Source organism: Corynebacterium nasorum (assembly GCF_032821635.1).
Lineage (GTDB): Bacteria > Actinomycetota > Actinomycetes > Mycobacteriales > Mycobacteriaceae > Corynebacterium > Corynebacterium kefirresidentii.
In genome coordinates, this window is record NZ_JAVBIE010000014.1 from 1 (window position 1) to 57,112 (window position 57,112).

The 57,112-nt window shown below is 59.1% G+C and carries 54 protein-coding genes (1 of these 54 cut by a window edge); 37 read left to right on the top strand and 17 right to left on the bottom strand.

All coding sequences use genetic code 11. The annotated features are described in order from the left end of the window. Positions 1 to 310: 310 nt before the first annotated feature. The 4 genes from RAE07_RS10400 to RAE07_RS10415 form a co-directional block, all read right to left on the bottom strand. Entirely contained in the window at positions 311 to 1,702 is a 1,392-nt protein-coding gene (locus RAE07_RS10400; RefSeq protein WP_317001792.1) for a hypothetical protein, read from the bottom strand. 501 nt (positions 1,703 to 2,203) lie between these two features. Continuing rightward, positions 2,204 to 2,941, bottom strand: coding sequence for a sulfite exporter TauE/SafE family protein (locus tag RAE07_RS10405; protein ID WP_239208499.1), 738 nt, complete (start codon positions 2,939 to 2,941; stop codon positions 2,204 to 2,206). Between the two features lie 43 nt (positions 2,942 to 2,984). Continuing rightward, positions 2,985 to 3,650: a TIGR03089 family protein gene (locus RAE07_RS10410; RefSeq protein ID WP_317001793.1), complete on the bottom strand. Its 666-nt coding sequence runs from the start codon at positions 3,648 to 3,650 to the stop codon at positions 2,985 to 2,987. Between the two features lie 25 nt (positions 3,651 to 3,675). Beyond that, entirely contained in the window at positions 3,676 to 5,307 is a 1,632-nt protein-coding gene (locus RAE07_RS10415) for an LCP family protein (RefSeq protein WP_239208501.1), read from the bottom strand. Between the two features lie 124 nt (positions 5,308 to 5,431). On the opposite strand from RAE07_RS10415, the gene RAE07_RS10420 reads away from it, so the two are divergent. The 3 genes from RAE07_RS10420 (at position 5,432) to RAE07_RS10430 (ending at position 8,342) form a co-directional block, all read left to right on the top strand. Then, a complete protein-coding gene (locus tag RAE07_RS10420) occupies positions 5,432 to 6,331 on the top strand; it encodes a glycosyltransferase family 2 protein (protein WP_248099709.1) in 900 nt (299 codons plus the stop codon). A gap of 100 nt (positions 6,332 to 6,431) precedes the next feature. Then, positions 6,432 to 7,526, top strand: a complete 1,095-nt coding sequence (manB, locus tag RAE07_RS10425) for a mannose-1-phosphate guanylyltransferase (RefSeq protein WP_023020760.1) — start codon at positions 6,432 to 6,434, stop codon at positions 7,524 to 7,526. Positions 7,527 to 8,093: 567 nt separating this feature from the next. Continuing rightward, positions 8,094 to 8,342, top strand: coding sequence for a WhiB family transcriptional regulator (locus RAE07_RS10430; protein ID WP_005528147.1), 249 nt, complete (start codon positions 8,094 to 8,096; stop codon positions 8,340 to 8,342). Positions 8,343 to 8,422: 80 nt separating this feature from the next. Here RAE07_RS10430 and RAE07_RS10435 read toward each other — a convergent pair whose 3' ends face one another. Further along, positions 8,423 to 8,893: a metallopeptidase family protein gene (locus RAE07_RS10435; protein ID WP_248099705.1), complete on the bottom strand. Its 471-nt coding sequence runs from the start codon at positions 8,891 to 8,893 to the stop codon at positions 8,423 to 8,425. 95 nt (positions 8,894 to 8,988) lie between these two features. Here RAE07_RS10435 and RAE07_RS10440 point away from each other — a divergent pair, with 95 nt between their 5' ends. Next, a complete protein-coding gene (locus RAE07_RS10440) occupies positions 8,989 to 9,456 on the top strand; it encodes a DUF3499 domain-containing protein (RefSeq protein WP_284835963.1) in 468 nt (155 codons plus the stop codon). Positions 9,457 to 9,510: 54 nt separating this feature from the next. Then, entirely contained in the window at positions 9,511 to 10,878 is a 1,368-nt protein-coding gene (locus tag RAE07_RS10445) for a phosphomannomutase/phosphoglucomutase (RefSeq protein ID WP_239208505.1), read from the top strand. On the opposite strand, the gene RAE07_RS10450 is transcribed toward RAE07_RS10445, so the two are convergent. Further along, the gene (locus RAE07_RS10450) at positions 10,875 to 12,230 is read right to left on the bottom strand and encodes an FAD-dependent oxidoreductase (protein WP_284835964.1); all 1,356 of its coding nucleotides are present in this window, start codon (positions 12,228 to 12,230) and stop codon (positions 10,875 to 10,877) included. The genes RAE07_RS10445 and RAE07_RS10450 overlap by 4 nt on opposite strands. A 252-nt stretch (positions 12,231 to 12,482) precedes the next feature. Between RAE07_RS10450 and RAE07_RS10455 the strand changes: the two genes are divergently transcribed. The 4 genes from RAE07_RS10455 to RAE07_RS10470 are packed head-to-tail and all read left to right on the top strand — an operon-like array spanning position 12,483 to position 16,146. Further along, positions 12,483 to 14,159, top strand: coding sequence for a nitrite/sulfite reductase (locus tag RAE07_RS10455; protein WP_284835965.1), 1,677 nt, complete (start codon positions 12,483 to 12,485; stop codon positions 14,157 to 14,159). Next, entirely contained in the window at positions 14,156 to 14,407 is a 252-nt protein-coding gene (locus RAE07_RS10460; RefSeq protein ID WP_023020766.1) for a hypothetical protein, read from the top strand. Before RAE07_RS10455 ends, RAE07_RS10460 begins: the two co-directional genes overlap by 4 nt. A 9-nt stretch (positions 14,408 to 14,416) precedes the next feature. Continuing rightward, positions 14,417 to 15,103: a sirohydrochlorin chelatase gene (locus tag RAE07_RS10465; protein ID WP_317001794.1), complete on the top strand. Its 687-nt coding sequence runs from the start codon at positions 14,417 to 14,419 to the stop codon at positions 15,101 to 15,103. Next, positions 15,097 to 16,146 (top strand): sulfite exporter TauE/SafE family protein, encoded by a 1,050-nt coding sequence (locus RAE07_RS10470; RefSeq protein ID WP_284835967.1) that lies wholly within the window; start codon positions 15,097 to 15,099, stop codon positions 16,144 to 16,146. Before RAE07_RS10465 ends, RAE07_RS10470 begins: the two co-directional genes overlap by 7 nt. Positions 16,147 to 16,257: 111 nt before the next feature. Here the strand turns inward: RAE07_RS10470 and cobA are convergent, their stop codons facing one another. After that, the gene (gene cobA / locus RAE07_RS10475) at positions 16,258 to 16,995 is read right to left on the bottom strand and encodes a uroporphyrinogen-III C-methyltransferase (RefSeq protein WP_023020769.1); all 738 of its coding nucleotides are present in this window, start codon (positions 16,993 to 16,995) and stop codon (positions 16,258 to 16,260) included. A gap of 41 nt (positions 16,996 to 17,036) precedes the next feature. Between cobA and RAE07_RS10480 the strand changes: the two genes are divergently transcribed. Further along, positions 17,037 to 18,059, top strand: a complete 1,023-nt coding sequence (locus RAE07_RS10480) for an exopolyphosphatase (protein WP_239205936.1) — start codon at positions 17,037 to 17,039, stop codon at positions 18,057 to 18,059. 6 nt (positions 18,060 to 18,065) lie between these two features. Then, positions 18,066 to 19,295 (top strand): mannose-6-phosphate isomerase, class I, encoded by a 1,230-nt coding sequence (gene manA, locus RAE07_RS10485; RefSeq protein WP_023020771.1) that lies wholly within the window; start codon positions 18,066 to 18,068, stop codon positions 19,293 to 19,295. A 253-nt stretch (positions 19,296 to 19,548) separates the two neighbouring features. Here the strand turns inward: manA and RAE07_RS10490 are convergent, their stop codons facing one another. Continuing rightward, positions 19,549 to 20,346, bottom strand: coding sequence for a hypothetical protein (locus RAE07_RS10490; RefSeq protein WP_200288073.1), 798 nt, complete (start codon positions 20,344 to 20,346; stop codon positions 19,549 to 19,551). A gap of 248 nt (positions 20,347 to 20,594) precedes the next feature. Between RAE07_RS10490 and RAE07_RS10495 the strand changes: the two genes are divergently transcribed. The 12 genes from RAE07_RS10495 to RAE07_RS10550 all read left to right on the top strand — a co-directional run bounded on the left by RAE07_RS10495 (position 20,595) and on the right by RAE07_RS10550 (position 32,946). Next, a complete protein-coding gene (locus RAE07_RS10495; protein ID WP_023020773.1) occupies positions 20,595 to 20,948 on the top strand; it encodes a DUF4259 domain-containing protein in 354 nt (117 codons plus the stop codon). A gap of 67 nt (positions 20,949 to 21,015) precedes the next feature. Beyond that, complete coding sequence (locus RAE07_RS10500) at positions 21,016 to 21,630, top strand: dTMP kinase (protein ID WP_317001795.1); 615 nt, start codon at positions 21,016 to 21,018, stop codon at positions 21,628 to 21,630. A gap of 3 nt (positions 21,631 to 21,633) precedes the next feature. Next, positions 21,634 to 22,326 (top strand): MtrAB system response regulator MtrA, encoded by a 693-nt coding sequence (gene mtrA, locus RAE07_RS10505; RefSeq protein ID WP_023027822.1) that lies wholly within the window; start codon positions 21,634 to 21,636, stop codon positions 22,324 to 22,326. 68 nt (positions 22,327 to 22,394) lie between these two features. Then, a complete protein-coding gene (mtrB, locus tag RAE07_RS10510) occupies positions 22,395 to 24,185 on the top strand; it encodes an MtrAB system histidine kinase MtrB (protein ID WP_200288071.1) in 1,791 nt (596 codons plus the stop codon). Next, positions 24,182 to 25,921 carry an MtrAB system accessory lipoprotein LpqB gene (lpqB, locus tag RAE07_RS10515; protein ID WP_259824880.1) on the top strand — a complete coding sequence of 580 codons (1,740 nt, stop codon included), beginning with the start codon at positions 24,182 to 24,184 and terminating at the stop codon, positions 25,919 to 25,921. The genes mtrB and lpqB overlap by 4 nt, the downstream gene beginning before the upstream one ends. 177 nt (positions 25,922 to 26,098) lie before the next feature. Then, positions 26,099 to 26,587, top strand: a complete 489-nt coding sequence (locus RAE07_RS10520; RefSeq protein ID WP_232212580.1) for a ComF family protein — start codon at positions 26,099 to 26,101, stop codon at positions 26,585 to 26,587. A gap of 145 nt (positions 26,588 to 26,732) precedes the next feature. Then, positions 26,733 to 27,377, top strand: a complete 645-nt coding sequence (gene hpf / locus RAE07_RS10525) for a ribosome hibernation-promoting factor, HPF/YfiA family (RefSeq protein ID WP_023020779.1) — start codon at positions 26,733 to 26,735, stop codon at positions 27,375 to 27,377. Positions 27,378 to 27,623: 246 nt separating this feature from the next. Further along, positions 27,624 to 30,209, top strand: a complete 2,586-nt coding sequence (gene secA / locus RAE07_RS10530) for a preprotein translocase subunit SecA (RefSeq protein WP_316327643.1) — start codon at positions 27,624 to 27,626, stop codon at positions 30,207 to 30,209. Between the two features lie 139 nt (positions 30,210 to 30,348). Next, positions 30,349 to 31,167: a hypothetical protein gene (locus tag RAE07_RS10535; RefSeq protein ID WP_317001796.1), complete on the top strand. Its 819-nt coding sequence runs from the start codon at positions 30,349 to 30,351 to the stop codon at positions 31,165 to 31,167. A 585-nt stretch (positions 31,168 to 31,752) separates the two neighbouring features. Next, positions 31,753 to 32,163 carry an HAD-IA family hydrolase gene (locus RAE07_RS10540; RefSeq protein ID WP_023020783.1) on the top strand — a complete coding sequence of 137 codons (411 nt, stop codon included), beginning with the start codon at positions 31,753 to 31,755 and terminating at the stop codon, positions 32,161 to 32,163. Continuing rightward, a complete protein-coding gene (locus RAE07_RS10545; protein WP_023020784.1) occupies positions 32,163 to 32,678 on the top strand; it encodes a DUF6912 family protein in 516 nt (171 codons plus the stop codon). The genes RAE07_RS10540 and RAE07_RS10545 overlap by 1 nt, the downstream gene beginning before the upstream one ends. A gap of 16 nt (positions 32,679 to 32,694) precedes the next feature. Continuing rightward, positions 32,695 to 32,946, top strand: coding sequence for a hypothetical protein (locus RAE07_RS10550; RefSeq protein WP_023020785.1), 252 nt, complete (start codon positions 32,695 to 32,697; stop codon positions 32,944 to 32,946). Here the strand turns inward: RAE07_RS10550 and rsgA are convergent. Next, positions 32,943 to 33,968, bottom strand: coding sequence for a ribosome small subunit-dependent GTPase A (rsgA, locus tag RAE07_RS10555; protein ID WP_023020786.1), 1,026 nt, complete (start codon positions 33,966 to 33,968; stop codon positions 32,943 to 32,945). The genes RAE07_RS10550 and rsgA overlap by 4 nt on opposite strands. Then, positions 33,961 to 35,262, bottom strand: coding sequence for a 3-phosphoshikimate 1-carboxyvinyltransferase (aroA, locus tag RAE07_RS10560; protein WP_316327637.1), 1,302 nt, complete (start codon positions 35,260 to 35,262; stop codon positions 33,961 to 33,963). Before aroA ends, rsgA begins: the two co-directional genes overlap by 8 nt. Between aroA and RAE07_RS10565 the strand changes: the two genes are divergently transcribed. After that, entirely contained in the window at positions 35,261 to 35,908 is a 648-nt protein-coding gene (locus RAE07_RS10565) for an SOS response-associated peptidase (protein ID WP_317001797.1), read from the top strand. The two genes, aroA and RAE07_RS10565, sit on opposite strands and share 2 nt — an antisense overlap. On the opposite strand, the gene ybaK is transcribed toward RAE07_RS10565, so the two are convergent. After that, entirely contained in the window at positions 35,894 to 36,397 is a 504-nt protein-coding gene (gene ybaK, locus RAE07_RS10570) for a Cys-tRNA(Pro) deacylase (RefSeq protein WP_023020789.1), read from the bottom strand. The genes RAE07_RS10565 and ybaK overlap by 15 nt on opposite strands. Before the next feature lie 28 nt (positions 36,398 to 36,425). Here ybaK and RAE07_RS10575 point away from each other — a divergent pair, with 28 nt between their 5' ends. Both RAE07_RS10575 and RAE07_RS10580 read left to right on the top strand, forming a co-directional pair. Next, complete coding sequence (locus RAE07_RS10575) at positions 36,426 to 37,037, top strand: sigma-70 family RNA polymerase sigma factor (RefSeq protein WP_023020790.1); 612 nt, start codon at positions 36,426 to 36,428, stop codon at positions 37,035 to 37,037. Continuing rightward, positions 37,037 to 37,309, top strand: coding sequence for a mycothiol system anti-sigma-R factor (locus tag RAE07_RS10580; RefSeq protein ID WP_023020791.1), 273 nt, complete (start codon positions 37,037 to 37,039; stop codon positions 37,307 to 37,309). The genes RAE07_RS10575 and RAE07_RS10580 overlap by 1 nt, the downstream gene beginning before the upstream one ends. A 107-nt stretch (positions 37,310 to 37,416) precedes the next feature. On the opposite strand, the gene RAE07_RS12000 is transcribed toward RAE07_RS10580, so the two are convergent. Together RAE07_RS12000 and RAE07_RS10585 are read right to left on the bottom strand one after the other, a co-directional pair. Then, positions 37,417 to 37,491, bottom strand: a complete 75-nt coding sequence (locus tag RAE07_RS12000) for a 50S ribosomal protein bL37 (RefSeq protein WP_100067784.1) — start codon at positions 37,489 to 37,491, stop codon at positions 37,417 to 37,419. Between the two features lie 83 nt (positions 37,492 to 37,574). Beyond that, on the bottom strand, positions 37,575 to 37,835 hold the full coding sequence (locus RAE07_RS10585) for a WhiB family transcriptional regulator (RefSeq protein ID WP_005322377.1): 261 nt from the start codon (positions 37,833 to 37,835) through the stop codon (positions 37,575 to 37,577). Positions 37,836 to 38,331: 496 nt separating this feature from the next. Between RAE07_RS10585 and RAE07_RS10590 the strand changes: the two genes are divergently transcribed. Next, entirely contained in the window at positions 38,332 to 38,820 is a 489-nt protein-coding gene (locus tag RAE07_RS10590; protein ID WP_239205912.1) for a hypothetical protein, read from the top strand. A gap of 74 nt (positions 38,821 to 38,894) precedes the next feature. On the opposite strand, the gene RAE07_RS10595 is transcribed toward RAE07_RS10590, so the two are convergent. Together RAE07_RS10595 and RAE07_RS10600 are read right to left on the bottom strand one after the other, a co-directional pair. Beyond that, the gene (locus RAE07_RS10595) at positions 38,895 to 40,133 is read right to left on the bottom strand and encodes an Rv3212 family protein (protein WP_317001798.1); all 1,239 of its coding nucleotides are present in this window, start codon (positions 40,131 to 40,133) and stop codon (positions 38,895 to 38,897) included. After that, positions 40,130 to 41,455, bottom strand: coding sequence for a DEAD/DEAH box helicase (locus RAE07_RS10600; protein ID WP_317001799.1), 1,326 nt, complete (start codon positions 41,453 to 41,455; stop codon positions 40,130 to 40,132). The genes RAE07_RS10595 and RAE07_RS10600 overlap by 4 nt, the downstream gene beginning before the upstream one ends. 71 nt (positions 41,456 to 41,526) lie before the next feature. Between RAE07_RS10600 and RAE07_RS10605 the strand changes: the two genes are divergently transcribed. The 8 genes from RAE07_RS10605 (at position 41,527) to RAE07_RS10640 (ending at position 53,828) form a co-directional block, all read left to right on the top strand. Further along, positions 41,527 to 41,751 (top strand): DUF3107 domain-containing protein, encoded by a 225-nt coding sequence (locus RAE07_RS10605; RefSeq protein WP_023020795.1) that lies wholly within the window; start codon positions 41,527 to 41,529, stop codon positions 41,749 to 41,751. A 61-nt stretch (positions 41,752 to 41,812) separates the two neighbouring features. Continuing rightward, positions 41,813 to 42,751: a DUF3152 domain-containing protein gene (locus tag RAE07_RS10610; protein ID WP_023020796.1), complete on the top strand. Its 939-nt coding sequence runs from the start codon at positions 41,813 to 41,815 to the stop codon at positions 42,749 to 42,751. Positions 42,752 to 42,760: 9 nt separating this feature from the next. After that, positions 42,761 to 43,546 carry a hypothetical protein gene (locus RAE07_RS10615; protein WP_023020797.1) on the top strand — a complete coding sequence of 262 codons (786 nt, stop codon included), beginning with the start codon at positions 42,761 to 42,763 and terminating at the stop codon, positions 43,544 to 43,546. A 32-nt stretch (positions 43,547 to 43,578) separates the two neighbouring features. Next, entirely contained in the window at positions 43,579 to 46,686 is a 3,108-nt protein-coding gene (locus RAE07_RS10620; protein WP_248099817.1) for an ATP-dependent helicase, read from the top strand. Continuing rightward, a complete protein-coding gene (locus tag RAE07_RS10625) occupies positions 46,679 to 49,858 on the top strand; it encodes an ATP-dependent helicase (RefSeq protein WP_317001800.1) in 3,180 nt (1,059 codons plus the stop codon). Before RAE07_RS10620 ends, RAE07_RS10625 begins: the two co-directional genes overlap by 8 nt. 93 nt (positions 49,859 to 49,951) lie before the next feature. Then, complete coding sequence (locus RAE07_RS10630) at positions 49,952 to 51,046, top strand: potassium channel family protein (protein ID WP_034655803.1); 1,095 nt, start codon at positions 49,952 to 49,954, stop codon at positions 51,044 to 51,046. After that, on the top strand, positions 51,047 to 51,778 hold the full coding sequence (locus RAE07_RS10635; protein WP_316327628.1) for an NAD(+) diphosphatase: 732 nt from the start codon (positions 51,047 to 51,049) through the stop codon (positions 51,776 to 51,778). It begins immediately after the preceding gene. Continuing rightward, positions 51,771 to 53,828 carry an ATP-dependent DNA helicase UvrD2 gene (locus RAE07_RS10640; RefSeq protein ID WP_248099685.1) on the top strand — a complete coding sequence of 686 codons (2,058 nt, stop codon included), beginning with the start codon at positions 51,771 to 51,773 and terminating at the stop codon, positions 53,826 to 53,828. The genes RAE07_RS10635 and RAE07_RS10640 overlap by 8 nt, the downstream gene beginning before the upstream one ends. Here the strand turns inward: RAE07_RS10640 and RAE07_RS10645 are convergent. Next, entirely contained in the window at positions 53,806 to 54,693 is an 888-nt protein-coding gene (locus tag RAE07_RS10645) for a bacteriocin biosynthesis cyclodehydratase domain-containing protein (RefSeq protein WP_316327626.1), read from the bottom strand. The genes RAE07_RS10640 and RAE07_RS10645 overlap by 23 nt on opposite strands. Before the next feature lie 61 nt (positions 54,694 to 54,754). Here RAE07_RS10645 and RAE07_RS10650 point away from each other — a divergent pair, with 61 nt between their 5' ends. After that, a complete protein-coding gene (locus RAE07_RS10650; RefSeq protein ID WP_317001801.1) occupies positions 54,755 to 55,276 on the top strand; it encodes a M48 metallopeptidase family protein in 522 nt (173 codons plus the stop codon). On the opposite strand, the gene RAE07_RS10655 is transcribed toward RAE07_RS10650, so the two are convergent. Continuing rightward, the gene (locus RAE07_RS10655; protein WP_023020805.1) at positions 55,273 to 56,685 is read right to left on the bottom strand and encodes a zinc-dependent metalloprotease; all 1,413 of its coding nucleotides are present in this window, start codon (positions 56,683 to 56,685) and stop codon (positions 55,273 to 55,275) included. The two genes, RAE07_RS10650 and RAE07_RS10655, sit on opposite strands and share 4 nt — an antisense overlap. 93 nt (positions 56,686 to 56,778) lie before the next feature. On the opposite strand from RAE07_RS10655, the gene RAE07_RS10660 reads away from it, so the two are divergent. Next, positions 56,779 to 57,112 carry the start of a YlbL family protein gene (locus tag RAE07_RS10660; protein WP_317001802.1) on the top strand. The gene runs 731 nt beyond the window's last position, so 334 of the gene's 1,065 nt are visible here — the first part of the coding sequence; the start codon lies at positions 56,779 to 56,781; its stop codon lies off the right edge, out of view.

Here is a 57,112-nt window from a genome sequence, read left to right on the forward strand (position 1 = left end):
CCAGGCTAACTGCCTCGCCTGCCACCACGCGCTCAACAGCAGCATCCTTAACATCCTTCGGAGTCCAACGCGTCACAACTACCTCCCGGTCGAAGTGGCGCATTCACCCCTTGACAGCACGGGGTGGGATTGGTGTTTTAGTCTCTAAAAAACTCCCTTCGAGAAGGCATGACGTACCGGTCAAGGATACAAAGTTGGAGGTGGGTCGGCCAATGGACAAGAAGAAGGCCGCCGCACCATGGGAGGTGCGGCGGCCTTCTGTTTGAGACGGGCTAGGAAACTATATTCCTAGGGCAGAAGTGAGGTGTTCTTAGAACAGGCCCTCAGCCTTCTTGCCAAAGTCATTCAAGGTGTGCTCGCGGGAATCAACGTTCTGGTCGTTGTACTTGGAGTCATCACCCTTGATGCGGGAGGTCTGGGTTACCTCGATGTTATTGATGAGGCGGCCTTCCTTGGTCTTGCCATCGCCGAAGTCCAGGTTCGCAATGCGAGCCTCCTCGCCAGCGTTAATCGGGTTAGCCAGGGTTACCTCGAAGGAGCGGGTGGAGGTCTTCTCGTTGAAGCCCAGGTCACGGATGTGAGCGCCTTTGGAGGAACGCGGAGTGATGAGGCGGTCAACGCCCTTCGGGCCCTTGGCGGTCTTCACATCAACGCGGAACTGGGTAGCTGGGAACTCGCCGTAGTAGCGCTCGGAGCCAACGTTCTTGGCGCGGACTGCAACGGTGCCTGCGAAGCCAGCGTGCTTAGCGCCGGAAACGGTCATGTAAGGCTCGAGGTCGAGCTTGTGCTTGGAGTCCTTCTTGTCCTCCTTGGCATCAACCTCTTCCTGCTTCTTCTTGTCAGCAGCCTCTTCGTTCTTGCCCTCTGCCTCAGAAACCTTCTCGGCATCTTCCTTGGCGGTGCCCTCGGTGTCCTTGATTACCTCTGCGTCAGCCTCGAGGTTCTTGTCCTCTTGCACAACCTTCGGGTCGTTGACGTCGGTGGTGTTCTGGGCATCCTTGTTAGGAGCGTAGGAATCAGACAGCTTGTCGTACAGCTTGACGCGAACTTCGTTCTTAACCGGCTGCATTGCATTCCAAGCGGTCGGGGTGGACCAGGTGCCGTTTGGCTTGCAGTACTGCTGGGTACCGGTCATGTTCAGCACGCGGAAGCCGTAGGTAGCTTCACCGGTGTGGTTTGGCGGAACGTCGTAAGGTCCGATGGACTGGCCAGCCTCCCAAGACAGGGAGTAGGAGGCGCTAGCACCAATCTTGGTTGCGATCTCGTGGGAGATGCCTGCGGAGCCTTCAGCATTCTTGCCGGAGCCCTTGCCGCCCAGGTTCATGGACGTGGTCTCGGTGCGGTCACCGTTGACGGAAACGGAGATGGACTGGGACTTGGACAGATCCTGCTGCAGCGGGATGTCCTTCTTGGTCTGGTTGGTGGTGGAGATGGTGCCGGCCGGCAGGAAGCGATCGGAAACCTTGTAGACCACGGTGCGGTGGTCCTCCCACGGGTTACATATCGGGCGAGGGTTCAGAACGTTCGCCTTCATGTGGTCGGAACCGTGGGTGGTGTGGATGATGGGCAGATCCGGGTTCAGCGCCGGGGTTTCCGGGTAGGACTCGGTCTGGGTGGTGGCGCCAGCCAGCGGTGCCGCGAATGCGGTGCCGGCGACGATGAGGCCGGCGGTCAAGCCGGTCATGCGACGACGAATCGACATCTAGAACTTCTCCTAATGCAGGTAGAAAATGAATGAACTTATGAATGAAATCCAGCAACTCTCGACGTTGCGCTAAGAAAACGCTAAAACACGCTTAAAGTTACGTCATCTCTTAGATGTCTATATATTTTGCCTCCAGAAGGAGCGATATACTTCATATAGACCAAGCTGTTTATTAGGTCTTGTTCCTGCTAAGTGGTCGATAGTGTGTCAAAAATTATTGATGGATAGATGTCTATACAATTCCTATTTGGAGCGAATTGGAATACCCCCGTGTGGGGGTATTCTGCCTCTCCCAAAAGTGACGTACGAGTCTTGTAGGGAAATTACGGGCGTACCACTATATGCGTCGTACGCTGCATTTAAGCGGGTGAAAGGTGGTTATAAAATGCCTGCGCGTGAATGTTACATGTCATAAGTTATAGGCGTTTACATGGCAGAGGTTGGTGCATTTCGCAACCGGAACTGTCCAGGATGTTCCGAAGAGGGTGGGGTGCAGGGCTAGAAGAGGGCGGATTCGACGATCAGCATGAGGGCTGCAGAGATGGCCACAATGATGACGATGCGGTTGAGCAGTTTCCTATCTATAAATCGGTTGAGGTAGTTCGCTGCGATAAGTCCAATGACAATAAGGGGGAAATAGGCCGCCGCAGCGGTTACTTGGGTGCTGCTGATCTGTCCATTGAGGGTCAAAATTATAAGAGAAATTAAGGTTCCGAGGACGAAGGTGCCCGCCAAAGTGCCGCGGGTACGGTTCGGATCAAAACGCTTCATAATCAACGCCATGGGCGGGCCGCCTATGGAAGTGGAGGTGCCCAGGATGCCGGAGGCTACGCCGGCGATGAGCGTATTGAGGGTGGTCGGCCGCGGGCTCCATCCCAAACTGGATAGGGTCATGGCAAAGAGTACGGCGCAACCGATGAAGATGGATAATCCATCAGGGGACAGACTCGCGATTGCCCAAGCGCCTATTAAGGAACCGGGGATGCGGGCAAGAGAAGAGATTCCCACCACGCGCCAAGAAGTCTCGCGGTAGGAGCGCGATAGCGTATAGCTAGAAATGCACAACGCGAGCAGCAGAATGAGCGTGGGTAGCAGGTCAGGTCGAATGAGCGCGATGATGGGCGTGGCAATGGTCCCTAAACCAAAACCGATGGCGCCCTGAGTGATGGTGCCGGCAAGGATGAGGAGGCCGATGAAGATATAGGACCATGCGTCCGCGGAGATTCCCAGAAACATAACGAGTGCTAAGTGTATCTGGGCTCAATCCTGCCGACTAAACCTAGGAAAGGCGAGCTGTCACTTTCTCATTGGAGGCGATTTCCTCTAACCGCTCTGCTGGGCACACGCCGGCAACGATGACGGCGGAACCTCCCGCGGCGAGGGGCTCGAGCACGGCGCGGGAAAAAGACTCATTATCAGACCAGCCGGTAGATAGCAGGCGCTCGGCGCTCGCAGGAGTATTGACGAGTTGCGGCAGTGGCTGGGTTTCACCAAAGTACTGATCGCCGTAGAAGCGCACGGTAGGGCCGAAATCAATAGCGCCAGTGGGTAGATCGCCGCCGGATTCTACGACGCCGCGGCCAAAGGGGTCCTCGCTGATGAGCACGATATCGGCTTGGGGTTGACGATCATGGGCGGCGGGGTAGCGGGAGGGGGAGGTAAAGACGACGTCGGCAAGCGCGGCAGACTCGCCAAAGCTATAGGAAGGGCTGGAGGCGAGCGCACCCAAGGCCACAACGGCCGCTTGCCACGAGGAGGGCAGATCGATGGCAATGGTGGAATCTGCCTCTAGGTCGAGCTCTTCTTCCAGCATATTGGCGATCTTCGCTACCCAATTGTCGAGCGTTTGCCCGGAAAAATCCATGCGTGCGCCGGTGGTCTCGTTATATACGGTAAGGCGCGGAGAGGCGGCATCGGCATGCAAAAGATGGGCGAGTAGTTCCATACTCGCCCATCGTAGGGGAGAAGTGCTAGTTCACGCAGCGCGGGCCATCGCCACCGGCGTCGATTTCTGGGGAAACCTTGGCGGTACCGAAGTCATCGCCCGGGGTGCCTACCGGCTGGCTGGACTTGTCTTCCTCCGGCTCTTGGGCGCTGGCCTCCTTATCGGAGGGGCCCTGGTAGTCATCGGTAGCCACGACGATGAGGGTGTCATTATCGAGCTGCGGGTTCTCTGCCACCGGCAGGCCACCCAGTTTCTTGGCTAGGGCTTTCGCCTCCTTGCTCGTCGGATCAGCGGCTACCACTTGCGACTCACTGTAGATGCCCGGTTGCGCGTTAGCGGAGCGCTCTACCGTATAGCCCTTGCCCTCAAGCCAAGAGCCGATGCCGGAAGCTAGGCCGTCAATATTGCCGGCGTTGAGGACGTGGATATTGATATTAGGATCGACGTCCTTGTCCTTGTCCGCCTTTTTCTGCTTGTCCTTATCCTCGGCCTTGGCCTCATCGGTGGCTTCATCGTGGGACTTAGCCAAATCGTCCATGAAACGGTGAACCTCGGCGGCGTCGATAGTAACGATAGATTCGCCATAATCGCCCTGGCCGTCGATGGAGGTAACAGGGATGGTGGTGAAGGTGACATTGCCGCCTGCCAGGCCGGCAAGCTGGGTAACAAAGCCCATAATGTCCCAGCCCTCATCGATGACTACGGAGCGTTCCACCGCCTTGGCAATCTTGGAAAGCTTGGAGGGATTAGCCAGGGTGTCATTGTCCAAGATCTTATTGACCAGGGAAGCCATAAAAGCCTGCTGGCGCACGATGCGGTCGAGGTCGCCGCGCGGCAGGTTGTAGCGCTGGCGCACAAAGGCTAGGGCCTTGGCGCCATCGAGGGTCTGCTTGCCCTTGCTGAACTTAGCGCCAGACATATCGTCATTGACGTCATCATTGAGGCAGACTTCGACACCATCGACGGCGTCGGTAAGCAGGGTAAAGCCCAGCAGGCCCACCTCCGCGTAGTGGTCGATGGACACACCGGTCAAGGACCGCACCATGGCCAATAACCCTTCGCGGCCGGCCTCGACGCCCTGCTTTTCGATGTCCTTATCCGAGTGCGGCTTCTTTTTGCCCTTTGCTTCTGCCTCTGCGTTTTCCTGCTTGAGCTCGTCCACCTTGGCGTTCTTGTGAGAGGCGAAGACAGCATTCATCTTCATATTGCCGTACTCCGGATCCTTAACATAGGTATCGCGCGGAATGGACACGGCGGTAGCACGGGAACCATCCTCCGGCACGCGGATGAGCATCATGGTGTCGGTATTTTCCTCACCATCGGCCACGCCGGCGTGCAGGTCTGCTAGTTCCTTATCGGAGAGGGGATCGCCCTTAGCATCGGTGCGCGAATCCTTGCCCACCAGCAAGATATCCACCGCGCCATCGAGCGAGTTACCGGAAAGTCCCTTGCCGCCTAAGGACAAGTCCTTGGCAGAAGACATACCATTATCAAGCCGGCCGACGGTGGCATAACCCACGCCAGATACCACCAGGATCAGGGCGGATAGCAGGGCTACGATCGTCTTTATGGCCGTGGAACCTTTTTGCTTTACCGCACTAGCGGCAGAGGGCGCCGGCTGAATGGTGCGCGCCCGGCGAGTGTTCTCAGAAGTCACAAGTGGAGGCTTTCTAGATTGGTGGGGATCTGGAGACAGTTTAGGGCAGAACGTTAAAAAATTAGTGATCCGCGTCCGATTTCGCGTGTTCGGGCAGTGTCCCTGCCCAGCGCGAGGAGTGCTTGTGACTAAGCTCGTGGCCATTGTGACTACTCCAACTCAACTCCCACTGGCCGTGATCACCGTGACTTATAGTCCCGGACAATACCTCGGTAGTTTTTTAGACTCCCTGCCGAGTGCGTACGCCCGCGGCACCAAGGTGGTGCTTGCGGATAATGGCTCTACCGACGGTGTTCCCGAGGCTGCCGCCCGCGAGCGCGGCGGGGTAGATTTCCTCGATACCGGCGGGAATATCGGCTATGGCGCTGGCATGAACGCCGGTGCCCGCTTCGCCCGCGAGCGCGGCGGAGTAGATGAGGAATTTTTCCTGATTTCCAACCCGGACGTTGCCTTTAGACCGGGATCTATCGATCGGCTCATCGAGTGTGCCCGCAAATGGCCGGACGCTGCGGCCGTGGGCCCGCGCATAGTAGAGCCGGACGGCACCAATTACCCCTCTGCCCGTGCCGTGCCTACCGTCGCCACCGGCATTGGGCACGCCCTCTTTTCCTCGATCTGGCCCTCTAATCCGTGGTCGCGCGCTTATCGCAATGAAACCGATATGACTACGCAGCGGCCGGCTGGTTGGTTATCTGGTTCCTGCCTTCTTGTGCGTTGGGAGGCTTTTGAAGCCATCGGCGGATTTGATGAGCGTTACTTCATGTACCTCGAAGACGTAGATCTAGGCGATCGCTTCGCGCGTGCCGGCTACCAAAACATTTTCTGCCCAGAAGCAGTCATCAGTCACGCCAAGGGGCATTCCACACAAGCGCACGCCGGCGCCATGCTACGCGCTCACCATGACTCCGCCTACCGCTTCCAAGCAGACCGCCACCCCGCCTGGTGGCAGGCCCCATTGCGTGGTGCACTGTGGCTGGGGCTGCGGGTGCGTGGGTTAATTGCCTCGGCATCGGCAGGTTCTTAGGCCGCGGTGCGCGTGCCGTTGACCTAGATTGCGCTTTTAAGCTCTACACTGTCCCTCAGAAAATCACCGAATAAAACTGTCTGCATACATAAGGAAGACTATGACTGAAGCAGTCACCACCCACGGTGCCAGCACGGATGCAGTGATTCTCGTTGGCGGTCGCGGTACCCGCCTGCGTCCACTAACCATCGGTACACCGAAGCCGATGCTGCCGACGGCCAACTATCCGTTCCTGCAGCATCTTCTCGCCCGTATCAAGGCCGCCGGCATCGAACACGTGGTCATGTCTACCTCATATAAGGCTGAGGTCTTTGAGGAGTACTTCGGCGACGGTTCGGACCTAGGCCTGGAGATCGAGTACGTGGTGGAAGAGACCGCACTCGGTACCGGCGGCGGTATCCGCAATGTCTACGACAAGCTGCGCAATGACACCGTCATGGTCTTCAACGGCGATGTGCTGTCCGGCATGGACCTGGAGGGAATCCTCACCACGCACCATGACAAGGACGCCGATGTCACCATGCATCTGCTCAACGTGGCTGATCCTCGTGCCTTCGGCTGCGTGCCTACCGATTCCAATGGTCGGGTAACCGCCTTCTTGGAAAAGACTGAGGACCCGCCGACCAACCAGATCAACGCCGGCTGCTACGTATTCAAGCGTTCGGTCATCGAGTCTATTCCGGCCGATCGTGTCGTCTCTGTCGAGCGCGAGACTTTCCCGGGACTGCTGGCAGAGGGTCGCCTCGTTGTCGGTCACGTGGACAACTCCTACTGGCGCGACATGGGCCGCCCAGATGACTTCACTCGCGGATCGTCGGACTTGGTGCGCGGCATTGCGCCTTCCCCGCTGATTGAAGGCAAGACCGGCGAGTCCTTGGTGGATCCTTCGGCCGGCATCGCTGGTGGCGTGCTGCTGCTGTCCGGTACTGCCGTGGGCCGTGGTTCCGAGGTAGGCGCCGGATCTCGCCTCGAGGGCACCGTCGTCTTCGATGGCGTGCGCATTGAGCCAGGTGCCATCATTCATAACTCCATTATTGCCTCCGGCGCACATATTGGCGCCAACGCGGTCATTGAAAACTGCGTCATTGGCGAGGGCGCCCACATTGGAGCGCGCTGCGAGCTTCTCGACGGCATGCGTGTCTTCCCCGGCGTTTCCATCCCGGACGCTGGAGTGCGTTTTAGTTCCGATGCTTAACGCTCCTGCCGTGGGCTGGGCTATGCGATAAGTCTGACTGGGATAGGCCGAACTGAGGAAAATGAGTCCTTGGTTCGGCCTTTTCCATGCGGAATTACTCAGCCTATCCTTCTAAAGCTGCCACCATAATGCGAAATCTGTGCAGCGTTGGTGAGTACGTAGATCCCTTCTTTGAGAGATTGTGCGCGCGACACGCCGGAATTTTCTGAAAATTGTTGACAGAAAAACGGGGTGCCACTACATGTAGTACCCCCTACCTATACCCCCGGTGGGGAGTAGTTGTTACAGATGTGACGCGTGGGGATCGTGTGCTGCGTTTTTGCCGAAAAGTGCGAAGAAGCCGCTAATTCGGGTTGACGATATTTAGTGATCCGGTGTGAAATTACATCAGTGAAAGAAACAGCGGCCGACGCTGTTACTTCCACACCGGCCCAGCGGGGTTACCCAAAGGGAATGTGGTGTACGGTCGGTTGCACTGATTAGAATTACCCAACCTCGGAGAAAGGAAAAGGCGTGGACAAAATGGCTAATAACAACGCCATTCTCCGTGGCGGTGCTGCTGCAGAGATGTCACTCGATGAACTCTTCGGTGCCGTCGAGCAGGAGTGGCAGGACCAAGCGCTGTGCGCGCAGACGGACCCTGAAGCATTCTTCCCTGAAAAGGGAGGTTCTACCCGTGAGGCTAAGCGCATTTGCCAGGCCTGCGCGGTGCGTGATGAATGCTTGGAGTACGCGTTGGAGCACGACGAGCGCTTCGGTATTTGGGGCGGGCTATCGGACCGTGAGCGCCGCCGCCTCAAGCGCGAGATTGGATAATTAAGGTGTCCAGAAAGGCCCCGGGCAAGCACATGACGTGCGGCCCGGGGCCTTTCTGCTGGGTCATATCGTGAAGGTGGCTACCAGCTATAGCGTGGATCCACTTCCTCCGGGTCCAAGTTGAGATAATTCGCCACGAGCGCGGTAATAACCGTACCTAGAAGCTCGGAACGCTCGGACGGGGTGGAAGCGCGCTGCTCGATGGGCATGCGGAAAATGACCAACCGGGCGCGCGTGGGGTGGCCGGCGGAGTCTACGCCGGCAGGAACCACGCGCCCGAGGGGGACCGGCCCATCGGCGATAATCTCATCCGGGAGCACGGTCATATCGGGTGAGAGCCGCATGCGCGGAATGGTGTCTACGGCTAGGTCGAGGCCACGCAATTGCGGGACGAAGGAGTTTTGGATGGGGGCATAGGCCTCCAAGACGGCCATGTCGAAGTGCTCGCGCGCGCTGCGGTAGCGCGGAGTCTGCTGGGGGAGGAGGGGTCCGCGCATGCCGTGGCCGTGTCGGTCGCGGGCGGGGCGGATGTGCGGGCGAGCGGCGGTCATGCCCTGATTCTAAGGCGCAGGTGGTCTGGATTTAGCGGAGCCACGCCGGGGCGAAGACTATCTAAATCTCAACTAAGGGTTTAGACTTATGCGCTGTGACTATTTCTCGCCATTGCTCCCGCCCAGGCTGCGGCCGCCCCGCCGTGGCGACATTGACCTATGCGTACGCGGACCAGACGGCCGTGGTCGGCCCGCTGGCGGAAGAAGAGAACCCGCACAGTTGGGACCTGTGCGCCACGCACCGCGATCGCATCTCGGCTCCGGTGGGCTGGGAGCTGGTGCGCGTCGATCGCATCGAGCTGGATGAGGAAGACGATCTGATGGCCCTGGCAGAAGCGGTCAAGGAAGACGGCCGCGTGACCACCGGCTTGGTCGATGACGGTAGCGCCGGTTCGGGGGCAGACCCTATCGACTATTCCGCGACCTTTGATGGCGCTGACCCAGCTAATTCGAATCACCCGGTCTTTCGTACCCGTCGCGTGGCTTATGCCAAAAAGGCCCGCCGTGCCCACCTTTCGGTTGTACCCGATGAAACAACGTCGGCGGAATCGGAACTGGACTGACACGGACCCCGCAGTGCGATAGTTTCCCTGCGGGCGAGAGTACTATAGCTGGGTATGCGAACTCGTGAGCAGCTTGATGCAGTAATTAAGGCCTATGACGTCCGTGGCGTGGTGGGCGAAGACATCGATGAAAACTTCGTGCGCGATACGGGCGCTGCGTTTGCCGCCATCTTGCGTGAGGAAGGCGAAAATACCGTGGCCGTCGGCCACGATATGCGTCCTTCATCACCGTCCTTGGCGCGCGCCTTCGCTGAGGGTGTGACCTCGCAGGGCCTCAATGTGACCCTGTTGGGGCTGACCTCTACCGACGAGCTTTACTACGCCGCTGGTTCCCTGGAGTGCGCGGGCGCTATGTTTACCGCCTCCCACAACCCAGCCAAGTACAACGGAATTAAGCTCTGTCGTGCCGGCGCAGTGCCTGTGGGTCAGGAGACTGGTTTGGGGCAGATTAAGCAGATGCTTATTGAAGGCACCCCGGAGTACACCGGCACTGAAGGTGCGATTGCAGAGCAGGAGATTCTGGCTGGCTATGCGGACTTCCTACGCAAGCTGGTGCCGTTGGAGGATTCCAAGCCTCTCGTCGTGGCTGTAGATGCCGCCAATGGTATGGGTGGACACACCGTGCCGGCTGTCTTCGATGGCCTGCCTTTCGAGGTTCGTGATTTGTACTTCGAACTTGACGGTACCTTCCCGAACCACGAGGCTAATCCGCTGGACCCGAAGAACCTGGTGGATCTGCAGAAGTTCACCGTGGAGCAGAAAGCCGATATTGGCTTGGCTTTTGATGGTGATGCGGACCGCTGCTTCGTCGTGGATGAAAAAGGCCAGCCGGTTTCCCCGTCTGCCATTTGTGCGTTGGTGGCTGGGCGCTACTTGGATAAGTTCCCCGGCGCTACCATCATCCACAACTTGATTACCTCTAAGACCGTGCCGGAGCTCATCAAGGAAAAGGGCGGCACCCCTGTGCGCACCCGCGTGGGTCACTCCTTCATTAAGGCGCAGATGGCTGAGCACAAGGCCGCCTTCGGCGGTGAGCACTCCGCGCACTATTACTTCCAGGAGTTCTGGAATGCTGATTCCGGCATGCTTGCCGCTATGCACGTGCTGGCAGCGCTCGGACAGTCCGATAAGCCGCTAAGCGAGCTCATGGCAGAATACTCCCGCTATGAAGCCTCTGGTGAGATCAATTCCACCGTGGAGGATCAGAAAGCCGCTACCCAGGCAGTGCTGGATGAGCTGGCGGATAAAATTGAGTCCGTCGATGAGCTGGATGGTGTGACTGTCGAGCTCAAGGGAACCGAGGCATGGTTTAACGTACGTGCCTCCAATACGGAACCGCTGCTACGCCTCAACGTAGAGGCAAAGACCGCCGACGAAGTTCAGGCCATCGTCGACGAAGTCCTCGCCATCATCCGCCGTTAAACCTCGGCGCGCGAGTGGGAGACCATGTCCTCCCACTCCACGAACTTCTTGCGTTCGCGGCCCTCGCGTTCGCCCAGTGCGCGCTCGGCCGCGTCCAAACGTTGCCAGTCTTGCCACGTCAAGTATTCGATTCCCCGCTCGCTAAGGACCTCGGTGATGTCTGCGTCGCTGGAAGGGGAGGGGAGGGTGCCGGAGGCGGCGTCGGCAAGCAGCATGCCAATCGTCTCCGTGGCATCGGACTTGGTATTGCCAATGAGCCCCACTGGCCCGCGCTTAATCCATCCGGTGGTGTACAGGCCCGGAACTACCTTGCCGGCCGCATCGATGACATGGCCGCCATCGTTATTGATGACGTTTTTGTCCTGGTTGAAGGGCACGCCATCGACCGCATCGGAGCGGTAGCCGGTGGCGAAATAGACCGCCTGCACCGGCCATTCGGTGAACTTCCCGGTACCGTGCACGCTGCCATCCCCATTAAGGGCGGTGCGCTCGGTCTTAATTCCGCAGACTTTGCCGTCTTTCCCCAAAATCTCCACCGGCTGTTCAAAGAGGTGAATCTGCAGGGTGTGCGGTGCCTTTTTCGGATCTCGAATGGCGTACTGCTCGAGCACCTGGCACACCAAGTCAGTGGACTTGCTTTCTTGGCGCGCGGCCAGCGAAGCCTCGTCATAGTCAATGTCCTCCGGGGAGACCACGACATTAATGGACTCGGAATGGTCCAGCTCTTTGAGCTCCTGCGGGGTGAACTTGGCCTGCGCCGGGCCGCGGCGGCCGAAGACGCGCACGGTCTCGGCCTGGTTCTGGGCCAGGGAATCGTAGACATTATCGGGGATTTCGGTCACCTTGAGCTCGTCACCAGTCTTGGCCAGGATGCGGGAGACATCAAGGCCCACGTTACCCACGCCGATGACTGCGACCTCTGTGGCGGAAAGATCCCAATTGCGCTCGAAGCGCGGGTTGCCATCGTAGAAGCCCACGAACTCGCCGGCACCATGCACGCCGTCGAGGTCCGCGCCGGGGATATCGCGGTGGCGGTCGCCCACGGCGCCGGTGGCAAAGACCACGGCATCATAATGCTGCTGCAGCTCATCGACGGTGATATCCCGGCCGATGTGCACGTTGGTCAGCAGGCGAATCTGCTCCGTATCGAGTACGCGGTGGAGGGATTTAATGATGCCTTTAATGCGCGGATGGTCCGGTGCTACGCCGTAACGGATGAGGCCAAAGGGGGCGGGCATCTGCTCAATGAGGTCAATCTGTACCTCACCACCAGTCTTTTTTACCAAGATGTCGGAGGCATAGATGCCGGCTGGGCCGGCACCGATCACGGCTACTTTTAAGGGCTGATTCATGTTGTGCGAAGGCCTTTCTCTTTTTCGCGGGGCTAGACCGCTGGGTTCATTTTCCTAGCTTTATCTTTCTGGCAATTGAACCGTCTGGTCTAGGTTGCGGCAAGGCTAAGAATTAGTTTCTAAAATTATTCTGACCTTTGCGCAGGGTATGGCGATTTTTTACTTGAAAATAAAAAAGACCGCTTTGTCTGTCTGATTTAGACGGGTAGGTTGTCTTTCAATACTTAGGAAAGGCAGGTTGAGATCTACACCATGACCACCGCGACTAATACCAAGCGCACTCCCCGCGCCAAGAAGCCCGAAGGCCAATGGAAGATTGACGGTACCAAGCCCCTCAATAACGATGAGGTAATTAAGCAGGAGGATGGTGGGCTTTCTGCCAAGCAGCGCGTCATCGATATCTATTCCAAGCAAGGATTTTCCTCGATCCCTTCTGATGACCTAGCTCCTCGGTTCAAGTGGTTGGGCCTTTATACCCAGCGCAACCAAAACTTGGGCGGTGAGATGACCGCCAAGCTTTCTAACGCTGAGCTGCAGGATGAGTACTTCATGATGCGCGTGCGCTTCGATGGTGGCCGCGCCGATCCCGCCAAGCTGCGCGCTGTGGGTGAGATCTCGCGTGATTATGCCCGCTCTACCGCGGACTTCACGGACCGCCAAAATATCCAGCTGCATTGGATTCGTATCGAGGATGTGCCCACCATCTGGGACAAGCTTGAGTCGGTGGGGCTGAGCACGCTTATGGGGTGCGGCGACGTGCCCCGCGTTATCCTGGGCTCGCCTGTCGCGGGCGTGGCAGAAGATGAAATTATTGACGCCACCCCGGCCATTGAAGAGATCAAAAATAACTATCTGCCGCGTGAGGAGTTCCATAACCTACCGCGCAAATTCAAAACCGCCATCTCTGGCAACTCCCGTCAGGACGTCACGCACGAGATTCAAGACGTCGCCTTCGTAGGTGTGAATCATCCGGAGTACGGCCCCGGATTCGATTGCTTTGTTGGCGGGGGCCTTTCCACTAACCCGATGCTCTCGCAGTCCCTCGGCGCCTGGGTTCCCCTAGAACGCGTGCCTGAGGTGTGGGCCGGTGTGGTCAGCATCTTCCGTGACTACGGCTTCCGCCGTAATCGAAACCGAGCCCGCCTGAAGTTCTTGGTGGCTAAGTGGGGCATTGAAAAGTTCCGCCAGGTGTTGGAAGAGGAATACCTAGATGAGCCGCTGCTGGATGGCGTCCCGTTGGAAGTCGAGCCCGGCTCCCGCGATCATCTTGGCGTGCACCGCCAAAAGGACGGCAAGTTCTACGTGGGCGTGAAGCCTACCGTGGGCCATGCCACCGGCGAACAGCTCATCGCTATCGCAGACGTGGCTGAGAAATTCGGGATTAGCCGTATTCGCACTACCCCGATGAAAGAGCTGCTTTTCCTCGACGTCGACGAAGAGGACATCCCGAGCCTATCCCGTGCGCTCGACGAGACCGGACTGTATTCCCAGCCATCCGAGTTTCGCCGTGGCGTCATTTCCTGCACCGGGCTGGAGTTTTGCAAGCTCGCGCACGTGACCACCAAGGCCCGCGCCATCGAGTTGGTGGACATCCTGGAAGACACCCTGGGCGATCTGGATGTGCCGATTTCGATCGCGCTTAATGGCTGCCCCAACGCCTGTGCGCGTTCGCAGGTATCAGACATTGGCCTGAAGGGGCAGATCGTCACTGATTCCGAGGGCAACCGCGTCGAGGGTTTCCAGGTCCATCTAGGCGGCGCCCTTGGCCTGTCTCCGGACTGGGGCCGCAAGCTGCGTGGCCACAAGGTCGTGGCCGATGAGGTGCCCGAGTACGTCATCCGCTTGGTCAACAAATACAAGGAGCAGCGTGAGGAAGGTGAGCAGTTCCGCCACTGGGTTTTGCGCGCAGCTGAGGAGGACTTGCAGTGAATTTTCGCCGCCAGCCCAATCCCAACCGCAACCATCCCAGCTTCTGCCCGTATTGCGCCGGAACCGACCTCTTTCCGGACGAGGAAGACGATTTTGCCTGGAAATGCCAGGAATGCTTGCGGATTTTCTCCGTGCGTTTCCACGGCCAGGACGATGCCCCGGTAGCCCCTGCACCGGCCGTGTCCTCCAACGAAGCACTGAAGCGCTCGCTTGCCCGCCGCGGCCACACCACGGCGCCAAAGGCTTAAGGATGCCCCATGCCCGCACTCATTACCCTGTCTCACGGTTCACGGCATCCGGGTGCTGCGGCCGGAATTGAGCGTTTGACCCAGGCCACGGGCCTGCGTCCAGCTCGCGCGGCGCACCTGGAATTCAACGAGCCCGACCTCACCGCGGCCGCGCTCGAGCTTGCCCAGATGGGGGAGACCGAGGCAATCGTGGTTCCCCTGCTTTTCACCCAGGGGTATCACCAGCGCGTTGATGTTCCGCGTGCGCTTGCCGCAGCCTCCCAGACCTCACACTTGTCCCTCCACCTCGCCGCAGGCCTCGGCACCGGCGAGGACCTCGCCCGTGTGCTCGCCTCTCGTACCCGGCCTGGCGACGCCCACGTGGTCATCTATTCCGTTGGTTCCTCCGATTCAGCGGCGAATGATGCCATACGTGAGCTCGCCCACCGCACCTTCGCGCTCACCGGCGTACCCGCGACGGTGGAATTTGCTACCCGCGGTGGCCGCGAGGGGATCGTGCGCCTGTGTCGCGAGCATGCGGACCCTAAGCGTGTGCGCGTCATACCGCTCTTTGTCACCGAGGGGCTGCTCCTAGACCGCTTGGCGGGTGTTCCCGCGACCGTTGAGCACCCGCTCGGCACTGATCTTTCAGGCCTCGTCACAGACCGTTTTAACCATGCACGCCGCGGCGCACAGGAGGTATTCGCGCCATGCTAACTCTCATTCTCATCGCCTTGGCCGGCGCGGCCGCCAACCTCGTGGACGGTGGCATCGGCATGGGGTTCGGCGTCACGTCTACCACGATGCTGCTCCTTGCCGGCCTAGGTCCCGCGCAGGCCTCTGCCGTCGTGCACACCGCTGAGCTTGGCACCACTGCCATTTCCGGTTTGAGCCACGCACGCTTCGGCAACGTGGACTGGAAGACGGTGGTCCGCCTTGGCATCCCCGGCGGTATTGCCGCGTTTGTGGGGGCCACGTTGCTGTCGAATATTTCCACTGCCGCTGCTGCACCGGTGACCGCACTCATCCTGGTAGGCATTGGTGCTAACCTCATCTGGCGGTTCTCCCAACCGCGCCGCCGCGGTTCCGCCTACAAGCGCTCGCATTCCACTCCGTTTCTCGCCGGCCTTGGCCTGGTGGGCGGATTTGTCGATTCTACCGGTGGCGGTGGCTGGGGTCCCGTGTCGACCTCCACGCTTATGGCCATTGGTCGGGAGCAGCCGCGCCGCATTGTGGGCACGGTCAACGCCGCCGAATTCCTCGTGACCTTGGGTGCCACCGCGGGCTTTATCGTCGGCCTCTGGCACGACATCGTCGGCAACCTTGCCGCCGTTATCGCGCTTCTCATCGGCGGCGCCATCACTGCTCCGATCGCTGCGTGGCTCATCTCCCGTATCAACCCAGTCCTGCTTGGTGGATTGGTGGGCACGGCCATCGTAGGGCTTAATATCAGCAAGGTTATCGGTGGCGCCGAGACCTACTTTGGCTGGTCAGTGCCATCAGCAGTTACCTCGATAGTCATCGCCGTCGTGGTCGCTGCTGGTGCGGCCGCAACAGTTCGTGGCACGCTGCGCACTACGCGTGCCCGTGCAGCGGAATTGGAAGCAGAAAACGCTGAGGAAGCCGCCCACGCGGACTTTCATGCCCCGGATTACCCAGAGCGTGTCGCCGCCGCCCATCACTTCCACGGTTCGCGCAGGTCAGGTGTCACCATCGTGCAGGATAAGGCGCCCGAAAGCCCCGCCTCGGACCGAATGTAGCGCATCGACTGCGGCCTTTGGCCAGGCAATAAACCAAGGTTTGGCTGCAGTAGGCGGAACGCGGCCGAAAGTGGGGTTAGGGCTTATGCGAGTCTTGCTACCCTGAACCCGCTAGAGGCCGGCCACCTCGCCGATGACATAGACCGCCGGCGAGGAGATATCGTGCTCTGTTATCGTCTGCGCCAGTGTGGCCAAGGTGCAGCGGTAAGCGCGCTCGGTAGAAAGCGTGCCTTCTTGGATGATGGCGCAGGGGGTGGAAGGGGAGAGGGAGGCTGCAATAAGTGTGCTAGCAATTGCCGGTGCATTCTTAACCCCCATAATGACCGCCAGCGTGGCGCCAGAACGGGCGAGAGCTTCCCAGTCCACCAAGGATTTCTCGTGGCCGGGTGGTAGATGCCCGGAAACCACCGTGAAGCCGTGGACGATGCCGCGCTGAGTTACCGGAACGCCAACGGCTGCGGGAACGGAAATAGCTGAAGTTACGCCCGGTATGACCGTGGTGGGAATCGAAGCTTCCGCCAGCGCTTGAACTTCCTCAAATCCGCGCCCAAAGACGAAGGGATCGCCTCCCTTAAGGCGGGCTACCTTGCGGCCAGAGCGGGCATGAGTGATGAGTAACTCGTTGATCTTTTCCTGCGAGATTGACTTCTTATAGGGGAGTTTAGAGACGTCAATGAGCTCTTTGGAAGAAATATCACACAGCCTATCGAGCTGCGCTGTAGGTCCCAGGTGATCGGCGAGAATAACCTCTGCATCCTGCAAGGCGCGCATGCCGCGTACAGTAATGAGGTCCCACGCGCCGGGGCCGCCGCCAATGAGGGTCACGGGATGGATCTGTGCGGAAGTCATGGGACTCCATCTTAGTGGGTGCCCGACTATGCTTAAGCCACATGGATACCGGTAATTATGATGCCGAAACCGTGCGCTTTTTTGATGTCGCGCACGAAGGCGCTCAAATCCGCCTATTGGCCGGAGAAGTGGAGCTTTGGAGCGAGGCGCTCCGCGGGCTTAATCCTCGCTCGCTGGTCATAATCCCCACCGATGCGATTGCCAGGGAAGCCGCCCACTTGGGTGTCGGCCTTGCAGAGCCGCTGCGAATCCCGCTCGTCGTCACCGAATCGCTCCCGCGTTACGTGGGAGCATTGGACGTGGTTGTTGTCGTAGGCGAGACCGGCGAATGCGATTGGGCTTCGCGCGCATTAATTGCCGCCAGCCAGCGCGGCGCCACCACCGTTTTGATTGGCCCGGCCAAGGGCCCGCTCGTGGAGGACTGCCCGGACGATACCCTCATCGCCCCCTGCCTACCTACGGCAGAGGGCAGTTCGCCTGCCCGCAACATCGCCGCACTGCATGCTCTGTGCTGCCTGCTCTACCAGGACCCGACCGCGGTGAAAGAGATCCTGGAGGATCTTGCTGCAGCCGTGGACCGCGAACTCGCGCAGCTTTCCCCTGAGCGCGATGCCACTACCAATCCGGGCCGCCAACTGCGCGAATTTATCGAAGGCGCCCGCATCATCCACTCCTGCGTGCTCGACCCTTATTCCTTTTCTGAGCGGCGTGAGCACGTGCAGATCGACGCCCTCGTCGCTCGTATGGCTGCGACCATCTGGGCGGTGCATGGCCTGCCGAGCGCTTTCGTGGACCCTGCGGAATTGCGACGCGCACTCGACCGAGATTCCGATAGCTCCCGAGCAAATGATCTCTTCTTTGACCCCTTCATTGATGGCGATGGCACTACGGATGCTTTGGTACCCTTGAAGGTGATTTTCTGGGGGCAGGAAGAGGCGAACCTGCCCAACTCGCTTGCAGTCCGCAGCATTGACCCGGAACCGGGCCTCGGGCATCTTGCCCGCTCACTGCAGCTTATTACGCGGAGTTTCTCCGCGACCGCCTACGAGATTTCTAAAGGATAGAAACACATGCAGCTGTTGCACAGCGCCACCCGCAACTATTCCTGGGGCTCGCGTACCCTCATCCCACACCTGCAGGGTCAGCCCGATTCAGAAAAGCCCGTCGCAGAGCTGTGGTTCGGCGCCCACCCCGGAGACCCGTCTACGGTGGATGACCGCCTTCTCAATGAGGTCATTGCGGAGGATCCAGCAGGGCAGCTAGGCAGCCGCGTTTCCGCCGAGTACGGTGAGCGCCTGCCTTTCCTCCTCAAGGTGCTAGCGGCCGAGGAGCCGCTATCCCTACAGGCGCACCCGTCGAAGGAGCAGGCAGAGGAAGGTTTTGCCCGCGAGAATGCCGCTGGGATTGAACTCACCGCACCCAACCGCAACTACAAGGACGATAACCACAAGCCCGAGCTTATCGTTGCGCTCACGGATTTCTATGCCATGGCTGGCTTCCGCCCGCTGGCGCGCACTCGCGAGCTTTTTGCTGCCTTGGAGTGCCCCGAGCTGGATCATTACGTTGCCATGCTGGACGAGGACCCCTCGGTAACCACCGAGTCCGCCAACCTTCGCGTTCTCTTTACCACGTGGATTACCATCCCGTCCGCCAAGCGCAAGGAACTCATCGCCGCCATAGTCTCCGCTGGTGAGCGCCTTATTGCCGCGGACCCGGCCGATTGGAAGTCCCGTGTAATGTCCACGGTGCTGGAACTCAACCAGCGTTACCCGGGCGATATCGGTGTATTGGGTGCACTGTTGCTTAACCACATCGAACTTTCTCCCGGCGAGGCCGTCTACCTAGATGCGGGCCAGCTGCACGCCTATGTCTCCGGCCTTGGCGTAGAGATTATGGCCAACTCCGATAACGTTTTGCGCGGCGGCCTTACCCCCAAGTTCGTTGACGTTCCCGAACTAGTCAAGGTTCTCACCTACGCGGCTGCCGATGAACCGCGTGTTCAACAGCAGGATAAGTCCGCTCAGAATAATGTGCACGATGCCGCCGCATGGTCTTACCCGGTCCCGATTGAAGAATTCCTGCTAGACCGTGTAGAGCTTAGCGGAGCATCTTCTGTGGATTTTGATTACGATGGCCCGACCATCGCCCTGTGTACCGCAGGCTCCGTTACCTTTACTGATGCCGCCGGCAAGACTCTCACCGTGACCCCCGGCCAAGCCGTCTGGTTGCCTGCCTCTGAGGGGCGAGTCACCGCCACTGCGGCATCCGACGCCGCCGACCTCTTCGTCGCCCGCGCTTAGCCCGACTGCGCTTGGCTCGCCTGCGCACCAGCGCGCTTTGCCGAACCCCTCTCCGCCGGGGCTCAGGCGAGGCGTGGAGCTTCATTTCAGGCGCGCTGCCGCAGCTTTCGTCGCTGCGCGAGTGCCTCACATGGCTGTTTCTTTTACAGCTCTAATGGTCCGGCGTATACAAAAGCACGTTTCCTCGAAATTCGCGTTCAGAATCGAGGAAACGTGCTTTTTGTATTCAGCTAATAGAGCAGTGGGCTGTGGATTAGCGTGAAGGGGCTGCCTTGCGCGGCGCCTGCTTGGTCGGCACGAAATCGGTCGGCTCTTGGTTCTGCTCGGCAGAAGGCTGCTCTGCGGCGGCTTGATCGTCGCGTGGTACTTCTGCCTCTGCGACCTCTTGCTGCTTGTTTTCGGTTAGTTGTCCCCGGTCCGGGTTGGGCTTGTTCTCACCAGTGGTTGTGCCCGTCCCATTTTGCTCCGAAGGCTGCGTCGGGGAAGGCTGCGGAGCGGACGGGGCAGTGGTGGTTTGCGGAGCGGTGCCGCCATTGCCGCCGTTGTTGCCCTGGTTGCCCTGTGGGGAACCGGTAGCCTGCGAGCCGTTTTGATTGCTTGGGTAATCAGGCGTCGGGCGCAGAACGCCTTGGCCGGTGTCTTGTTCACCCTGGATGCTGCCCATACCCTGCGAGGAGGCTCCTTGTGGGGAAATATTCTCCGGACGATAAACCTTGGTGGGCTGGGTAGCCGCCTGCGGGTGCATGACCGCATTGGGGGCTAGATACGGATCACTGTTATGCGGCTGGTGGTGCTTCGAATCGCCGGACGAAGCTGTAGAGCTTGTCGCATGTGCAGAGCGCTTGTTTGAAGGCGAATGGTCCGTGGGAGAAGTGGTGGTCTCCTCGGCCGCAGTGTGCGTCGGGGAGACGGAGGTGGTCCCGGACTGATCCGCGGCATTGGAATAGTTAGCGCTCGGCGAGCTCATGCGCCAGACTGTGAATCCGACGACGGCCGCGGCTATCAGTCCGGCCACAATGAACACGTAGACGCGGCGCGAATCTGGCTTCATCGTGGCTGTCCTTTCTGTGAGGTGGGCTGATTTAACCCCATAGGAGGTGGCGGTATAGCACCCCGGTAACAAGTTGGTAACGAGACTATCATGTTTAGGAAACATTGCTACGGCGTTGTGATTCTGTGATATGCCAACAAAACGCCAGTTCGCGGATGTAGGATGCCCTGCAAACCTTTTCATTGCGTGCTTTCTTTAGCTGGGAAAGCGTGTATAAATGGCGCTGAAAGCACCGAAGGAGTCAAAAAGTGAGTACTTGGGACGAAGATATTTTCAGCACGGACCTCAACGTCGATTTCTTGGAAGAAATGGCAAACCTCGATGAAGAAGGGGTAATTCGCGCCGTTGAGGATGCCTGCGAAGTAGCACATAGCAAGCCGCAGCTCAGTGAAGAAGAGGAACAGAACGCGCAAGCAGCAGCCACCATCGCTGCCATTTGGGCTGGCGCGCCCTTCAGTGCGGGCGAGGTTGTTGAAGACTACCCCTATATTAGGGAGCTGGTGGGGTCTGGCAGCGAAACCTTGACGGAAAATGCCCTCGAGGTACTAGAAAATGTCGAGGAAGAATATGACCTCGAAGCGTTTATAGAGGCCCTGTCCTAAGCCATACCTACTGCCCGCAGCAGTGGCCTCATGCCAGACAAAATAGAAGGGAAGGTACCCCACACCTATGCTTATCAGCATCGAAGGCATCGACGGTGCCGGTAAGAATACGCTGGTCTCCACAATCAGGGAGTCGTTGGATCGACCCGTGGAGGTCATCGCCTTCCCGCGCTATGCAGAATCGATTCACGCCCAGCTCGCCCAAAAGGCGCTCTACGGAAAAATGGGTGACCTGACAGATTCGGCATATGCCATGGCAACTCTTTTTGCCTTGGATCGTTACGGCGTAAAAGACCAATTGCAGCGAGCTAAGGGTACGGACGCCGTGGTGCTATTGGATCGGTATGTGGCTTCCAATGCGGCATATTCGGCGGCGCGACTCGAAGACGATGCCGTCATGGACTGGGTGCATGATCTGGAATTTGGCACTTTAGGCCTGGCGCAAGCGGATCTGCAGGTTTATCTGGATACTGCGGTAGAAGTGGCGTCGGAAAGAGCGCAGGCAAGAGCCCAAGCAGATGCCAACCGGGAGCGTGACCGCTACGAGCGCGATGGCGGATTGCAGGAACGCACCGCCGCGGCCTACCAGCGCCTAGCAGATGCGGGCTGGGGTGGACGCTGGATTGTCACCGCCGATGCGGATACTATAATTTCAGCGATAAAAGACCTTGTAGGAGAATAAAACGTGGCGCCCAAGATTTTGGTAGTCGATGACGATCCGGCTATCTCGGAGATGCTGACCATTGTGCTCGAGTCTGAGGGACTTAAGCCCATTCCGGTCATGGACGGCAATGACGCCGTGCCCGCCTTTGAGCAACACGAGCCGGACCTCATTCTGCTGGACCTTATGCTGCCGGGCATGAACGGCGTGGATATCTGCCGCGCCATTCGCCGTGAATCCTCCGTACCCATCGTTATGCTGACCGCCAAGACGGATACGGTCGATGTGGTACTAGGCCTTGAATCCGGCGCGGATGATTACATCACCAAGCCATTTAAACCCAAGGAACTCATCGCCCGCATTCGCGCGCGCTTGCGCCGCACCGATTCCGCGGAGTCTGAAATCTTGGAGGTGGCGGACCTCATCATTGACGTGCCGGAGCATACCGTGCGCCGCACGGATGGTACCGAACTGAACTTGACTCCTTTGGAATTTGACCTGCTGCTGGAGATGGCGCGCCGCCCTGGCCAAGTGCATACGCGTGAGTCGCTGCTGGAGTCCGTATGGGGCTACCGCAATGCCTCTGATACGCGCTTGGTTAATGTCCACGTGCAGCGCCTACGCGCCAAGATCGAGCATGATCCGGAGGATCCGCAGATTGTGCTGACCGTGCGTGGCGTGGGGTATAAGACCGGTAAGCCCGGCGCCGGGGAGTAAGAACCATCGGCATCATTGAGCGTTTAAGGCGTATTCGAGACGCCTTCATTACAACGTGGCGTACCTCTTTGCAGGCGCGCGTCATTGGCATGATTTTGGTCGCCTCCTCGGTGGTCATGATCATCTTGGCCTACGCGTTGGTTTCTGTGCTGACTCAGCGCTTGGTTAGCCAAAAGGAAGACGTGGCGCAGCAGGAGCTGGAGCGTGCCCGCACGGCCGTGGAACAGCAGATTGATGCCACCAGTTCCGCCAATTCGGTGCAGGTACGCATCAATTCTGCACGTGCGGCACTGGGCCAGCTCTCTGCCCAGCAGGGCGATGCCCAGGCGGTTTATGAACCGGTCATCGTGGTGGAAAACCAGGATGGCTCGGTTATTACCTCGCCAGAAGGTTTCCCCGTGCCGGATCAGTTGCGGGAGATGGTGGATCAAGGTCAGATTGCGCAGCAGTATTTCCCGGCTCCGCGGGAAAACGGTGAGTATTACAACGCCCTGCTGGTAGGAACACCTACCGATACCGATATCCCGCATACTCAGGTCTACTTGGCACTGTCCATGGAGTCGGAAGAATCCACCATGGCATTGATGCGAGGCCTGCTTTCGGCGGCCGGTGTGGTCGTCGTGGTGCTGTTGGTGGGCATTGCCTGGCTGGCCACCCAGCAGGTTATTACGCCGATTCGTTCGGCTTCGCGCATTGCACAGCGCTTGGCGGCTGGTCATTTGAAGGAACGCATGGCCGTCGATAGTGACGATGAGATGGGCCGCCTGGCCGCGTCCTTCAATAACATGGCCGATAAGCTTTCTTCCCAGATTGCGCAGCTGGAGGAATACGGCGATTTGCAGCGGCAGTTTACTTCCGACGTCTCCCATGAGCTGCGTACCCCATTGACCACCGTGCGCATGGCCGCGGACATGATTGAGGCCGAAAGCGATAGCTTGCCGCACGGCGCCCAGCGAGCTTCCCGCCTGATGTCAAGCGAGCTCGATCGTTTCGAGGAATTGCTCGCGGACCTGCTAGAGATTTCTCGCCACGATGCCGGCGTGGCGGACCTGTCTACCGCCGCCATTGATCTGCGCTCCTGCGTGGAGTCCGCCTATGAGCAAGTCGAACATTTGGCTCGCGAGCTCAACGTAGAGGTCCAGCTCAACCTGCCGGATGAGCGCATCGCCGTCGAAGCCGATTCACGCCGCCTTGAGCGCATCTTGCGCAATCTTTTGGCCAATGCCATCGACCATTCGGAAGGCAATCCGGTAGCGGTGGATGTCGCCACCACGGAAACCGCGGTGGGCGTTACCGTTACAGACCATGGCGTGGGCTTGAAACCGGGCCAGGAAGAGCTGGTATTTAACCGCTTTTGGCGCGCGGATTCCTCCCGCAAGCGCCACTCCGGTGGCACCGGCCTGGGGCTGGCTATCGCCCGCGAGGACGCCGTCCTGCACGGCGGCACGCTGGATGCCACCGGCTACGAGGGCTTTGGCTCGCGCTTCCGCCTCATTATCCCGCGCACCCCGAATGCCGAGGTGGGAGAAGAACCCATCTCTGTGGAGATCCCTGGCGCACCCGTAAACAACCCTGCGGAAGGCGGCTCGTTGCCGGAATCGACCCCAGATGCCGGAGTTGAACTTCCAGAAGCGCAGGACTCTAGCACCGGTAATCCGGGTGTCGAACCCGCCTCTGCTACGCCTGCCATTGCATCCGGGATGAGCTCACCGCGCGCCGAAAAGAGCGATAAGACTACCACTGGCCAGGCCGAGGGGGATGGCATCCTATGGCCCTCGGAACGAGAGCTCAACCGTGGTGCGGCCGCCCCAGATAGGCGCGCCTATAAGGCCCCGGACTTTGAGGGGAGGAGGAAGTGAGCGTGTTCAGCAGCAACTATTGCAAAACCGCGGTCTTTAGTACCGCAGCGGTCGTGCTTTTTGTCAGCGGTTGTTCCACTCTGCCGAGTGACACCGGGCCGCAGGTGGTAGGGACCTACCAGCGACAGGAAGACAGTCCTGGGGAAGTTATTGCACCGCAACCGGGCGATGACCCGGATCTGACGTTGCGAGATTTCTATCAGGCTTCGGCCGTGCCCGGAAATGATCACGAAGTCGCCCGTGGTTTTCTTACGGATACTGCCCGTGGTGCATGGGACGCCAGCGGCGATGTGATGGTGGTCGATAGCCTGGATATCGTTACCGCGCCCGCCAATAAACAAAGCTCGAAAGATAATGAACGCGCCTTTACAGTACGTGGCACTATTATCGGCCGCCTGAAATCCGGTGGCGCGTATGTCCCGGAAAATGAGGGCTATGAGGCAGTCATCTACATGAAGATGCAAGACGATAGGTGGCGCGTCGATGGCCTGCCGGCCGGAGTGGTGATGGAGCGCAATGAAATGCGCAACCACTACGCCCCGCAATCGCTGTACTTCTATAAGCAGAGTAACGATGTGCTGGTTCCGGATCGTCGCTGGTTGTATAAGGGGGGCGAAGAATCGGAGTCGACGCTTATCACGTTGTTGATGGAGGGGCCTTCGGCCAGCATTGCCCCTGCCACCCGCCGTGCGGCGGGGGAGAATGTTACCTATGCCGGCTATGACCGCGAGCAAGGCTACCAATTCGAAGGCCTAGTGGACTTGGACGCCCACGACCGCACTCTCTTTGCCGCCCAACTGGTGTGGACGCTTAGCAAAGCCGGCCATACCGGTCCCTTTAAGGTCAAGGCCGATGGCGGTGACCTGGTGGAAGGTATGGATAGCTTGAGCGTGGATGACTTTGCGGACTATAACCCGGAAGAAAGCAGCACCGCGTTGTCTAAGCTCTACGCCCTTAATGAGGGCAACCTGCTGGAGGTAGACGATGGCGTGGCCGAGCCCGTTCAATCCACCTTGGGCAGTAGCGGAGACGTGCAGTCCGTGGATGTGGCCGATAGCGGCCTCGTTGCGGCCGTGCGCCGCAAATCCAATAATGATTTCTCCCTGCAGATAGGCGAGCTCGATGGCCAGCTGCAGGATGCGGTGGATGGTCCCACGCTGGCACGGCCGACCTTTGAATACAACGGGCAAGCCGCGTGGACTGTGGTTGACGGAGATCGCATCGTGCGCGTGGTGCGCTCCAAGACCACGGGCCGCATCTCCAAATCCGAGGTGGATGCCCGCAGCATTGACGATATTGAGGGCGAAATCTCCGTCATCCGCTTGTCCCATAGCGGTGCCCGCGTGGCCATGGTTATCGATGGGCACGTGTATATCGCGGCGGTTGCCCAATCCAGCAGTGGGGATAAGCGCATCGTCAACGCCCGCGAGGTCGGCCCAGAAGTTTCCGGTTCGGCGCTATCGTTGGACTGGAATATGGATGGCTCGCTCATCGTTGGTACCTCCTCGAGCCAGTCACCCGTCTGGCGCATCGAGCAGGATGGTTCCTCGGCTTCGACCATGCCTACCGGTAATATCACCGCCCCCGTGGTGGCTGTAGCTTCCTCGCCCACCAAGCTTTTCATCACTGATTCTCACGCCATGCTTGAGCTACCTTCCACCGTGATGGATGAGACCAACTGGCGTGAGGTCTCTGGGCTGCAGGGCCGGCGTTCTTCCCCTATCGTTTCTAACTAGCCGTCGGAAGGCTTGTGCGGCTAGGGGGGAGGCAACACGATGAGCTTGGGGGAGCTTATTTTTCCGCGCGCGTGTGCTGGATGCGGCGCGCCGGGCGAGGTGTTGTGTGAACACTGCCGCGAGCACTTGCGGCACCCGCCCTACCTGGTAGCACGGCCCCGGCTGCTGGGAGCGCCCGTGTATGCCCTTGGCTCTTATTCCGATATTCGCCGCCGCATCATCATTGGCATGAAGGAGCGCGGCAACCAGCCGGTTCGCGAGTATGTCGGGGCCGTCTTTGCAGCTGGGCTGGCCTATCTGAGTGCCCGTGGTGATATCCCGCGCGAGTTCACCCTTGTTCCTGCGCCTACCCGTCCGCGCTCGGCGCGGGCGCGCGGGGGAGACCCTGTGGCCGCTGTGTGCCATACAGCGGCGCAGCTGCAGCGCGTGGGCGTGTGCGCGGCTCTTTCCATGGGGCAGTCCACCGCGGATCAGTCCGAGCTTAACGCGCAGGATAGGTGGGCTAACCTGCAGGGGCGAGTCCGCGTTCATGCTCCCATTGCTCGCGCCCCTGCGTTGCTTGCCGACGACGTCGTTACCACCGGCGCCACCCTAGCCGCGAGCATTGCTGCCCTGCAGGCCGCGGGCGTAGAAGTATGTGGAGCATTGGTCTTTGCGGATGCCTAGATAAAGGCGGGATCTACCCTCGAGGTAGGGGAGCGGGAAAAAATTTCGCCCTGTCAGGTCATAACCAGTGATACCATGAGGAGTGTCACAGAGAGATAGCTACTGTGATTGAATCCAGTCCCCACTACTCAAGGGAGGCATTTCAATGTCCCAGCCAAACAAAGCTCAGGTAACGATTACGGGCCGTAATGTCGAGGTCCCTGATCACTTTCAAGAGCGAGTCAATGACAAGCTGGCCAAGATTGAACGCCTTGACCCCACCCTGACCTTCTTCCACGTGGAGCTGCAGCACGAGCCGAACCCGCGCCGCGATTCTGAAGCGGATCGCATCCAGATCACCGCTACGGGTAAGGGACACATCGCCCGTGCCGAAGCAAAGGAAGATTCTTTCTACGCTGCGCTCGAGACCGCCTTGGGCAAGATGGAGCGCTCCCTGCGCAAGGTGAAGGTGCGCCGCGAAAACGTCAAGAGCGGTCACCGCGCGCAAAAGGGCACCGGAGAGATTGCCGCTGAGATGGTGGCACAGGCTGAGGCACAGCGCGCCAAGGAAGAGCGCTACGTTGACCCTTATGCTGAGACCGTCGAGGATGTTCGTCCCGGCCAGATTGTGCGCACCAAGGAGCACCCGGCTACCCCGATGAGCGTGGATGATGCCTTGAGCGAGATGGAGCTGGTTGGCCACGACTTCTTCCTCTTCGTTAACGAGGAGAATAATAAGCCCTCCGTGGTTTATCGCCGCCACGCCTTCGACTATGGCCTTATTTCCCTGGCTGAAGACGCGGAGGCCTAAAGCGCTCGCACTTTCCTGAGGTAATGACCCCGCTGCATAACTGCAGCGGGGTCGAATTCGTATCAAGGGAAATGGTGTCTTGGTGGGGGGAGGTTCGACGTCGGCAAGCGGCTTTAAAGGCTTAGATATGCCAGATGAAGGTTGCGCGCATGCCCTATGCGCTAGGCGGAAGGTGCTTTGTGAATGCGAGTGAGTACAATAGCGACGAGTTAACTTTATTGTCGCGACTAGAAGGACTAACTAACCGTGTTTGGACTTTCCAAGCTGCTGCGCGCGGGCGAGGGCCGTACGGTCAAGCGCCTGGGCAAAATGGCAGACGACGTAATTGCCCTTGAGGATAAGTACGCGGAGCTTTCGGACGAAGAACTTAAGGCAAAGACCGATGAGTTCAAGACTCGTCTTAAAGACGGCGAAGAGATGAATGACATCTTGCTCGAGGCATTTGCCACCGTCCGCGAGGCTGCCTGGCGCGTCCTCGATCAAAAGCACTACCGCGTGCAGATCATGGGTGGCGCGGCCCTGCACTTCGGCAACGTTGCCGAGATGCGCACCGGTGAGGGCAAGACCCTGACCTCACTCCTGCCTGCCTACCTTAATGCGCTTGAGGGCAAGGGCGTCCACATCGTGACCGTCAATGATTACTTGGCAAAGCGCGACGCGGAGATGATGGGCCGTGTCCACCGCTGGCTCGGCCTGTCCGTAGGCGTCATCCTGTCTGAGATGCGCCCACCAGAGCGCAAGGCTGCCTACGATTGCGACATTACTTACGGCACCAATAACGAGCTAGGTTTTGACTACCTGCGCGATAACATGGTGCGCTCCCTCAATGAAGTGGTGCAGCGCGGTCACAACTTCTGCATCGTGGATGAGGTTGACTCGATTCTTATCGATGAAGCCCGAACCCCGCTTATCATCTCCGGCCCAGTAGACGGTTCCTCCCAGTTCTACAGTGTCTTCGCCCAGCTGACACCGCGCATGCGCGAAGGCATCCACTACGAGGTAGACCACAAAAAGCGCACCATCGGTGTGCTGGAAGAGGGCGTGGAATACGTAGAGGATCAGCTCGGCATCGATAACCTCTACGCCCCGGAGCACTCCCAGCTGGTGTCCTACCTGAACAACGCCTTGAAGGCCAAGGAGCTTTTCACCCGCGATAAGGACTATATCGTCCGCAATGGTGAAGTCATGATCGTCGACAGCTTCACCGGCCGCGTGCTGGCCGGCCGCCGCTACAACGAAGGCATGCACCAGGCCATCGAGGCCAAGGAGCAGGTAGAGATCAAGAACGAGAACCAGACGCTGGCTACCGTTACCCTGCAAAACTACTTCCGCCTCTATGAGAAGATCTCCGGCATGACCGGTACGGCAGAGACCGAAGCCGCCGAGCTGCATTCCATCTATGGCCTGGACGTAGTGCCGATTCCTACCAATAAGCCAAATCAGCGTGCGGACCACTCTGACCGCATTTACAAGACGCAGGAAGCCAAGTTCGCCGCCGTGGTGGACGATATTGCTGAGCACGTCGAGGCCGGTCAGCCAGTATTGGTAGGTACCACCTCTGTGGAGCGCTCCGAGTACCTGTCCCAGCTGCTATCCAAGCGGGGAATCAAGCACAACGTGCTCAACGCTAAGCACCACGAGGAAGAGGGCCAGATCATCGCCCGTGCCGGCCGTCCTGGCACCGTAACCGTGGCTACCAACATGGCCGGCCGTGGTACGGATATCGTGCTTGGTGGTAACCCCGAGGTCATCCTCGATGAGAAGCTGCGTGAGCGCGGCCTAGATCCATTCGAGGATGAGGAAAAGTACCAGGAGGCCTGGGAGGCAGAGATCGATGCCGAAAAGGAACACTCCAAGAAGTTGGGTGACCAGGTCCGCGAGGCCGGTGGACTCTACGTGCTGGGTACTGAGCGCCACGAGTCGCGCCGCATTGATAACCAGCTGCGTGGTCGTACTGGCCGCCAGGGTGACCCGGGTGAGACCCGCTTCTACCTGTCCATGCGCGATGAGTTGATGGTGCGCTTCGTGGGACAGTCCATGGAGAACATGATGAATCGCCTCAATGTGCCGGACGATGTTCCAATCGAAGCCAAGATGGTCTCCAACTCCATTAAGGGCGCCCAGGCGCAGGTGGAGAACCAGAACTTTGAGATGCGTAAGAACGTTCTCAAGTACGACGAGGTGCTTAACGAGCAGCGCAAGGTGGTCTACGCTACCCGCCACGATATCCTCGATGCCGGCGATATTCAGGACAATATCCGCGGCATGATTGATGACACCGTTTCCGCTTATGTCGCCGGCGCTACCGCCACCGGCTACGTGGAGGATTGGGACCTAGATGCGCTGTGGAACGCATTGGATTCCCTGTACGGTCCCACCATTTCCCACGAGGAACTGGTCGAAGGCTCCGAGTATGGTTCCCCAGGCGAACTTTCCGCTGAGCAGCTTCGCGACGCTTTGGTAGAAGACGCCAATAACGAATATGACAAGCTCGAGGAATCTGTAACCGCAATTGGCGGCGAGCAGCAGATGCGCAATACCGAGCGCATGGTCATCCTGCCGATTATTGACCAAAAGTGGCGTGAGCACCTCTATGAGATGGACTACCTCAAGGAGGGCATTGGCCTGCGCGCGATGGCACAGCGCGATCCGCTGGTGGAGTACCAGAAGGAGGGCGGCGAGATGTTCAATGCCATGAACGAAGGCGTCAAGGAAGAGACCGTCCGCCAGCTCTTTATGCTGCGCAAGCAGTTCAAGCAGCAGGAAGAGGAACAGGCCGGTGAGTCTTCGACCGCTGCGAACAACAACGGTGGGGATACCGTAGAGGCCTAAAACCCGGTGTCCTTTCTCAAACTCCGCCCCGCACCCACTCTTAAAAGTGGGAGCGGGGCGGGTTTCTTTTTAGGGAAAAATGAGTAGAATATAAGAATCTTGTCCAATCTGCTTTTTCCTGTGAGGAACTCCACTGACGATGCGTCGCCGTTCTTTGCGTCTAGGAATTACGACGCTTCTGTCTGCTACCTTGCTTGGTGGCGCCACCCCAGCCGTGGCGTATGAGATGCAGCGCGACTCCGCGTCCTCTCTGCGCATCATCTTGGACTCGGGCGAAAAACTAGAACAGGACAACGCAGCAGCGGCCATTTTGGCTATCGCTACCCAGCGTAAGGAAGCGTTGGTGGCAGATGGAATTTTGTCGCAGGAGAAAGCGGATGCTGCCTTTGACCATTATTTTGGCGCATCCCGGCTCAATACTGCGCGCGCCGATGGCAATATCTATGCCACACCGCTCGATTTCCCGTGGGAGCCCGAAGCGCGTCCACAATCGCGGGAAGGCAAGCAGTTCACCGAAGCTGCCGTGCTGGATTACCTTGACGTGCTGGGTGCCAACTATGCCCAGGTGGTGATTCGCGCCGAGCTGGGTGAATTCACTAAGGATCTGCCGAAGTCCACTGCAGGCAATGCAGAGTCTTCTCCGCGGCCACAGAGGCCCGCCACCGGGGATACAGGCTCCGCCTTCCAGGATGAGTTCCCGGATTACGCGTCAGCGCTGCGCGATATCGTCACTATCACCAAGCAGGTCAATGCTCCCTTGGAAAAGGCAGCAGCAACCCACCGTGGTGTGAATACCGTACTCGCGGATGGCACTGCTGATGACAATTCCGGGCTATCCGTCCTGGAAGGTGGTCTGCTGACTACCGGTATTGCGGCGCTAGCAAGCGCTGCCGGAATTGGATGGTCCGCACTGAACTGGTCCGATATTCTTTCTCAACTCGGCCAGTTCATTTCCTAGGCGGTGAGGTCCGTTCGCATAGCTTAGAGCAAGCGGAACGAGGTTAATCCCGTGTGACTGGCTGATCCTGTAAAAGCATGCTGCTGTTGACCTATATAAACAGAGCCGAAATACTCTCCGTTTGAGCGCGCGTGCAGGCTTGTCAATTGCAATCTGTCCGTGGTGTAGGGGCTGGAGCGTTGGCGCACCCACGAGCCAATATGCAGCCGGATTGCGTCCGAATAGCGCGCGGAATTGAGGTGAGCTAGCGGCCGATAGCCGGCAGCAACCTCGAGTGCGAAGATTACCCAGCCTTGGATGCGGTGTTGGGCGGCGACCTCCGCGGACGTCGGCAAGCGGCCGTAGCGCACGCGATGAGGCGCGAGGAAGAGTTTGAGGTGTGAGTAGCCAGGGATGGGCTCGTACATGATGGGGAAGTAGTGCTCCTGAATAAGGGCAGGAGGCGGACGCGTGATAATTGTCTCATGCCCGGCTCGTGGCCGCCATTTCTGAGGGTTTCCTGAAAGGGGTGGCCGCGAATGCGCGCGCGGTTCGCTATACTCTCGGGGAGTTAAAGAGAAAATCGTAACCAAAGGATTTAAGTACATGCGTGGTCTGATCGTTGACTATGTCGGCGTCCTCGACGGCACCGAAGAAGATAACCGTCGCTGGAAGGCGCTGCTGGCCGCCGCCAAGGCAAATGGCGCGGCAACCGCCATCCTCTCCAATGACCCGGGCGGTCCAGGCGCGGAGCACATTCGCGAGTGGGAGTACCGCGGAAACGTAGATGCAGTTATTCTCTCTGGTGAGGTTGGGGCGGAAAAGCCAGAGGTCGCTGCATTTCAGGCGGCCGCAGATGCCCTAGAGCTTCCGCTCAATGATTGCGTCATGGTTGATGATTCTATTCTCAACGTCCGCGCCGCCGTGGAAACCGGCATGGTGGGCTTTTTGTACACCAGCTTTGATCGCGTTTCCGTAGAAATCCAGGCTGTCTTCGATATTGAAGGTGAGTTTTAGTGGCTAAAGCCCGCGTCTACATTCCCGCAACCTACGCCATGCTGGCGGAATTGGAAGAAACCGGTTCCCTTTCTGCGCGCTCCGGCTGGGGTTTCATGGTGACACCAGCGCTGCAGGATTTCTATACCGAGGGCGATGAAGAAGAGATTGCCTACTCGGCATTCCTCGAGGCATCTATGGCCTCTATGCGCCTTCTGGCCATCGGCGATGAAGAAAAGTTCCCGCATCGCCGCGTGGTCATCTCCGTGGACTTGGATGATTCTGTCATCACCCCGCGACCGGATATGGGCGAGCCGGTGGTAGAACTCCAGCCGGCGCAATTCAGCAAAGACGATCTAGCGGCCATCCACGTGGATATTGCGGAATCCGAAGAAACCACCGCGAAGGCCATCGAGGCTATTGACACCGCAGACCTTGGCGATGAGGACGCGGAGCTGGCCGTGGGAGATGCGCTGGATAAGTTTATGGCCTTTTATCACCCCAGCGAACTGCCTTTCCTCGTAGAATTGCTCTAAAACTGAAGGAGAAAACATGACTCAGCGTTTCAAGAACCTGGCTGCAGCTACCGTTACCGCAGGCGTAGCCCTCATTTCCGCGCCAGCCGCTCTGGCGGCCGATACCACCCCGGCCGCAGATGCCGCTGCCGATGCCGTGCCCACGACCCCGTGGCTAGCGCTGCTAGAGACCTCGTCCCAGGGCACTTGGGGCCAGATCCTGGATGTGGTCTTTGGCATCGTAGATGTCCTGCTAGGCGTGATGGCCGATACTGGCTTCCACCTTTAATTTTCCCAGTCCACGTTGGTGCGCAGGGCCTCGAGCAGGCCGCGCACCGCGTCGCGCCGCCGCGCACTGGCGGTATCCGGGGGGATAAGCGCAGGGTCATCCAGCCCGCATTCTGGGTCCGCAGGCGGGCCCATATGCGTACAACCACGGGGGCAATCCTCGACGGCGGCCGCAAGATCTTCAAAGACACCGAGCACGTCATCAGCATCCACGTGTGCGAGGCCGAAGGAACGAATGCCGGGGGTATCGATAATCCAGCCGGCAGAGTATGCATCATCGGCGGGGAGGGGAAGCGCTACCGATTGGGTAGAGGTATGCCTGCCTTTGCCTACGCCCGATACTTCCCCCGTCTCCCTATCCGCATCCGGAACCAGGCGGTTGACCAGGGTGGATTTGCCCACGCCGGAGTGGCCGATGAGCGCGGTGACGTGGCCATCGATGTGCTGGCGCACGGACTCGAGGCCGTCTTCGACGCCGGCTTTCACCACCGTGACATCAAGATCAGCAAACTCGGCCGCGAACGGCTCAGGATCCGTGAGATCTGTTTTAGTCAGGCACAAGATCGGGTGGATATTGCCCACGAAGGCGGCGATGAGGGCCCGCTCGACAAACCCGGAACGCGGTGGTGGATCGGCCACGGCGGTGACGATGAGCATCTGGTCCGCATTCGCCACCACGATGCGCTCATAGGGGTCGGTGTCATCGGCGGTGCGCCGAAGGACGGAGGTGCGCTCTTCCAGCTTCACTATGCGCGCTAAGGTGTCCTTCTTGCCGGAAGTATCGCCCACGACACCTACGCGGTCGCCCACCTCGATGGCGGTGCGGCCGAGTTCGCGGGCGCGCATGGCGGTGACCCGTGGGCCGTCATCTAGCGCGACGCCCCAGCGCCCACGGTCTTTGGTGATGACCATGCCGAACTTGGCATTTTTATGTTTGGGACGATCCTTGGTGCGCGGCCGCGAACCCTTGCCAGGGCGCACGCGCACGTCGGATTCATCAAAGGAACCGAAACGCCTAGCCATTGCTCTCCTGTTGTTCGGGGTCCAGCATCGTCTCCCACATGCGGTCGAAGCCGGGAAGGGTCTTCGCCGTGGTAGAAATATCTTCGATCTCTATGCCCGGCACCTTCAGACCGAGGATGGCACCCGCGGTGGCCATGCGGTGGTCCGCGTAGCACGGCCATTCTCCACCGTGGAGAGGGACGGGGTCGATGTGCAGGCCGTCGGCAAGTTCGGTGACCTTACCACCGAGGGCGTTGATATTATCCGCCAGCGCCTTCAAGCGGTCGGTCTCGTGGCCGCGCAGGTGAGCTATGCCGGTAAGGGTAGAGGGGGTGTCTGCCAGGGCGCACAACGCAGCGACGGTAGGGGTGAGCTCGCCAATATCACCCATATTGCGCTCAATACCCTGCAGCGCTCCGTCTTTGGAGCCCTTTGCAGTGACAAATCCCGGCTCTTGGGTGACCATAACGCCCATATCCACCAAGATATGGCGAATAGCGTCGCCCGGCTGCGTGGTATTGGCGGGCCAGCGCTTAATGGTCACGCGGCCGCCGGTGACAGCAGCGGCGGCAAGGAAAGGCGTGGCATTGGACAAATCCGGCTCGATGTTCCACTCTCGGCCGGCGATCGGGCCAGGGTGCACGGTCCACGTATTCTCGCCGGAGTCTACGCGCACGCCTGCCTGGCGCAGCATGCCCACGGTCATTTCCACGTGCGGCAAAGAGGGCAAGGGGCCGCCCTCATGGGTTAGGGTGATGCCCTTTTTAAAACGTGCACCGGCTAGCAGCAGTCCGGAGACGAACTGCGATGACCTAGAGGCATCGATGGTGACCTCGCCGCCTTCTGGCACCCCGTGCGAGCGCACGGTGAAGGGCAGGCTATCGCCGTCCACCTCTACGCCAAGGTGGCGCAGCGCATCGAGGGTGGTGGACATGGGGCGGGCGTAGGCCTGCTCGTCGCCGTCGACAAGCACGGCGCCATCAGCCAAGGCTGCAACCGGCGGGATAAAGCGCATCACCGTGCCTGCTAGGCCGCAATCTACCGTTGCGCCCTTGAGCGGGCCTGGGGTGACGTGGATGTCCTCGCCGTCGTGCTCGAAGCGCACGCCCATAGACTCCAACGCCTTTTCCATCAACTGCGAATCCCGCGAGACCAGCGGAGCGCGCAGGGTAGAGGGGCCATCGGCCAACGCGGCCAAGATGAAGGCGCGGTTGGTAATAGACTTCGAGCCCGGCACGTGCTGGGCCCACGTAATGGGGCCTGCCGCTTGCGGGGCGGACCATGGTTGAGACATATCGTCCATAATAGAGGGCATGTGCGGAAGATTCGTTCTTTTTACCGAGTCCCTCCTTGATGAGGTGGGAGAGCTGCCCGGAGTCACCGAGGTACAGGCCCCGCAAGGAACCCCAGGGCCCCGCTACAATATTGCGCCTACCCAGCCGGTGGCCATCGTGCGCGTGCGCGAAAGCCTGGCTCAAGTCGATCCTGCGCGGTGGGCGCTATTGCCGCACTGGAAGAAAGATCTTGAGGGCCCGCCGCTGTTTAATGCGCGGGCGGAGACCGTGGCCTCCAAGCCTTCTTTCCGGCACGCTTTTAAGGGACAGCGCTGCCTCATCCCGATGAATGGTTACTACGAGTGGCGCCAGGAAAAGGGCGGCAAACAGCCCTACTTCGTGCGCGCGGAGGAAGGCCTGTTGTGGGCCGCAGGCCTCTGGGACACCGGCTTAGACCGCCTGTCCGCCACGATCATTACCACTGCAGCCACGGAAGAAATGGAGTGGCTGCACCACCGCCTGCCGCGCTTTTTGGCGGCCGAGGAAATGCGCACCTGGCTAGAGGGCAGCCCCGAGGAGGCCGCCGAGCTGCTCTTGCCGACGCCCCTGCGGGGCTTCCACACCCACCCCGCCGACAAGGCCGTGGGCACTGTATCCAACGACTATCCAGAGCTACTCGGCGAGTAGATCGGCAAAGCTGGCGTCACACAGCTGCGCGAGGTCCTCCGCATTGAGTTCGATATCTAGCCCGCGGCGCCCGCCAGAGATGAAGACGGTATCGAAAAGGATGGCGGTTTCCTCGATAATGGTGGGCAGTGGATTCTTCTGCCCGAGCGGGGAGATGCCGCCGGGAATATATCCGGATGACTTAGAGGCGTCGTGCGGATCGGCCATGGCGGCTTTGGAAACATTGTGTGCGACTGCGGCTTTTTTCAAGCTCAGGTGGTGGGTAGTAGGGATAACGCACACCGCCAATTTGCGCTTTGGTCCCTTGCCCGCGGTTAAATCGATGACCAGGGTTTTGAGCACGCGCTCCGGCTCTACGTCTAGAGCTGCGGCGGCGTGATCACCGAAGTGATCGGTGCCCGCTTCAAAGGTGTATACGTGGTGCTCGATACCGGCGTCTTCTACAACTTTGAGCGCTGGGGTGGCTGCGTGCGGGGACTTTTTAGACATGACTGGGATTCTAACGCTAGGCGTTAGTATGGAAATTGTGGCTAAAGAAACAATCAGCGAAAAGGAGCTGCAGCGCCGCTTTGAAGCGGAAGCGCTGCCCCTGCTAGATCAGCTCTACGGTGGTGCCTTGCGCATGACGCGCAATCCCCAAGACGCTGAAGACCTAGTGCAGGAGACCTACCTCAAGGCCTATAAGTCCTTCCATTCCTTTACTCCGGGTACGAATCTCAAGGCATGGCTTTATCGCATCATGACCAATAACTACATCAACTCCTACCGCAAGGCGAAGCGCCGGCCAACGGAGTCCTCGGCTGATGACTTGAGTGATTTTCAGCTCTATACCACCGCCGGACATGATTCCACCGGTCTGGAATCCGCCGAGGTAGCCGCGCTCAAGGACATGCCGGATTCCACCATTTCAGAGGCCATGAATGACCTGCCCGATGATTACCGCATGGTGGTTTACTACGCGGATGTGGAGGGCCTGGCATATAAAGAAATTGCGGAAATCATGGACACTCCTTTGGGCACAGTGATGTCTCGGTTGCACCGGGGAAGAAAACTACTCCGAAAAGCGTTGAAAGACGTGGCACGAGAACAAGGTATTGGATTAGAACACCCAGACATGGAGGAGAAGTAATGGAACGCGCAACGGAACACAACTGTGGTGCGTGTAGCTCCCCAGAGGTACAGGCCCTCCTGTGCGAGCTTCTCGATGAATCCACCACCTATGCCCGCGCGCTTGCCATCCGCGAGCACATCGCCCAGTGTGATTTTTGTCAAAAACGCCTCGAGAGCGAGGAGATTATTCGTTCGCTGGTGCGCAACTGTTGTAACGGGCAGGCCAAGGCGCCGCAGGCGTTACGCCGCCGCATCTCGGTTGAAATCACCCGCATCGAGACCACCTGGTAGTGCGGACATACGGCACGGGCTGCTAAGCGGCCTGCGCCGATTCGGCAAAGCAAAAGCCCGGCTCCTACGGTCTGTGATGACCGTGGGCCGGGCTTATGTGCTGTGCGTTATGCGCCAGGACGCTTGCCGTGATTAGCGGACTTCTTGCGGCGATCCTTGCGCTTGCGACCACGCTTGCTCATTGCGCACTCCTTCGTTGAGGGTATCTGAACTTTATTCAACTTTAGCGGCTAAGGGCGCCGAAACGAAAATTGGGGGCCGATGATTAAGCGGAAACGCGGGCGCGTCCACGGCCGCGGTTGCGGCGGCGCTTGAGGGCGCGGCGCTCCTCTTCAGATAGACCGCCCCAGACGCCGGCGTCCAAGCCGGACTCCAGTGCCCACTTCAGGCAGGAAGAGGCAACGGGGCAACGGTTGCAGACCAACTTGGCCTTAGCAATTTGGGTAAGTGCAGGACCAGAATTGCCTACTGGGAAGAACAGTTCGGGGTCTTCGTCGCGGCAAACAGCTTCGTGGCGCCAATCCATGATTGATATCTCCTAACAAAAATTCGACAGCAGAAAGCACAAGCACTTTTCATAAAATGAAAAGCAACCAATGCCATGGGTGGGTGGTTGTGTGAACTGGTCTGCGCGCAGTGGGGCCCGGTCTCGAGGTCGGGCCAGCGTCGCCGCCGCCAATGGTCCACATTGTGGTTACTTGAAGTTTCCTTCAAGTTAAGAAGAGGTTTACGTCCTCTTTCTTTTTGCTACCCCAGAATCATGACATGTTTACTCAGGCTCCGCTAGGGGTAGAGGCGAAAATGTGTTAAACATCACTGAATGGAAAGTGGTGTGGGGGTCATTTAGATAGACGCTGGAGTTGAAAGAAGCCTGTGAGAAACGCGCTGAACTGGCGCATTGACTGAAACTACTTGAGTGTGGTGACTAGAGAAGCGTCAAATCTGTCCGGTTAGCCCTTGCCCCCGCGAAACCTGAGTGGCGCACAAGAAAATGGCGTTGCCCGTGAGTAGACTGTGGGCTTGTGTCCAAACAAAACAAGAAGGTAAACACAAAGCAAAATGCTGCCTCCACGCGGTCGATTAGTGGGGAAGAAAAGACCCAGCACGGGGCGCCGCAACCAGTCCTCGTGGCCGCAGCACTCGCCGTGATTCAGTCCATCGCCGTAATCTGTTTTGGCATCTTCCTGATCGTGCGCGAATTGACCGGTGCGGAAAACGGCTCCATGGTGTCGGATTCGGGCTCTGGAAGCTTTGTGGGGCTAGGCACCGCACTCTTTATCTTTATCGTGTTTGGTTTTGTCATCATTGGCGCTTGGGCCATGGTCAAGGGAAAGCGCTGGGGTAGGGGAGCCATTATTTTGGTGGAGCTAATCTTGGCGGCTAGCTCCTTCCAAATGTTTAGCGGTGGATCGCCGCTACTGGGCGCGGTGACATTGCTGAGCGCCGCAGTGGTCATCTTCTTGCTGATGTTCGTACGCGCCTCCACTGAGTGGGCGGCAGCAAACTTTTAAAGTCGTCTTCACGTGTAAAAGGCCGCGCCCGGTAAAACCCGGAATGCGCGGCCTTTTTATGCGATGGTGGGGTACTAATCGGCGCTAAGGCCCACTACCTTATCGCCGCGGGTTTCCACAATGGTGTCACCCGCTAAGGTGAGATAAACGGCACCGCGGTAGGCGCCGCGGTCAACCGGGACGGTCCGCAGAGTCTTGCCAGTGGACCAGTCCATGACTGCAATTCCTTCTTTGGTAGGCACCAGCATCTGCTCGTTGACAGCGATGGGGGTGCCGATGGCCTCTTCCACGATGCGATCAACCGAGAGGTCGCTCGGCTTAAAGAGGTAAAGCCGGGAGCCATCAAACCAGGTCATATGGTGCGGCAAGTCCGCAGTTGCCGGCGCGAAGGGGGAGTCGCCGGTGTCTATAGCCGGAGAAGGCTCTGCTGGGGAAGAGTCGAGCTTTTTACCTTCTTTGTTATATGACTCGATGGAGGGGTGTGGTCCTGGCCGGTATACGGCGGCGGCCTTTTGGCCTACGGCGACAAGGCGGGCGCCATTGGTGGCAATGTCCACATCGGCGGCGATGTCCGGTTGACGGGAATCATCGGGGGTGGTGTCTTGGAAGCGCAACCAGGTGGTATTCGGCTTATCGGGGCAGGACTCGGTCAGGGCTAAGTTCTCGGTACGGGTAAGGGCCGAGGTGAGCGTGCAATCCTCATGCGGTTGCTTGTCCGGTTCTTGTTTTGCCTCCACGTCACCGTATTCCACGGTACGTACCATATCGGAGCGCCACAGATCGATGCGGTCGGTGGAGACCGTTCCTATCCGGTCATTGGAGGATATGGGTACCACCTCGTCCGAATTTATGGCACTACGGGTGCTGTCATACTCACCAGTCGCGGCATCAATCGCCACGGTATCTCCGCAGCCCACACCGGTCTTATAAGTAGCTACTATCTTGCCCCATGCAGCAGACAGTGAGCATAGTTCGGCATCAGTGCGCTCATAGGTCCACGCTTCGGAACCGTCCGGATTGGTAGCCGTGAGCGTGTGATCCGCATGTGTGATGGTCAGGCCGTGCGCCGAAACCGCTCGGTATTGGCCAGGCACCGGTTCATTGGGGAGGCTGAAGGACTCGTGGAGGTTAGTCGGGACTGTGGAAAGTGCGGGTGCATCCTTTTCCCCAGGAACGGCCGCCTGGCTCAAATGTGCCTGATTGATATTGGCAGTGACGGCTGCACCGCCTACCGCGATGGCGCAGACCACGGCAATGATGCCGGTGGCCTTCCAATCAGAGAGCGTGGAACGCAAAATGGGAGCCTTAGTCATCGGCGGCCTCCTCGTCGGCGCCGGGAGCTGCCGCGGCGCGCAGTGGTACGGGTGGGGGATTTCTCGTGGACTGAAACCTGGCCTACAACCTTGGTCTCGGGGCCTACGGTCTCCTCAGCATCCGCGGGGATGTCTAGCGCTTGGGCCAGCTCTGGGGAAGTAGAAAACCATTGTGGCGGCTCCGGCTCTCCCAAATCCAGCTCATCGTTAATGACTTGCCATTTGCCCAGCTCATCGTAGCCCACCAAGGTGATGGCGGTACCGGTATGCCCGGCGCGACCTGTGCGACCAATACGGTGGACAAAGGTCATTGGATCATCTGGTACCTGGTAGTTGATGACGTGAGTGACATCATCGACGTCGATACCGCGGGCAGCAATATCGGTGGCGACCAGGATGTCTACCTGGCCGGAGCGGAAGGCCTGCAGGGATTTCTCGCGGGACTTTTGCCCAAGGTCGCCGTGGACGGCTCCCACGCGGAAGCCGCGCCGGGCGAGATCATCGGCCAAATGGGCGGCCGCTCGCTTGGTACGGGCGAAGATGATGGTGCGCCCGCGGTCGGCAGCCTGCAGGGCGTGCGCGACGATGGCAACCTTATCCATGCGGTGAGCTTGGAAGGTGACCTTGCGGGTGGAGGAATGAGTGAAATCCTGCTCGCCCGATTCGGCGCGGATATGGATGGGCTTATCCATAAAACGGCGGGCCAGCGTTAAAATCGCGCCCGGCATCGTAGCGGAAAAGAGCATGGTCTGGTGCGCATTGCCATCCAGAGCCTGCAGGATGGCCTCCACCGAGGGTAAAAAGCCCAAATCTAGCATCTCGTCGGCTTCATCGAGTACCAAGATGGCCACGCGGTCTAGTTGCAGATTGCCGCGCTCGTGGAGATCGATCAGGCGGCCAGGTGTACCGATGATGACATCGGCGCCCTTATTGAGCTTTGTGATCTGTTCCTCGTAGGGCTGGCCTCCGTAGATGGAAACCAAACGCACCGGTATGTCAGCGGCGGCTACCTGCAGGTCTTTGGTGACCTGCTGGGCAAGCTCACGGGTGGGGACCACCACGAGGGCGCGCGGGGTGCCATCGAGCTCTTCGATATCGGCATCATCAAAGACACGATCCAAAAGCGGCACGCCAAAGCCGTAGGTTTTGCCCATGCCGGTGCGCGCTTGGCCAATCAAATCCTGACCGGACAAAGCGATGGGCAGGGTTAATTCCTGGATTGCAAAAGTACGCGTGATGCCACGGGTGGCGAGTCCATCGCAGATTTCGGCCGCAACGCCGAGTTCCGCGAAGCTCGGTGGCTGGGATTTTATGTCAGACACACCTTGATAGTAGCCGGGATGGTTATAGTGGGGCCATTGACAATAAAACTCTAGTTAGAGGAGGAACCCTCATGGATATCAAGTTTGGCTTCGCAGACACCGCTCGCGAGCTGGTCATTAGCGCTGCAGGTGACCAGGCTGACCTGACGCAGAAGATCAATAGCGCCCTGGCGGATAACTCCACCTTGGAACTGGAAGATGACAAGGGCCGCAAGTACCTCGTGCGCACTGACCGCGTGGTCTACGTTGAGGTGGGCATTGCGAAGAAGCACGCCGTGGGATTCGCCGGCGCCTAAAGACGAGCGCACCGGTCTGCTGATTCAGATTTTTAAAAATAAACGGGTAACCTAAGGCCCCATGGAAGACAGGGAGACTCGCCACGCTCACCGGAGCCAGGGCCATTCGCCGGACCACCCTAATGCGGTGGTCCGGTTTGCGCGTCAATATGGCTGGTGGCGCGTGGTGGCTATCCCTTTGATGATCGCCTTGACCATCTGGTTCATTGTCGATATCGCCACCGCTTCCTCCTCTGAAGAAGGGGCGGAAGAAACTACCACAGCTGCCCCGACGAGTGCCGAGAAAATCGGGCCTGATCCGGCTGATGCGGAAGCGGTCAAACGGGAAATTAGTGAGATGCCGCCCGGTGGGGCGTTTACCAAGCAGGGAAAGGGCACTTTCCATGAGGTGGGCGAGCCCGGCGCCGTAGCCGGTAAGGGTGGCGCGCAGAAGGTGCGCTATTCCATCGAGGTGGAAGATGGCCTCAATACCGCACCGTATGGCGGCGATGATTCTTTTGCAGCCATGGTGGAGGCCACCCTTTCTGATCCGCGCGGCTGGACCGCGCACAAGGACTTCGAGTTCGAGCACGTGGCCTCTGATGCGGATCCAGATACCCGTATCCAGCTGACCTCCTTGGGTACCGCCGCGGAGCGGTGCGGGGAGAAAATTGAAACGGAAACCTCCTGCCATACCACCATTACTGGCGAGTCCACCACGGTTATTAATGAGGCTCGCTGGGTGCGCGGTGCGACGCCGTTTGAAGGCGATATGGGTAACTACCGCCAGTACGTTATTAACCACGAGCTGGGCCACGCCATTGGCTATGCGGCCCACCAGCCGTGTGGTGGGCAGGGCAAGTTAGCTCCGATCATGATGCAGCAGACCTTGGATCTCAATAACAAGGCATTGCACGATCGCAAGCCCAGCGAGGTCTATCCTGATGAGGACGTGACCTGTGCAGCTAACCCGTGGCCTTTCCCCAACCCGGATAATAAGGATCCCCACCAACCCGAATAGGAGTTAAGGATGCCGCTTCCCCCAGAGCATGTTTTAAGCGCCTTTCACGCGGAAACTGGTGCTACCGGTACTCGCCGCGCTCAGGGCGATCAATTAGGCCCGGTGTGGGATAACGGCATCAAGGTGGGGGACGTGGTCTATTCGCAGGCCAGTCCTTTTGCTGCATGGTCCGCCAAGACGCGCGAGCGCCTAAGTGTGCAAGGCGCCCGGGTTTCCCGGCCAATTTTATCTAGCGATGGCCGTCATACGGCCGCTGGCTGGAAGGCCACGCAGTTTATTCCGGGGCAGGTCCGGGGGCGCATTGATGAAACCGCACAGATGGCGCTGCGCCTTGATACGGCTATGGCCGAGGTGGCACTTCCCACCGGGCAGCGTGACGATGTCTTTGCTCGCGCGGAGCGCGCCGCGTGGGGAGAAACGGGGGAGGCCTATCGCCCAGCTCTGCTTGCCGACGTCCCTCTTATCCCCGCCCACACCGCTCTTCTCACCACCACGGTCTATCACGGCGCCAACCCGCCGGGAATCGTGGACATTGTGCCGAGCGAATTTCCGCGCCCAGCCGGTTGGAGCGCCGCCCTAGTCATCGTCGACGGGCTTATTGCTCAGGCGGTTGATGATGAGATCTGCCAACGCTTTAGCCACGTGCCGGGCATGCAGGAGCTGCTCTTGCGTGCAGTGTCGTATCGTCGTCATATCAACGATCTGCATCCTGCTTCGCGTTCAAACGCGCGTTCGCACATTGAACGGGTGGAGCAATATCTGGTGTCGCGGGCATCTGCCATACTGGAGCGGTGAGTTACGACCCCCATTCCACCGCGCGTGCGGGAGTGGTCCTCCCACCGTCCCCGCAAGTGCGCCTCGTTCCCCGTACCCCGTCCGCCACGGCCCGCAGCTGGCCGGTTGACCTGCCCGAATCCGGTTCCTGGAAAGTAACCGGTGCGGCAGGCAGTGGCGTGTCGAGCTTCCTTATCGATACCGTCATTCATGCCCTGGACAGAGCCCAGGAAACTGGCGCGGATCCCTCCGGCATTCTCGTTATTGCGCCCTCGAAGGAATCCGGTGCCCGATTGCGCCGCGAACTTTCTGAACGCCTCGAGAATTACGCCGCACAGACCTCAATGGTGCGGTCTGTGCACTCCTTGGCTTTTGCGTTACTGCGCACGGCGGCCGAGGAGGAGTTACGGCTCATTACCGGTGCGGAACAAGATGCCGTCATTCGGGAGCTACTTATCGGTCAAGCAGAGGACGGCCACGGTTCCTGGCCAGAAGAGATGCGCCCCGCGCTGGAATATGTGGGCTTTGCGCGGCAGTTGCGCGATTTCCTTTTGCGCTCCATTGAACGAGGTCTGGGCCCAGGAGACCTGGAGCGCCTAGGCCACGAATATGGCCGCCCTATGTGGTCCGCCGCGGGCGAATTTCTGCGCGAGTATGAGCGCGTGCAGCTCCTCTCCCGTTCCCATTCATACTCTGCTGCAGAGTTGGTTACCGCGGTTCTCCAACGCCCTGAATTACTGCGCGATCATCCCTTCCACACCATTGTCGTCGATGATGCTCAACTGCTCGACCCCACCGCAGGAAAGCTCATTCTTGGGCTAGCTGCGCAGGCCAACCTCGTAGTTGTGGGTGGAGATACAGCCCAATCTGTCTTTGCCTTTCGTGGTGCTAGCTCGCGCTTTTTGCAGGACTTTCCAGCCGAGCATGACATTGAGCTCACCGAGTCCTACCGCAGGCCCACACCGGCGTGCATCTCTATCGTGGATTCGGACGGTCGGCTGCGCGACGTCGTAGCTAATACCGTGCGCCGCCGCCACTTGGAAGATGCCGTGCCCTGGCGCGACATCGCTGTCATTGTGCGCTCTACTAGTGACATTGGCCAAATGCGCCGCACCCTCCTAGCCGCCGGTGTGCCCGTACATATCAATCCCACCGACGTTGTCTTGGCCGAACAGCGTTTGGTCTCCGCTGTGCTGCTTGCACTGCGCGCCTTGGAGGAGGAACTATCTAACTCTGAGTTGGAAGAACTACTCACCGGACCTGTGGGTGGCGCCGATCCTGTCACCCTGCGCCGACTGATCCGTGGCTTGCGCCGCTGGGATTCCACCACTCGGGGCATCGATAGCCTCCGGGGCCTTCTCTACGGCGAGCTCCCAGACTTCAACGGACAGCTCACTGAACGGGAATATTCGATCCTCGAACGCGTTCGTGCAGTGCTCAGTGCCGGCCGGGAAGCGCTCACTTCCGGCGCTTCGGTGGAGGAGATTCTGTGGGCCGTATGGAGTGCTACCGAGCTGGACAACCGTCTACAGGCCTCGGCCTTGCGCGGTGGTGCAACGGGCTCGCAGGCCGACCGCGACCTAGATGCAATGATGGCGCTTTTTGACGCTGCTGGAGACTACGTAGAACGCCGCCCGGATTCTTCACTGAGCGCGTTTTTGACCCATATCACTGAACAAGAACTTCCCACTGGCGTGCGTGACCGCCGTACCGCCATCCCGCAGGCCGTAGAAATCCTGACTGCGCACGGTGCAGTGGGCCGCGAATGGGATACCGTCATCGTGGCCGGCGCCCAGGAAGGCAGCTGGCCTTCGCTAGGAGAGACTGGCTCCATCTTCGGGCAAGAAGATCTCATCGATCTCCTCGACCACGATATTGATCCCGATACTCCCGTCAGCCACATTGCCTCCCGCTTGGCAGAGGAGCGTCGTCTCTTCCACGTCGCTACCACCCGCCACCGAAAGCGCCTGCTCATTACTGCCGTGGAGAATCCAGAGGGCGATACGGTCTTCGAGCCTTCTCGGTTCATCGACGAATTCGCCGGACGTGGTGTCGATGTTCCCGGTCAAGCTGCGCGTCGCCAAGCAAAGCGGGCGCTGCGCCACGCTCAACTTCCGCGCGAATTGGGCCTCGATGTGCCCGAACCCGCACCCGTATCTTTGCGCGATGGTCTGGAGATTGATCCACTCGATGTTGCGGTGCTGTCCGTGCCGGCCTTCGTCGCGCAGCTGCGCCGGGTAGTTAGCAATCCGGAATCCGGTGAGGTTGAACGCAAGCAAGCTGCCCGCCAGCTCGCGCGATTAGCGGCGGCCGAAATCCCCGGCGCCCACCCGGAGCAGTGGTGGTCGGCGCGTTCCGTTGCGGCTGAACTGCCGTTGCATACTAGCGGCAGTTTATCGCCCTCTCGCGTAGAAGCGTTGCTCAACTGCCCGCTCAAGGCTGTGCTGGGCAATGTGGCTGAGGATCCAAGTACCGAGGAACACCTGCTCCGCGGTACGTTGGCCCACGCCTTCTTTGAAGCCATTGGCCGCGGTATGGATGCGGAAAAGGCCAAGCTTTTGGTGATGGAGGCTTTCGAGCGCATCCAGGACGTCCCGCAGTGGCAATTGCGATTCAAACTCGATGAGTTTTCCGCGCTATTGGACCGCGCCCGCGAATGGGCGCGCCAATCTGAGGTCAATCAAGAACTAGTGGGCGTGGAAATTCCTGTGGGCGTACATGTCGGTGAAGGCGTGCGCATCGGCGGCTATATGGACCGTCTCCTTCGCGATGAAGAAGGAAACTACTTGGTCGTGGACCTCAAGACCGGGAAAAACCAACCGGCCAAGAAAGAAGCCGAAGACCATGTGCAGTTAATGACCTATCAGCTCGCGCTTGCCCACGGTGCATTCGACGGCCATCAGGTCCACGACGGTGAAGGAATGCCGCGCCAGGGAGGGGTGCTGGTTTACCCAGGCGCAACCACTAAGAAGATTGGCGAGATTTGGCAAAGCGATAAATCTCCGGAAGCACTCGAAGAATTCGCCGCACTTCTGCCCCCGCTGGTGGAGGAAATGCGTGGTCCGCGCATTACTGCGCGTACCAATAAAGACTGCGACAAATGCCCAATTCGCTCCATCTGCCCCGTGCAGGAAGAAGGAAGGATGACCACCGATGCCTAAGAGCAACTTTTCCCCACAGCAAATCGCTGCGGCCTTGGGCAAGGATTTCCCGCCTACCGACGAACAAGCCCATGTCATTGAAGGCCCATTTAGCCCTAAACTCGTGGTTGCCGGCGCTGGTGCTGGCAAGACAGAAACCATGGCCTCGCGCGTGGTGTATTTGGTGGCCAATGGTTATGTGCGACCTGAACAGGTTCTTGGCCTGACCTTTACCCGCAAAGCCGCGCAACAGCTGGAGCAACGCATTCGCAGGCAGCTGATTCACCTGCGCGATTCCGGTCTCATCCCACCAGGCAGCGATGTGGCAGAAGCATTAGAAAACATTGCGCCGAAGGTATCCACCTATGACTCCTACGCCGGAGAACTCGTTCGTGAATACGGCCTATTAGTTCCGGTTGAGCCCACCGCGCGCATCATTACTGAGGCCGAGCGCTATTCCTTAGCCTACGATGTGGTGCGCAATTACACCGGCCAACTAGAAGACGATCGCACCCTAGCCACAATCACCGAGACCCTGCTGAGCCTCAGCCAGGATATTGATAACGGTCTCAAAGACACGAGCCATATCGCTGAGCATGCGCGCGATTTTCGCGCAGATATCGATAACCTTGACAAATCGAAGAAGAATGGCCCCGAATACTCTCAAAAGCTGCTGGGCTATATCCAGACACAGGAACGCCGCGTGCAGTACGTACCGCTGCTGGAGGCCCTGAAAAAGGAACAATCCGAGCGACAAGTCATCACCTTTGGCGAGCAAATGTCTGTCGCCGCCCGAGTAGCGCGTGATTATCCCGTGGTGGGCAGGCAACAATCCCAGCGCTACAAGGTTGTCATGTTGGATGAGTACCAAGACACCTCCTATGCCCAGCGCGTTCTACTTCGAAGCCTTTTCGGCGGCGAAAAAGATGAATTGTCGGTTACGGCTGTAGGCGATCCAATGCAGGCCATCTACGGCTGGCGCGGCGCGACCTCTGAAAACCTCACCGCCTTCGTGGAGGATTTTCCAGTCGCGCCGGGCACACCTGCTCCGAAGGACCAATTGACCACCTCGTGGCGCAACCCTTCTGGTGCGCTGGATTTGGCTAACTTAGTGGCGGAGAGGGTATTTGAAGGTGTTGAGCGTCCCGTGGATGAACTTTCTGCCGCCCCACATAAAGGCGAGGGTGAAATCCAGCTGGCCTACTTTGAAAGCGAAAATCGCGAGCGCGAATTTATCGCCGAACATTTGAAAAAGCAGTGGGACAAACGCGAGGGAGACACCTTCAGCGCAGCGGTTTTGGTGCGTAAAAATAGGCAGTCCGCGCCAATCGCTGCGGCCTTAGACAAGGCGGGCGTACCCAATGAAATCATCGGTCTCGGTGGTTTGTTGTGGCAGCCAGAAATCCAGGATCTCGTGGCGATTGCCACGATGCTCGTACGCCCAGAAGATCTGTCTGCAGCAGTGCGGGTACTGGCTGGCCCTATGTGCGGTTTGGGGATTAGCGATATTCAAGCCCTCGCTTCGCGTCAACGAAACCTCGCCGGAGCAAGGGAGGAGCGCTTGCGTTGGGAACCAGGAATGGACCCGGAAGATTACCTGCGAGCGCAGTTGGAAGATGTCACCGCAGAAGAACCGGATCAGCGCGTTGGCCTTGCCGACGCCCTGGCTGACTTGGGGGAGAGGAACCGCTATACCCCACAGGGCCTTGCCCGCATGGAAGAGGTATCTGCCAAACTGCGGCACTTGCGCACCTATTCGCTATCCAAGCCGCTGGTGGACATCTTCGCTGATATTGAGGCATTGTTTAATATCCGTACCGAAGTCTTGGCGCGCGGAAGCGCGGGGGGAGCGACGCACCTGGATAAATTTGCCGATATCGTCGCTAGCTTCCACGGTGATTCCTTGTACGCACTCTTGGACTATTTTGCGCTTGCACTCGAAAAGGAAGACGGTTTGGACATGGGTGAGGTGCCTGCCGCAACGGACCGTGTGCAAATTATGACTGCGCATAAGGCCAAGGGCCTGGAATGGGAGCATGTCTGCGTGGTGCATGCTGATTCTTCTAGCTATAACGCGCAAGCGGAGACCTTCCTTAGCAGGATCGACAAGGTCCCGGGGGAGGACGACTATATTGAGGTCCCAGAGGATGCCGAAAAGCGCTCGCAGTTCCAAAACGCCTGCGAAGAATTTAAGAAAGCAGATAGTGCCCTAAAGGCGGAAGAATCTGCGCGCCTTTTTTATGTTGCATTGACCCGTACCGAATCCACGCTGACCGTTACTGGCTCGGGAACCAATAACGCTTCTGGGAAGAGCAAGAAGGCGCCCTATGAATACCTAGAGCGCCTGAAAGAGCAATTCCCGCAGTACGTGGTGGAATGGTCCGTGCCAGATGAACCGTCCGAGGAGGACTTTGGTGAGAGCGCACAGTTCCCAGCGCTGAAGGCTAACCCTGAGGCAGTTGCCGGTGCCGATGCGGTGCTTGAGGCAATGGAAGAACTTCCAGACCTCAGCCACGGTGAAACCTTTGAGTTGTGGGAGCAGGAAGCTGGCGCTCTTATTGAAGAATACAGGGCTCTGCAACAGCCGGTGGTAGACGTTGAGCTACCCAGCGAGCTGACTGCTTCTGACATGGTTGCGCTGCGGGCAGATCCACTCCAGTTCGCACGCAGGCAACGCCGTCCAGTGCCGTTTAAGCCGAATGCTTATGCCAAGCGCGGTACCGCCTTCCACGCGTGGTTGGAGGACCGCTTTGGCAGCCCTGCACTATTGAGCGAGGAAGAGCTGCCGGGTACTGATGAGGCGGCGGACTATGACTTGGAAAAGCTGAAAAAAGCTTTCTTGAGCTCGGAGTGGGCACAACGTCAACCGGAATACGTAGAAGCGCCCTTTGAAATCACCATCGGTGAGGCCGTGGTGCGCGGGCGCATGGACGCGGTATTCCGCTTGGACGACGGCACGTGGATGGTGGTGGACTGGAAGACAGGCCGCCCACCCCAAGGGGAGGCTATGGACGCCGCCAAGATACAGCTTGCGGTTTATGCAGAGGCATGGCGGCGTATCCATGGCGGAGAGAAGATTCGCGCTGCTTTCTACTATGTGCACGATGGTTATACCTTTGAGCCAGCCCGCCTTCCACGTGGGGAAGAGCTAAAGAAACTCCTTGAATCGTCAGTTGAGCACCAAAAGGGCTAAGGTATGTGAGCGGTTGCGTAAGCACGCAATCTCTTGAGCAATCATTCGAGACCAGAAAAGGCGGGGCTAGTGGGCAAAAATCGTGCGCGAGCTATGAAGTCGCACTTTAAGAGTCGCTTCTTGCCGCAGGTTGAGCTGTCCTCGCAGCCGGACCACGCGCTCATTGACGTCATTACGGTGCCGAGGGATGAAAATTCCAGCCCGTGGCGTCAGTTGGGCAAGCGTGTGCTGTGGGCTTTAGGCATTGTTGTCTTCGTGACAGTCGTGGTCTATTTGGACGGCGGTGGATATAGCGAGGACATGTCGCTTTTGGATTCCGCCTACTATGCTGCGGTGTCGCTAACTACAGTGGGCTACGGCGATATCGTTCCTGTGTCCCCGCAGGCCAGGTTCATTAACTTAACGCTTATTACACCTGCCCGCCTGATCTTCCTTGTTTTATTGGTTGGCGCGACCTTGTCCGTGCTAACGGATAAGGCCCGACGTACTTTCCAAATCCAGAACTGGAGAAAGCAATTGCGTAACCACACCGTCGTTATCGGGTATGGCACCAAGGGCGCCGGAGCGGTGGCCGCGCTGCTGGCCGATGATGTTCCGTCCTCCCAGATCGTGGTCATTGATACCAACCGTGCCTCCCTAGCTCACGCAGAGCACCACGGCCTAGTCACCATTTTTGGCTCCGGCACAAAGCAAGACGTATTGAAGATCGCTGGGGTAGAGCACGCAAGCTCTATTGTTGTAACCCCATCTACGGACGATACAGCGGTGCTGTGCTGCCTCTCCGTGCGAGAGCTTGCACCCAAGGCCAAGATTGTGGCGTCGGTTCGCGAGTCTGAGAACCGTCACCTGCTGCTGCAATCTGGTGCCGATTCCGTGGTCACCTCCGCTGAGACTGCCGGCCGACTACTGGGCCTAGCTACCGTGACCCCGACGGTGGTGGAGATGATGGAAGACCTGCTTTCACCTAATGAGGGCTTCTCCGTGGCAGAGCGCGCCGTGCGCGAGTTTGAGGTTGGTTCTAACCCACGCCACCTGGCAGATATCGTGCTTGCTGTCCTGCGCAATAATGAGCTGCACCGAGTGGATACCGCGGACGCCTCCGCGTTGAAGCCGGGAGACCGATTGCTGTATATCAAGCACGAGATGGAACAGCCCATTGAGGTCATGGACGATGATGACGAGGACTAAATGTTCCTCCCAGTAACTCCTAGTGGCCTCGTACCGGTTACGGCGGTGGGGGAGCCTGTGCTGGTGAAAGAGGTTCCCGGGGGCGTCGGCAAGCAGGTCGTGGTGGACCTAGGCACCTTGCAGGCATGCTTGGTCTCGGAGGATAGCGCCGGGAAGTTAGGCCGTTTAGAAAGTGCAACCTTCTTTGCAGACCAGCCGGTTATCCTGCAAGCCATCGCGCTTATCCGCAACCGACGCGAACAGCGCTTTGATCCGCGGACCGGACGCCAGCTGGACTACCCGGCGCCGGGAATCGTTGGGCGCGATCCGCACGACGAGAAACGGCTGGTCTTCCCGCGCTTGGATCCCGCCGTCATTGGGCTCATTCGCCTCAGCGGTACAGACCGGATTTTGCTGGCGCGTAATCGCCGCCGCAATAGCTTATTCTCTTTGATCGCTGGTTACGTTGAACCCGGCGAGACTGCGGAGGCAGCCTTTGCACGCGAAGCGCTCGAAGAAACCGGGCGTAGGGTGGACCATATTCGTTATTGGGGCTCGCAGGCGTGGCCACCGAGCGGCTCGCTTATGCTGGGCTTTTGTGCACAAACGGCTGATGTCCACCCCACCTGCCATACTGATGGGGAACTGGAAGAGATCCGGTGGGTGGAGCGCTCCGAGCTGCCTGAGCTTTCGCTTCCTCGTCCGGGTTCAATTGCACACACGATGATTATGGAGTGGTATCACGGTGACTAAGCCGGATTTGTCCCTGCTGGATGAAGATCAGCTGCGCGCGGCCACGGCACCGCGCGGGCCCGTGTGCATCTTGGCCGGCGCGGGTACGGGCAAGACCCGCACTATTACCTATCGCATTGCCAACTTGGTGGACCAGGGTTTTGTGAGCCCGCAGCGCGTGCTTGCGGTGACCTTCACGGCGCGAGCGGCCGGAGAAATGCGCGACCGCCTGCGCACCATGGGCGTGGCCGGCGTACAAGCGCAGACCTTCCACGCGGCGGCGCGCCGCCAGCTGAAGTATTTCTGGCCCCAGGTAGCAGGGGACCTTCCTTGGCAGCTGCTGGATAATAAATTCCCGCTGGTCGCCCGCGCGGTGCGTTCGGTGGGGTTGGATAATTCCAAGGATATGATCCGTGACGTCCTAGCAGAGATCGAGTGGGCTAAGTCCGCGCTGGTGAGCTCCGAGGATTATGAGTCTGTGATCGCCACTACGGACCGCAGCGCTCCGGCTGATCCCGCCAAGGTGGCAGAGGCCTTTCGCCGCTACGAACAGTCCAAGGCCACGCCGGATATGATGCACCTGGATTTCGATGACCTGCTCATGCACATCGCAGGTGCCATTGAAAATGTGCCGGCGATTGCAGAAACCTTCCGGGAGCAGTATCGCACCTTCGTCGTGGACGAGTATCAGGACGTAACCCCGCTGCAGCAGCGGGTGCTCAATGCCTGGTTGGGTGAGCGCGACGATCTCACCGTGGTGGGTGATGCAAATCAGACCATCTATTCCTTCAACGGTGCCTCTCCGGACTATCTGCTTAATTTCTCGCGCACGTACCCGGATGGGACCGTGGTCAAGCTGCAGCGTGACTACCGCTCGACGCCGCAGGTAACGGACTTGGCCAATCGGGTCATTGGCAAGGCCACAGGGCGTGCGGCTGGCACACGCTTGGAGCTGCAGGGCATGCGCGAGCCTGGTCCGGAGCCCACCTTTAAGGCCTATGAGTCTGAAGAGACTGAGGCCCAGGAGGTTGCCGGCCAGGTTCTCACACTGCTGGATCAGGGCGTGCCGGCCTCTGAGATTGCCATCCTCTACCGCATTAACGCTCAGTCAGAGCAGTTTGAGCAGGCGCTTGCTGACGCCGGAGTGGTCTACCAAGTCCGTGGCGGCGAGGGCTTCTTCCGTCGCCCGGAGATCCTAGAGGCCATTCGCGTTCTCATCGCCGCGACCCGTCGTGAGGACTTGCCGGATGATCCGGTGGCAATTGCTCGCGCAGCCTTTGTCGAGTTGGGGCTAAGCGCCACCGAGCCGCAGGGCGCGCAGGCCCGCGAGCGCTGGCAATCCCTCAACGCATTGGTAGGGCTCATCGAGAAGATTGTGGAATCGGCTCCTGGCATAGATCTCAACGGGGTGTTGGGAGAACTGCGCCGGCGCTCCACCGATAAACAGGCCCCAGCCATGGAAGGCGTCACGCTAGCTACTGTGCACGCCGCTAAGGGTCTCGAATGGGATGCGGTGTTCCTCGTGGGGCTGACAGAAAAGCTCATGCCTATCAACCACGCTATCAAGGCGGGCGATGAGCAGATTGAGGAAGAACGTCGTTTGTTCTATGTCGGCATTACCCGCGCCCGCGAGCACCTCGCACTGTCGTGGGCGTTGGCGAAGACCACTGGTTCACGAGCCTCGCGCGAGCGTACCCGCTTCCTCGATGGAATCGTGCCGGCGGCCGAAGACGCCTATGGCAAGGGGACTCGCTCGCGACGCCCGAAACGCTGCCGCGTATGTTCAGGTCTGCTGGGAACACCGGCCGAAAAGGTTATCGGCCGCCACGAAGACTGCGAGGGAGGCGGAGATGAAGAGGCCTTTTCTGCCTTGCGCTCGTGGCGTTCCCAGGTTGCGCGCGAGGAAAAGGTGCCGGCCTATGTTATTTTTTCCGATGCCACCCTGCAGGCCATGTCGGAGGAGCTTCCTGCCGATGAGGCAGAAATGCTGTCCATCTCTGGTGTAGGCCCCAGCAAGCTGGAGCGCTATGGCGCCCAAGTACTCGAGGTCATTCGTTCGGTGCGCAGCTAGCCAGGTTGGTTTTCCCGCCAAAACATACTGGGCAGCGCGGATGCGCAATGATGGTGCGCTGCTGGTGGTGACCGTAGACATCGACCTCCCACTGCTGCCCAGGGCGCGGCTTCGCGGTCGGCGCTCCCGGCGGCAGCGGCCGCCCCATAAGCCGCCGAATGATCACCTGCGTATGCGCCGCGACCGCATCGAGCACTACGGCTTCTGGCGTGCGGCGCACGCGGGGTAATTGGGTGCTGATGATATTCCAGCGCGGGTCCGTATCCACGCGGGACAGGTGCGCACACAGTGGGCACGGACCTCGGCCCTGCACGCGTACCGGCCCAATGATGCCACGATTGTCCAATAAAGACACCGGAAGCCACGTGGTCTCCGTTCCCGCCAGCGCATTGGCGCAATCCAGCGGGCAGTGCAGCTGGTCTACGGCCAGGACCGGATACATGCCGTCGAGGTCGTGGATATAGGAAAAGATATTGTCGTCCTCTAACGGGATGCGAACTTGGAATCCATCTGCCTCCAGGCGTGCGCGTAAGCCTTGCGCCAGTGCGGATTCTCCCATTAAGACAAGAGTGTCCGATTTCTCTACGGCATCTTTATAAGGCCAAAGGATGCCATAGTCCAGTGCGTCCTCGATAAGGCTAAGCGCTGCGGCCTCATCTAGACCTGCGGCGCATAGTCTCCCAGACAAATCTTCTGGCCTCACTGGCTCGCGAGCGGTATTGAAGGCCGCCGCGACGGAAAGCGCGCTGCCCGTTTCTGCCACTCCAACGCGGGTGGCATCCATGCCAAATTGAACCACCGTTTCCTCGCGGCAAAACACTGCGCTGCCCGGCGCCAAAACTACCTGGGTGACACAAGCCCCCACGCCTATACCCCTTTCCCCGATGCATGTGGATTCCATTGCACCACAGGTACAATCACCTGTCATGTCGAGCACGCAGCCCCCCGCACCACAAACCCCAGAGGTCAAAGTCATTCGTTCCGCCAAGCGGAAGAAAACCGTGCAGGCTCGCATGGTCTCCGGGGTACTCGAGGTACGCATCCCCGCCTGGATGTCCGCTCGCGATGAGCGCGAGGCAGTGGCGGATATGTTGGCGCGGGTAGAAAAGAAACAGGCCAGTAGCCGCCGCTCGGACGCGCAATTAGAAGAGCGTGCTCGGCGGCTTAACGCGGCTTTCTTAGACGGTCGCGCTACCATCGGTTCTATTCGCTGGGTAAGCAATCAAAATACGCGGTGGGGTAGCTGTACTACCTCCACCGCGGATATTCGGCTGAGCGACCGGCTACAACACGTGCCGGACTATGTGCTGGATTCGGTGATCATTCACGAGCTCACCCACACCTTCATCCCGCGCCATGGGCGGGATTTTTGGCACTGGGCGGACAGGGCGCCCCACGCTGAGCGGGCGAAGGGCTATCTTGAGGCCTACCAGCGCTGGGGCTGCTAGTTTTCGTCGTCCTCGTTGCCCTTTTCTTTCTGCTCGTCTTGACCATCGGCCTCCCCGGTCTCATCGCCCTGAGTAGCAGAGGAATCCTCACCGTTTTTGAGCATTTCCTCCAGCTTGGCAAACTCTTCCTCAAAGCCCTCATCAGGGCCGTCATCCAATAGGGAGTCGATAAAGGCGGCAGGGTTATCTAGGTGCTCTGCAGTTGGCAGGAAGTCCGGGTGGTCCCACGCCTTATCGCGCTTTTCCGCACCCACGGCAACGGTGGCGCGGCGCCACAACTCAGCGGCCTCAGAAACCTTGGGGGCGTTGAGCTCGATACCAACGACCTTGCTGAAGGCGTTTTCGGCAGAACCACCAGTGCTACGGCGGTGCGCCCATGCCTGGGTTAGCTTCGAGGTGGATGGGATGCGCTCGCCCAGTGCCTCTGTGACGACGTGCTCGGCCCAGCCTTCCACCAATGCCAGTAGGGTTTCTAGGCGAGAGGCTGCCGCAGTGTTCTTGGACGTGATGCGTGGGGAAAGGTCCATGCCTTGCAGCTTGCTCATCGCATCCTGGATTGCCTGGGGATCGCCGGACTCTAGGTTGAGCTCGCGGGTGACTTCCTCCAAGTGGGAGGTGTCAATGACCAGACCGATGGCATATTCCTCCACAGAGGAGACGATGCGCTCTACCAACCACGGCACGTGCTTGAACAGGCGCTGCCGCGCGGCCTCGCGCGCTGCAATATAGACCAGCACCTCTTGGCCAGGAATATTGAGCTCCCGGGCGACCTTCTGAATGGTCTGTGGCAATAGTGCCACGGTATTGGCCGGGGCGATGGGAAGACCGAAATCAGAGCCGGTCAACGCCTGCGCAGCCAAATCACCCAAGGCGTGACCGAGCTGCATGCCAAAGTTCATGCCAGACATCTGACTCATCATCTTGGTCATCGGGCCCATCATCTCGCGGGCTTCTTCCGGCATCGATTCCATCTGGGCATCATTCATATGCTCCGCCACCGGAGTGACCATGCGCTGCCAGGCCGGCATGGTTTCTTCCAACCACTGCTTGGAATCCCACGCCTTGGCCGTGCCGGAGGCGGTGGGCAGGTAGGTGGCGTCATCAAGCCACAGCTCCGCTAGGCGGACGGATTCCTCCACTGCCTTGGTATCGTCCGCGCTCACACCCTTTGACTGGGAGATTTGCTGCAGGGCGATGCGCTTGGCCATGTCGTAGTTAACTGGGCCTGAATTTTCCGGCGAGTTCATGGAAGAGCCCATGCCGGACAGCATCTGACCGAACTGGTTCAGCATGTCACCGAGGCCGCCACCATTAGCGCCGCCGAATGCGCCGAACGGGTTCTGGTCACGACGTCCGTCATTATCGTCGTCATCATTATTGGGGAAAGAAAAACCGAATCCGTTGCTCATGCGTCCTAATCTACCGACACCATCCGGCTAGTTTCCATGATCCCTGCTACGCTGACAGCGAACACGACGGCAAAGGTTGTAGGGTAGTGATTCGTGAATTCTCCTGCTAGCCGTCGCGTCCGCACCATCGCCTGGGGTGCTATCCCCGTCGTCTTAACCGGTGCGTTGGTATCGCTTGACCATATTCCCGGCACCGATGTGTCTTTGACCGTCCCCTATGCTGCCGAAGGCCCAGGCCCCACGGTAGACACATTGGGGGAGGTAGACGGCACCCAGGTCGTTGACGTTCAAGCCCCGAAAACCTATGACACGGATGGTCACCTCAACATGACTACGGTCTCCGTGCGTACCAATATGACCTTGGCCCAGGCGCTGGGACGCTGGATGATGACCGATGACACCATCGTGCCCATCGATACCGTCATCC

What these genes read in the sequence shown, in the direction of transcription:
- RAE07_RS10400 (WP_317001792.1), bottom strand. Translation starts at nt 1,702, where the DNA reads ATGTCGATTCGTCGTCGCATGACCGGCTTGACCGCCGGCCTCATCGTC.
- RAE07_RS10405 (WP_239208499.1), bottom strand. Translation starts at nt 2,941, where the DNA reads ATGTTTCTGGGAATCTCCGCGGACGCATGGTCCTATATCTTCATCGGC.
- RAE07_RS10410 (WP_317001793.1), bottom strand. Translation starts at nt 3,650, where the DNA reads ATGGAACTACTCGCCCATCTTTTGCATGCCGATGCCGCCTCTCCGCGC.
- manB (WP_023020760.1), top strand. Translation starts at nt 6,432, where the DNA reads ATGACTGAAGCAGTCACCACCCACGGTGCCAGCACGGATGCAGTGATT.
- RAE07_RS10430 (WP_005528147.1), top strand. Translation starts at nt 8,094, where the DNA reads ATGTCACTCGATGAACTCTTCGGTGCCGTCGAGCAGGAGTGGCAGGAC.
- RAE07_RS10435 (WP_248099705.1), bottom strand. Translation starts at nt 8,893, where the DNA reads ATGACCGCCGCTCGCCCGCACATCCGCCCCGCCCGCGACCGACACGGC.
- RAE07_RS10445 (WP_239208505.1), top strand. Translation starts at nt 9,511, where the DNA reads ATGCGAACTCGTGAGCAGCTTGATGCAGTAATTAAGGCCTATGACGTC.
- RAE07_RS10450 (WP_284835964.1), bottom strand. Translation starts at nt 12,230, where the DNA reads ATGAATCAGCCCTTAAAAGTAGCCGTGATCGGTGCCGGCCCAGCCGGC.
- RAE07_RS10455 (WP_284835965.1), top strand. Translation starts at nt 12,483, where the DNA reads ATGACCACCGCGACTAATACCAAGCGCACTCCCCGCGCCAAGAAGCCC.
- RAE07_RS10465 (WP_317001794.1), top strand. Translation starts at nt 14,417, where the DNA reads ATGCCCGCACTCATTACCCTGTCTCACGGTTCACGGCATCCGGGTGCT.
- RAE07_RS10470 (WP_284835967.1), top strand. Translation starts at nt 15,097, where the DNA reads ATGCTAACTCTCATTCTCATCGCCTTGGCCGGCGCGGCCGCCAACCTC.
- cobA (WP_023020769.1), bottom strand. Translation starts at nt 16,995, where the DNA reads ATGACTTCCGCACAGATCCATCCCGTGACCCTCATTGGCGGCGGCCCC.
- RAE07_RS10480 (WP_239205936.1), top strand. Translation starts at nt 17,037, where the DNA reads ATGGATACCGGTAATTATGATGCCGAAACCGTGCGCTTTTTTGATGTC.
- manA (WP_023020771.1), top strand. Translation starts at nt 18,066, where the DNA reads ATGCAGCTGTTGCACAGCGCCACCCGCAACTATTCCTGGGGCTCGCGT.
- RAE07_RS10490 (WP_200288073.1), bottom strand. Translation starts at nt 20,346, where the DNA reads ATGAAGCCAGATTCGCGCCGCGTCTACGTGTTCATTGTGGCCGGACTG.
- RAE07_RS10500 (WP_317001795.1), top strand. Translation starts at nt 21,016, where the DNA reads ATGCTTATCAGCATCGAAGGCATCGACGGTGCCGGTAAGAATACGCTG.
- hpf (WP_023020779.1), top strand. Translation starts at nt 26,733, where the DNA reads ATGTCCCAGCCAAACAAAGCTCAGGTAACGATTACGGGCCGTAATGTC.
- RAE07_RS10535 (WP_317001796.1), top strand. Translation starts at nt 30,349, where the DNA reads ATGCGTCGCCGTTCTTTGCGTCTAGGAATTACGACGCTTCTGTCTGCT.
- RAE07_RS10540 (WP_023020783.1), top strand. Translation starts at nt 31,753, where the DNA reads ATGCGTGGTCTGATCGTTGACTATGTCGGCGTCCTCGACGGCACCGAA.
- RAE07_RS10550 (WP_023020785.1), top strand. Translation starts at nt 32,695, where the DNA reads ATGACTCAGCGTTTCAAGAACCTGGCTGCAGCTACCGTTACCGCAGGC.
- rsgA (WP_023020786.1), bottom strand. Translation starts at nt 33,968, where the DNA reads ATGGCTAGGCGTTTCGGTTCCTTTGATGAATCCGACGTGCGCGTGCGC.
- RAE07_RS10565 (WP_317001797.1), top strand. Translation starts at nt 35,261, where the DNA reads ATGTGCGGAAGATTCGTTCTTTTTACCGAGTCCCTCCTTGATGAGGTG.
- aroA (WP_316327637.1), bottom strand. Translation starts at nt 35,262, where the DNA reads ATGCCCTCTATTATGGACGATATGTCTCAACCATGGTCCGCCCCGCAA.
- ybaK (WP_023020789.1), bottom strand. Translation starts at nt 36,397, where the DNA reads ATGTCTAAAAAGTCCCCGCACGCAGCCACCCCAGCGCTCAAAGTTGTA.
- RAE07_RS10575 (WP_023020790.1), top strand. Translation starts at nt 36,426, where the DNA reads ATGGAAATTGTGGCTAAAGAAACAATCAGCGAAAAGGAGCTGCAGCGC.
- RAE07_RS10580 (WP_023020791.1), top strand. Translation starts at nt 37,037, where the DNA reads ATGGAACGCGCAACGGAACACAACTGTGGTGCGTGTAGCTCCCCAGAG.
- RAE07_RS10585 (WP_005322377.1), bottom strand. Translation starts at nt 37,835, where the DNA reads ATGGATTGGCGCCACGAAGCTGTTTGCCGCGACGAAGACCCCGAACTG.
- RAE07_RS10595 (WP_317001798.1), bottom strand. Translation starts at nt 40,133, where the DNA reads ATGACTAAGGCTCCCATTTTGCGTTCCACGCTCTCTGATTGGAAGGCC.
- RAE07_RS10605 (WP_023020795.1), top strand. Translation starts at nt 41,527, where the DNA reads ATGGATATCAAGTTTGGCTTCGCAGACACCGCTCGCGAGCTGGTCATT.
- RAE07_RS10610 (WP_023020796.1), top strand. Translation starts at nt 41,813, where the DNA reads ATGGAAGACAGGGAGACTCGCCACGCTCACCGGAGCCAGGGCCATTCG.
- RAE07_RS10615 (WP_023020797.1), top strand. Translation starts at nt 42,761, where the DNA reads ATGCCGCTTCCCCCAGAGCATGTTTTAAGCGCCTTTCACGCGGAAACT.
- RAE07_RS10625 (WP_317001800.1), top strand. Translation starts at nt 46,679, where the DNA reads ATGCCTAAGAGCAACTTTTCCCCACAGCAAATCGCTGCGGCCTTGGGC.
- RAE07_RS10630 (WP_034655803.1), top strand. Translation starts at nt 49,952, where the DNA reads ATGAAGTCGCACTTTAAGAGTCGCTTCTTGCCGCAGGTTGAGCTGTCC.
- RAE07_RS10635 (WP_316327628.1), top strand. Translation starts at nt 51,047, where the DNA reads ATGTTCCTCCCAGTAACTCCTAGTGGCCTCGTACCGGTTACGGCGGTG.
- RAE07_RS10650 (WP_317001801.1), top strand. Translation starts at nt 54,755, where the DNA reads ATGTCGAGCACGCAGCCCCCCGCACCACAAACCCCAGAGGTCAAAGTC.
- RAE07_RS10655 (WP_023020805.1), bottom strand. Translation starts at nt 56,685, where the DNA reads ATGAGCAACGGATTCGGTTTTTCTTTCCCCAATAATGATGACGACGAT.